Source organism: Thioalkalivibrio sp. ALD1, assembly GCF_000381245.1.
Lineage (GTDB): Bacteria > Pseudomonadota > Gammaproteobacteria > Ectothiorhodospirales > Ectothiorhodospiraceae > Thioalkalivibrio.
In genome coordinates this window covers 230687-287483 of the sequence record NZ_KB906242.1, presented here as the reverse complement: position 1 = coordinate 287483, position 56797 = coordinate 230687, and the positions used below count along the sequence as shown (strand labels likewise).

Annotated in this window: 58 protein-coding genes and 1 tRNA gene (1 of these 59 only partly in view); 9 read left to right on the top strand and 50 right to left on the bottom strand. The window is 60.2% G+C overall.

Annotated elements, in window-relative coordinates; translation table 11 throughout:
• Positions 1–1347, bottom strand: a complete 1347-nt coding sequence (locus F623_RS0106025) for a phosphomannomutase/phosphoglucomutase (RefSeq protein WP_018868250.1) — start codon at positions 1345–1347, stop codon at positions 1–3.
• A gap of 183 nt (positions 1348–1530) precedes the next feature.
• Here F623_RS0106025 and F623_RS0106020 point away from each other — a divergent pair, with 183 nt between their 5' ends.
• Entirely contained in the window at positions 1531–2292 is a 762-nt protein-coding gene (locus tag F623_RS0106020; RefSeq protein WP_018868251.1) for a class I SAM-dependent methyltransferase, read from the top strand.
• An 84-nt stretch (positions 2293–2376) separates the two neighbouring features.
• Here the strand turns inward: F623_RS0106020 and F623_RS0106015 are convergent, their stop codons facing one another.
• The 4 genes from F623_RS0106015 to F623_RS0106000 all read right to left on the bottom strand — a co-directional run bounded on the left by F623_RS0106015 (position 2377) and on the right by F623_RS0106000 (position 6028).
• Positions 2377–3651 carry a GGDEF domain-containing protein gene (locus F623_RS0106015; RefSeq protein ID WP_018868252.1) on the bottom strand — a complete coding sequence of 425 codons (1275 nt, stop codon included), beginning with the start codon at positions 3649–3651 and terminating at the stop codon, positions 2377–2379.
• A 79-nt stretch (positions 3652–3730) separates the two neighbouring features.
• Positions 3731–4123, bottom strand: a complete 393-nt coding sequence (locus F623_RS0106010) for a CBS domain-containing protein (protein WP_018861280.1) — start codon at positions 4121–4123, stop codon at positions 3731–3733.
• A gap of 40 nt (positions 4124–4163) precedes the next feature.
• Complete coding sequence (locus tag F623_RS0106005) at positions 4164–4511, bottom strand: hypothetical protein (protein ID WP_018861279.1); 348 nt, start codon at positions 4509–4511, stop codon at positions 4164–4166.
• A complete protein-coding gene (locus F623_RS0106000) occupies positions 4508–6028 on the bottom strand; it encodes a DUF1538 domain-containing protein (RefSeq protein WP_018861278.1) in 1521 nt (506 codons plus the stop codon). Before F623_RS0106000 ends, F623_RS0106005 begins: the two co-directional genes overlap by 4 nt.
• A 419-nt stretch (positions 6029–6447) precedes the next feature.
• Between F623_RS0106000 and F623_RS0105995 the strand changes: the two genes are divergently transcribed.
• Positions 6448–7098: an OmpW family protein gene (locus tag F623_RS0105995; RefSeq protein ID WP_018861277.1), complete on the top strand. Its 651-nt coding sequence runs from the start codon at positions 6448–6450 to the stop codon at positions 7096–7098.
• Positions 7099–7104: 6 nt separating this feature from the next.
• Here F623_RS0105995 and F623_RS0105990 read toward each other — a convergent pair whose 3' ends face one another.
• From F623_RS0105990 to F623_RS0105980, 3 genes are read right to left on the bottom strand one after another with little or no spacing between them, the layout of a single operon-like run.
• Positions 7105–7524: an HIT domain-containing protein gene (locus tag F623_RS0105990; RefSeq protein ID WP_018868253.1), complete on the bottom strand. Its 420-nt coding sequence runs from the start codon at positions 7522–7524 to the stop codon at positions 7105–7107.
• Entirely contained in the window at positions 7521–9497 is a 1977-nt protein-coding gene (locus F623_RS0105985; RefSeq protein ID WP_018868254.1) for a M1 family metallopeptidase, read from the bottom strand. Before F623_RS0105985 ends, F623_RS0105990 begins: the two co-directional genes overlap by 4 nt.
• Positions 9498–9510: 13 nt before the next feature.
• On the bottom strand, positions 9511–10632 hold the full coding sequence (locus F623_RS0105980; RefSeq protein WP_038040359.1) for a ChaN family lipoprotein: 1122 nt from the start codon (positions 10630–10632) through the stop codon (positions 9511–9513).
• A gap of 132 nt (positions 10633–10764) precedes the next feature.
• Here F623_RS0105980 and F623_RS0105975 point away from each other — a divergent pair, with 132 nt between their 5' ends.
• Both F623_RS0105975 and F623_RS0105970 read left to right on the top strand, forming a co-directional pair.
• Complete coding sequence (locus F623_RS0105975) at positions 10765–11553, top strand: FkbM family methyltransferase (RefSeq protein WP_018868256.1); 789 nt, start codon at positions 10765–10767, stop codon at positions 11551–11553.
• Between the two features lie 32 nt (positions 11554–11585).
• Positions 11586–12389: a creatininase family protein gene (locus F623_RS0105970; protein WP_018868257.1), complete on the top strand. Its 804-nt coding sequence runs from the start codon at positions 11586–11588 to the stop codon at positions 12387–12389.
• 8 nt (positions 12390–12397) lie between these two features.
• On the opposite strand, the gene F623_RS0105965 is transcribed toward F623_RS0105970, so the two are convergent.
• Complete coding sequence (locus tag F623_RS0105965; protein WP_018868258.1) at positions 12398–13789, bottom strand: M17 family metallopeptidase; 1392 nt, start codon at positions 13787–13789, stop codon at positions 12398–12400.
• A gap of 88 nt (positions 13790–13877) precedes the next feature.
• Here F623_RS0105965 and F623_RS0105960 point away from each other — a divergent pair, with 88 nt between their 5' ends.
• From F623_RS0105960 to mnmD, 4 genes are all read left to right on the top strand, one after another.
• Positions 13878–14855, top strand: a complete 978-nt coding sequence (locus F623_RS0105960; protein WP_018861270.1) for an ABC transporter ATP-binding protein — start codon at positions 13878–13880, stop codon at positions 14853–14855.
• Positions 14852–15634 (top strand): ABC transporter permease, encoded by a 783-nt coding sequence (locus F623_RS0105955; protein ID WP_018861269.1) that lies wholly within the window; start codon positions 14852–14854, stop codon positions 15632–15634. Before F623_RS0105960 ends, F623_RS0105955 begins: the two co-directional genes overlap by 4 nt.
• A 111-nt stretch (positions 15635–15745) precedes the next feature.
• Entirely contained in the window at positions 15746–17269 is a 1524-nt protein-coding gene (locus F623_RS0105950) for a peptidoglycan DD-metalloendopeptidase family protein (protein WP_369771389.1), read from the top strand.
• Between the two features lie 40 nt (positions 17270–17309).
• Complete coding sequence (gene mnmD, locus F623_RS0105945) at positions 17310–19172, top strand: tRNA (5-methylaminomethyl-2-thiouridine)(34)-methyltransferase MnmD (RefSeq protein ID WP_018861267.1); 1863 nt, start codon at positions 17310–17312, stop codon at positions 19170–19172.
• A gap of 21 nt (positions 19173–19193) precedes the next feature.
• Here mnmD and F623_RS0105940 read toward each other — a convergent pair whose 3' ends face one another.
• Positions 19194–21479 carry a diguanylate cyclase gene (locus F623_RS0105940; RefSeq protein ID WP_026278630.1) on the bottom strand — a complete coding sequence of 762 codons (2286 nt, stop codon included), beginning with the start codon at positions 21477–21479 and terminating at the stop codon, positions 19194–19196.
• A gap of 299 nt (positions 21480–21778) precedes the next feature.
• Positions 21779–22849 (bottom strand): site-specific integrase, encoded by a 1071-nt coding sequence (locus tag F623_RS0105935; RefSeq protein WP_231367688.1) that lies wholly within the window; start codon positions 22847–22849, stop codon positions 21779–21781.
• A 36-nt stretch (positions 22850–22885) separates the two neighbouring features.
• On the opposite strand from F623_RS0105935, the gene F623_RS0105930 reads away from it, so the two are divergent.
• Positions 22886–22971, top strand: a tRNA-Leu gene (locus F623_RS0105930).
• 9 nt (positions 22972–22980) lie between these two features.
• Here F623_RS0105930 and F623_RS0105925 read toward each other — a convergent pair.
• From F623_RS0105925 to F623_RS0105720, 39 genes are all read right to left on the bottom strand, one after another.
• A complete protein-coding gene (locus tag F623_RS0105925; RefSeq protein WP_018868260.1) occupies positions 22981–23319 on the bottom strand; it encodes a MarR family winged helix-turn-helix transcriptional regulator in 339 nt (112 codons plus the stop codon).
• A gap of 417 nt (positions 23320–23736) precedes the next feature.
• Entirely contained in the window at positions 23737–24162 is a 426-nt protein-coding gene (locus F623_RS0105915) for a hypothetical protein (protein ID WP_018868262.1), read from the bottom strand.
• On the bottom strand, positions 24159–24452 hold the full coding sequence (locus F623_RS0105910) for a hypothetical protein (protein WP_018868263.1): 294 nt from the start codon (positions 24450–24452) through the stop codon (positions 24159–24161). Before F623_RS0105910 ends, F623_RS0105915 begins: the two co-directional genes overlap by 4 nt.
• 13 nt (positions 24453–24465) lie before the next feature.
• Positions 24466–24741: a hypothetical protein gene (locus tag F623_RS0105905; RefSeq protein WP_018868264.1), complete on the bottom strand. Its 276-nt coding sequence runs from the start codon at positions 24739–24741 to the stop codon at positions 24466–24468.
• On the bottom strand, positions 24738–25391 hold the full coding sequence (locus F623_RS0105900; protein ID WP_018868265.1) for a hypothetical protein: 654 nt from the start codon (positions 25389–25391) through the stop codon (positions 24738–24740). The genes F623_RS0105905 and F623_RS0105900 overlap by 4 nt, the downstream gene beginning before the upstream one ends.
• Before the next feature lie 92 nt (positions 25392–25483).
• Positions 25484–25912 (bottom strand): hypothetical protein, encoded by a 429-nt coding sequence (locus F623_RS0105895; protein ID WP_018868266.1) that lies wholly within the window; start codon positions 25910–25912, stop codon positions 25484–25486.
• Positions 25913–26001: 89 nt separating this feature from the next.
• Positions 26002–26640, bottom strand: coding sequence for a hypothetical protein (locus tag F623_RS0105890; protein WP_018868267.1), 639 nt, complete (start codon positions 26638–26640; stop codon positions 26002–26004).
• Between the two features lie 1639 nt (positions 26641–28279).
• A complete protein-coding gene (terL, locus tag F623_RS0105885) occupies positions 28280–29980 on the bottom strand; it encodes a phage terminase large subunit (RefSeq protein ID WP_018868268.1) in 1701 nt (566 codons plus the stop codon).
• 91 nt (positions 29981–30071) lie between these two features.
• A complete protein-coding gene (locus F623_RS0105880) occupies positions 30072–30308 on the bottom strand; it encodes a hypothetical protein (protein WP_018868269.1) in 237 nt (78 codons plus the stop codon).
• Complete coding sequence (locus F623_RS0105875) at positions 30305–30589, bottom strand: hypothetical protein (RefSeq protein WP_018868270.1); 285 nt, start codon at positions 30587–30589, stop codon at positions 30305–30307. The genes F623_RS0105880 and F623_RS0105875 overlap by 4 nt, the downstream gene beginning before the upstream one ends.
• A gap of 22 nt (positions 30590–30611) precedes the next feature.
• Positions 30612–31070 carry a tail fiber assembly protein gene (locus F623_RS0105870; protein ID WP_018868271.1) on the bottom strand — a complete coding sequence of 153 codons (459 nt, stop codon included), beginning with the start codon at positions 31068–31070 and terminating at the stop codon, positions 30612–30614.
• A 9-nt stretch (positions 31071–31079) separates the two neighbouring features.
• Complete coding sequence (locus tag F623_RS0105865; RefSeq protein ID WP_019572160.1) at positions 31080–32306, bottom strand: phage tail fiber protein; 1227 nt, start codon at positions 32304–32306, stop codon at positions 31080–31082.
• 67 nt (positions 32307–32373) lie between these two features.
• The gene (locus F623_RS0105860; RefSeq protein WP_018868273.1) at positions 32374–36093 is read right to left on the bottom strand and encodes a hypothetical protein; all 3720 of its coding nucleotides are present in this window, start codon (positions 36091–36093) and stop codon (positions 32374–32376) included.
• Positions 36094–36152: 59 nt separating this feature from the next.
• Entirely contained in the window at positions 36153–37853 is a 1701-nt protein-coding gene (locus F623_RS0105855; RefSeq protein WP_018868274.1) for a hypothetical protein, read from the bottom strand.
• Positions 37853–38428: a hypothetical protein gene (locus tag F623_RS0105850; protein WP_018868275.1), complete on the bottom strand. Its 576-nt coding sequence runs from the start codon at positions 38426–38428 to the stop codon at positions 37853–37855. The genes F623_RS0105855 and F623_RS0105850 overlap by 1 nt, the downstream gene beginning before the upstream one ends.
• Positions 38429–38432: 4 nt before the next feature.
• Complete coding sequence (locus F623_RS0105845; RefSeq protein WP_018868276.1) at positions 38433–38900, bottom strand: hypothetical protein; 468 nt, start codon at positions 38898–38900, stop codon at positions 38433–38435.
• A complete protein-coding gene (locus F623_RS0105840) occupies positions 38900–41326 on the bottom strand; it encodes a hypothetical protein (protein WP_018868277.1) in 2427 nt (808 codons plus the stop codon). Before F623_RS0105840 ends, F623_RS0105845 begins: the two co-directional genes overlap by 1 nt.
• 1 nt (position 41327) lies before the next feature.
• Positions 41328–41903 carry a tail tubular protein A gene (locus F623_RS0105835; protein WP_018868278.1) on the bottom strand — a complete coding sequence of 192 codons (576 nt, stop codon included), beginning with the start codon at positions 41901–41903 and terminating at the stop codon, positions 41328–41330.
• A 73-nt stretch (positions 41904–41976) separates the two neighbouring features.
• On the bottom strand, positions 41977–42759 hold the full coding sequence (locus F623_RS0105830; protein ID WP_018868279.1) for a phage capsid protein: 783 nt from the start codon (positions 42757–42759) through the stop codon (positions 41977–41979).
• A 48-nt stretch (positions 42760–42807) separates the two neighbouring features.
• A complete protein-coding gene (locus F623_RS13630; protein ID WP_231367689.1) occupies positions 42808–43281 on the bottom strand; it encodes an endonuclease VII domain-containing protein in 474 nt (157 codons plus the stop codon).
• A gap of 1 nt (position 43282) precedes the next feature.
• Positions 43283–43453: a hypothetical protein gene (locus F623_RS13480; protein WP_018868281.1), complete on the bottom strand. Its 171-nt coding sequence runs from the start codon at positions 43451–43453 to the stop codon at positions 43283–43285.
• A 470-nt stretch (positions 43454–43923) separates the two neighbouring features.
• The gene (locus F623_RS0105815; protein ID WP_018868282.1) at positions 43924–44346 is read right to left on the bottom strand and encodes a 3TM-type holin; all 423 of its coding nucleotides are present in this window, start codon (positions 44344–44346) and stop codon (positions 43924–43926) included.
• An 11-nt stretch (positions 44347–44357) separates the two neighbouring features.
• On the bottom strand, positions 44358–45164 hold the full coding sequence (locus tag F623_RS0105810) for a hypothetical protein (protein ID WP_018868283.1): 807 nt from the start codon (positions 45162–45164) through the stop codon (positions 44358–44360).
• An 11-nt stretch (positions 45165–45175) separates the two neighbouring features.
• Positions 45176–45331 carry a hypothetical protein gene (locus tag F623_RS13475; RefSeq protein ID WP_018868284.1) on the bottom strand — a complete coding sequence of 52 codons (156 nt, stop codon included), beginning with the start codon at positions 45329–45331 and terminating at the stop codon, positions 45176–45178.
• Entirely contained in the window at positions 45331–46878 is a 1548-nt protein-coding gene (locus F623_RS0105800) for a portal protein (RefSeq protein ID WP_018868285.1), read from the bottom strand. The genes F623_RS13475 and F623_RS0105800 overlap by 1 nt, the downstream gene beginning before the upstream one ends.
• A gap of 215 nt (positions 46879–47093) precedes the next feature.
• Complete coding sequence (locus F623_RS0105790; protein ID WP_018868286.1) at positions 47094–47333, bottom strand: hypothetical protein; 240 nt, start codon at positions 47331–47333, stop codon at positions 47094–47096.
• A gap of 28 nt (positions 47334–47361) precedes the next feature.
• Positions 47362–48327, bottom strand: coding sequence for a ribonucleotide-diphosphate reductase subunit beta (locus F623_RS0105785; RefSeq protein WP_018868287.1), 966 nt, complete (start codon positions 48325–48327; stop codon positions 47362–47364).
• Positions 48315–50096, bottom strand: coding sequence for a ribonucleoside-diphosphate reductase subunit alpha (locus tag F623_RS0105780; RefSeq protein WP_018868288.1), 1782 nt, complete (start codon positions 50094–50096; stop codon positions 48315–48317). Before F623_RS0105780 ends, F623_RS0105785 begins: the two co-directional genes overlap by 13 nt.
• On the bottom strand, positions 50089–50421 hold the full coding sequence (locus tag F623_RS0105775; protein WP_018868289.1) for an ArpR: 333 nt from the start codon (positions 50419–50421) through the stop codon (positions 50089–50091). The genes F623_RS0105780 and F623_RS0105775 overlap by 8 nt, the downstream gene beginning before the upstream one ends.
• Before the next feature lie 13 nt (positions 50422–50434).
• Positions 50435–50752 (bottom strand): DUF3310 domain-containing protein, encoded by a 318-nt coding sequence (locus F623_RS0105770; RefSeq protein WP_018868290.1) that lies wholly within the window; start codon positions 50750–50752, stop codon positions 50435–50437.
• Positions 50742–50921, bottom strand: a complete 180-nt coding sequence (locus tag F623_RS0105765; protein ID WP_018868291.1) for a hypothetical protein — start codon at positions 50919–50921, stop codon at positions 50742–50744. The genes F623_RS0105770 and F623_RS0105765 overlap by 11 nt, the downstream gene beginning before the upstream one ends.
• The gene (locus F623_RS0105760; protein WP_018868292.1) at positions 50918–51745 is read right to left on the bottom strand and encodes an exonuclease; all 828 of its coding nucleotides are present in this window, start codon (positions 51743–51745) and stop codon (positions 50918–50920) included. Before F623_RS0105760 ends, F623_RS0105765 begins: the two co-directional genes overlap by 4 nt.
• Positions 51733–52416 (bottom strand): FAD-dependent thymidylate synthase, encoded by a 684-nt coding sequence (gene thyX, locus F623_RS0105755; protein ID WP_018868293.1) that lies wholly within the window; start codon positions 52414–52416, stop codon positions 51733–51735. The genes F623_RS0105760 and thyX overlap by 13 nt, the downstream gene beginning before the upstream one ends.
• Positions 52413–52655, bottom strand: coding sequence for a hypothetical protein (locus F623_RS0105750; RefSeq protein ID WP_231367690.1), 243 nt, complete (start codon positions 52653–52655; stop codon positions 52413–52415). The genes thyX and F623_RS0105750 overlap by 4 nt, the downstream gene beginning before the upstream one ends.
• Complete coding sequence (locus F623_RS0105745; protein ID WP_018868295.1) at positions 52652–52876, bottom strand: hypothetical protein; 225 nt, start codon at positions 52874–52876, stop codon at positions 52652–52654. The genes F623_RS0105750 and F623_RS0105745 overlap by 4 nt, the downstream gene beginning before the upstream one ends.
• 223 nt (positions 52877–53099) lie before the next feature.
• Complete coding sequence (locus F623_RS12845) at positions 53100–53579, bottom strand: DNA polymerase (protein WP_255349348.1); 480 nt, start codon at positions 53577–53579, stop codon at positions 53100–53102.
• A gap of 157 nt (positions 53580–53736) precedes the next feature.
• Positions 53737–54138 (bottom strand): endonuclease VII domain-containing protein, encoded by a 402-nt coding sequence (locus F623_RS13625; RefSeq protein ID WP_081618320.1) that lies wholly within the window; start codon positions 54136–54138, stop codon positions 53737–53739.
• A gap of 112 nt (positions 54139–54250) precedes the next feature.
• Positions 54251–55576 carry a DNA polymerase gene (locus F623_RS12835; RefSeq protein WP_038040348.1) on the bottom strand — a complete coding sequence of 442 codons (1326 nt, stop codon included), beginning with the start codon at positions 55574–55576 and terminating at the stop codon, positions 54251–54253.
• A 40-nt stretch (positions 55577–55616) separates the two neighbouring features.
• Positions 55617–56797 carry the 3' portion of a DnaB-like helicase C-terminal domain-containing protein gene (locus tag F623_RS0105720; RefSeq protein ID WP_018868296.1) on the bottom strand. Its footprint extends 433 nt past the window's final position, so 1181 of the gene's 1614 nt are visible here — the last part of the coding sequence; the start codon falls outside the window, past its right edge; the stop codon is at positions 55617–55619.

Sequence of the window (56797 nt, the reverse complement as noted above, 5' to 3'; positions counted from 1 at the left end):
TTATCCCTGTATCAGGCGGGCAATCTCTTCCACGCGCCGCTCCAGCAGGGCCGGATCGGCGCGGGTCTCGACGTTCAGGCGCAACAGCGGTTCGGTGTTGGAGCTGCGCAAGTTGAAGCGCCAGTCCGGAAACTCGAGACTGACACCATCGGTGCGATCCTCTTCGCCGCCCTGGCCCTCAAAGGCCTCAAGGACGCGATTGGTTGCGGCTTCGACATCTGCGACCTCGAAGTTCAGCTCGCCGCTGCAGGGGTAGCGGGCCATGCGCTCTGCCACCATCTCGCCGAGCGACTGGCCACGGCGCCCCATCAACTCGGCGACCCGCAGCCACGGCAGCATCCCGCTATCGCAGTAGTAAAAGTCGCGGAAGTAGTGATGCGCGCTCATCTCGCCGCCGTAGATGGCGTCTTCGTGGCGCAGGCGCTCCTTCATGAAGGCATGCCCCGTCTTGGACTGGACGGGCTCGCCACCGGCGGCTCGTACCATCTCGATGGTATTCCAGGTCAGCCGCGGGTCGTGGACGATCCGCTCGCCAAGTTGCCCGCCTTCCAGACAGGCCTGAGCCAGCAGCCCCACAATGTAGTAGCCCTCGATAAAGTGCCCCGCGGCATCGAACAGGAAACAGCGATCGAAGTCGCCATCCCAGGCCACACCCAGATCCGCGCCATGCTTGCGCACGGCGTCGGCTGTGGCCGCACGGTTCTCCGGCAACAGCGGGTTGGGGATGCCATTGGGGAAATGCCCGTCCGGCTCGAAGTTCACGCGGACCAGTTCGAACGGCAGATGGGGTTCCAGTGCCTCCAGCACCGGGCCGGCACCGCCATTGCCCGGGTTCACGACCACGCGCAGCTTCGGCAGGGCTTCGCGGTCGACCGATGCCAACAGCCGGGCGATGTAGTCGGGCCGGTGGTCCAGCGGATGCACCTGGCCTTGCGGCATGGGGCGGAAGTCGCCGCGTTCCGCGCATGCACGGATCGCCTGCAGTCCGGAATCCCCGCTGATCGGTCGCGCTTCACCGCGTACGAGCTTGAGCCCGTTGTAATCCAGCGGATTGTGGCTGGCGGTGACCATCACCCCGCCGCCGGCCCCGTAGTGTGCAGTCGCAAAGTAGACCTCTTCGGTCCCGCACAGGCCGATGTCGGCGACATCGCTCCCGCCGGCGGTGAGTCCTTCGATCAGGGCCCGGGACAGTTCCGGGCTGGACAGGCGGATATCATGTCCGACCACTGTGCGGCCGGGGCGGACCTCTTCGGCGAAGGCGCGGCCAATGGCGTGCACCACCTCGGGGTTGAGTTGATCCGGCACGCGGCCACGTATGTCATACGCCTTGAAACAGTCGATCTTCATGCAGTTCCCTTCCGGCCCCCTCCGACTCCCGGCCCCGCCGGCAGCGCGCACTCCTTTATCCTCATGATACATAGCAGAAGCGCGGCATGATGCGACGGCGGTTACAACGAGACGAGTGGCGTTACTTGACGATCACGCCTCATGCCCCTGAACATGGTGGGTTTATCAAACGAGGAGAAGCCGATGAGTGAGCCGCAAGTGAAGACCGAGGAGAAGAAACAGCATTTCGACGATATTTACGTCGCCGAGACCCCGGTGCCGTTCAAGGAGCGCATTATCGACGCGCTCGATTACATCTCCGACGACTTCAACCGGCAAACCTTCGACCGTCTGATTCTCCCCTGGGCACAGCAACAGGCCGATGCGGGCAAGACCCTGAACTATGTCGACCTGTGCTGCTGCTTTGGCAACACCACCATGGCGACCGTGCACGGCATGGATGTCGAGGCAATCCGCACCAACTGGGCCGATGAGCAGGCCTGCAAGACGGTCGCCGCCCCACGTCGTCTGCCGATGAAGACGACCGGTATCGACATCTCCGGAAACGCCCTGGCCTACGGCAAAAGCGCGGGTCTGTTCGACCAGACGTTCGAAGCCGACCTGAACGAGGCCGACGCCGACACGCGCAACGCGATCGAACAGTCGATGGAAGAGGCGGACATCGTTATCTCCACCGCGTCGCTGGTGTATCTGGATCCTCCGGCCATCGAGAGCCTGGTGGACGCCTTCGCGCGCGGCAAGGGCGAAGGCTACATGCTGGTGAATTTTCTCAACCCCTTCGCACTAGAAAAAGCGGACGCCACCAAGCGTCTGTTGCTGAATCGTCTGGACTTTGTCGGCAGTACCGCGACTCGTCACCGTCGTCTGTCGCCGCTGGAGCAGGAAAACTACCCCGGCGAAGAATGGGCATTGCTGGAAATCTGGGTGCTGCGCCGCCGCGGGTAAGCTCTCGCCGACGCGTTTGCGCATGCATCAAAAAGGCCGGCGAATGCCGGCCTTTTTTGTGCCCCCCACTCAATGGGTCTGCCTTTACAGCGCCACCACGCGGTCGCGGCCGGCCTGCTTGGCCTGGTACATGGCCTCATCCGCCCGCCGCGCCAACAGCCTGGCGCTATCGCCCGAAGCCAGTTCGGCAACGCCGAAACTCGCGGTGACGCTGGGCACCCCCGGGACGTTCATCGCCGCAACGGCCTGGCGCAGCTTTTCGGCCAGGGCGTTCGCACCGACCAGCCGTGTCTCGGGCACCACGATCATGAACTCTTCGCCGCCCCAACGCCCCAGGGTGTCGGCCTCACGCAACTCGGCTGTCACGGTTTGTGCCAGCGATTTGAGCACCTCGTCACCGGCTTCGTGTCCATAGCGGTCATTCACCGCCTTGAAATGATCCAGATCGAACATGATCAGGCTCAGCGGACGTCCATAGCGCTGGCAGCGCTCGATCTCCGCCTCCAGGGTGTTCCCCAGGCTGAGGCGATTGGCGACCCCGGTAAGCCAGTCCGTATGTGCCACGCGGCGAATCTCGTCCTCCATGCGCACACGGTCGGTGATGTCCTTGCCCAGGGCCACGTAATGCGAAATCCGGCCCCGGTCGTCGAGCACCGGGGTGATCGTCTGCTCCAGATGGACCAGTGACCCATCGCGGCGCCGGTTCACGAACTCTCCCCGGAAGGTCTCGCCACGCTCCAGGGCCTGCCACATCCCGCGGTAAAATGCGTCGTCCTGACGACCCGACTTGAACCGCCGGGGGTTCTCGTCGAGCACCTCGCTGCGTGCATAGCCCATCAGTTCCTCAAAGGCGGCATTCACGTAGGTAATCGTGCCCCTCGGGTCGGTGATCATGACCGGGTCACCGGAAACCTCCACCGCTGTCGACAACAGCCTCAGCCGTTCATCACGGGCACGTTCCTCGGTCACGTCCTGCTGGATCGAGACGAAATGGGTAATGCGCTCGGGCGCATCCTCCGCATACACGGGGGAAACCTGCCAGCGCACCATGTAGGTACCGCCATCCTTGCGGTAGTTGATGGTCTCGCCGTCGAAATCCCCGCCAGACTCGAGGGCGGCGCGCAGCCGGTCGAGGACCACCCTGGACGTCCGTGGGCCCTGTAGCAGAGCGGGCGTCTTCCCCAGCACGTCGCTCCTGGCATACCCGGTCATCTGCTCGAAAGCGGCATTTACGTAGACGATGCAAGGGCCTTCGTCGAGATCCGCATCCGTGATCAAGACAGCATGCCGCGCCTGCTCAATAGCGGCATCCAGAAGGCGGAGCTTTTCAAACCCCTCGATATGGGAAACGGTGGCCACGGGATTCCTTGTGAGTGAATCGGCCTTGAGGCGCGCGTCGCCAGGCCCAATCGGTCCGAGTATCAAACGGCATCGAGGTTCATTCTATATCGGCCATTTCGAGGATCGATCCGACGATGTCGCTGGTGGTCACGATACCCTCCAGGGTATTGCCACGTAGCACCACCAGGCGACGGATGCCCTGGTTGACCATTAGCCTGGCCACATATTTCACATCCATCTCGGCCGGCACGGTAATCACCGGTTTGGCGCAGACATCATAGACATTGGAGAGATCGATATCGCCCTCTTCCGCCACGATGGTCTTCAGGATCGTCGTATAGGTGATGATCCCGTAGGCGTCGTGCTCGTGCTGCTTGTCCACGACCAGGGACTTCACATTGTGCTTCCGCATCAGCTGCATCGCCTCGCGCAAGGGCGCAAGCGGCGAAACAGTGATCACGTCGGATTTCAGGATGTCGCTTACCAGCATGCTCGAGCCCTCCTCAGGCCTTAGGGAAACAGAAGCTTCCCTAAATTTCTTCTTTAACGTGTTCCTGGAACTGCTCGATCTGCTTGCGGCCGATCCCCGCCAGATGGGCAATATCGACCGTAAACGCGACCCCTCGCGGATCGCCCTCCAGTTCCAGCTCATTGCTGACGGCCTTGAGCACATTCAGTGCGACCTTCTTCTCCAGCACCCACATCAACACGGACTGGCTTCCCTCGTACGTCATACCCAGAAACGTCTTGCGCGCTTCCGCACCAATGCCGCGGGCATCCATGATGGTGACGCCGCCGGCACCCGCGGCCTTGGCCGTCTCGATGGCCTGCGGTTCCAAGTCATCCGGGAGCACCGCGATCAATGCCGAAAATCTCATGGCGAATCCTCCTGTTGCGCGCGGCCCCTGCCGGTCCAGCGCTCGTAAATATCCACCACGATGGCGTAGACCATCACGGTGACGATGGGGAAGATCGACGCGAAGGCGATCAGGCCGAAGCCGTCGATCAGGACATTGCGGTCTTCCAGGTGGGTCGCCAGTCCGATGCCAAGGGCCGTCACCAGGGGTACGGTCACCTCGGAGGTCGTTACCCCACCCAGATCAAAGGCCAGTGCCACGATCTGCTTCGGCGCGAGGATCGTCAGCACGATGACCAGCAGGTAACCGCCCATGATGTAGTGATGGATGGAATCCCCCGCCAGGATGCGATGGACCCCAACGGTGATTCCGATCGCCACGCCCAGCGCCACCAGGATTCGGATTACGTTGCCGCGTAATGAACCGCGCGCCGCTTCCTCCGCCTTCTGGCCAATCGCGATCAATGCCGGCTCCGCCATCGTGGTCGCGAAGCCGATGGAGAACGCGAACAGATAGACCCACAGAAACAGCTCGTTGGTGATCAACTGTTCGGCCATGCTCTCGCCGATCGGGAACAGGCCCAGCTTGAGCCCGACCACAAAGGCGTACAGGCCCAGCACCACCAGCACGAAGCCGAAGATCACCCGCGGCAGATACGGGATGCGCTTGCGCAGCACGAAGTACTGAAACACCACGATCACCGCGATAATCGGTGCCACATCGCGCAGCATCAGCAGCAGATCCATCCCCATCGCGGAGAGCCAGTGTTCCTCGTCCGCACCCGGCAGATCCGTGTCCGCGTCCATCGTCGCGGTCTCGCCGTTGCCCGGGGCATCGATATCCGCACCGGCGAATACGATGATCCCGTACAGCTGCACCGTGATCATCGGCACCATCACCGCCAGCGCCACCAGGCCAAAACCGTCGCGCAGCGGATTGCGCCCGCTGATCGAGGCCGCCAGGCCCAGACCCAGCGCCGCGACCAACGGGACGGTCACGATATTGGTGGTCACCCCGCCCGAGTCGTAGGCCAGACCGACAATCTCCTCGGGGGCAAAGAAGGTGACCAGCACCACCAGCACATAGCCGCTCAGGATGTACCAGTGCAGTGGATGGCCCATCACCGTGCGCAGAATGCCCAGCGCGACCACGGCACCCACCGACAGCGCGACGATCAGACGCAGGACCAGTCCCTCGATCCGCCCCTCGCTGATCAGCTCCGCCTGCTCCGCCACCGCAATCAGGGCCGGCTCCGCGATCACGGTGGCAAAGCCGAGAGTGAAGCCAAAAGCCATCAACAACAGCAGCGAACCGCGCCGGGCCAGGGCATTCGACAGGTTCTTGCCGATGGGGAAGATCCCCATCTCCAGGCCCTGAAGGAACAGCGCCACGCCAAAGACCACGATGGCCAGCCCGATCACCATGGACAACAGGCCATCCGGCACCGTACGCAGCACCAGCGCCTGGAACACCGCGACCACAATGACGATGGGGGCCAGATTACGTGCCGCGTGCCCCAGGGTGTGGAGGAAGTTCATGCGCTCCTTGTCCAGTCCCGGCCCGAACCGGGGATCATCGTCCCTGAATCGCTCACCGGCATCGGGAACCGCGGCTTGATGTACGCATGCACGGTGGCTTGCCCCCCAAACGGCGTATCCATGGAATCCCTGCAAACACCCTATCGCGCCGTGCTCATCGGCGCCATGGGCAGTTTTGGCATGGCCTCCCGCCGGGTCCCGGATGCACAAGCGCGCTCATCCGATCGGCGGTGAACATGCCTACGGAGTGCTGAGGCCACTGGATCGGCAGGAGCCTTCTGCCCACAGAGGGTTCTACGGCTTCGGTGAGCAACGGCTGCCCTTCCGATAACGTCATCGCACATGATCTGCATCAACAAGCCCTAATGTTTAGCAGGTGATAGTACCTCCGAACATTCACGTCATCGGAGAACCCGAACATGCGCCGCACCCTGACCTTTCGTTCCCTTGCCCTGGCCACCCTGCTGGCCCCGGCGGCCCTGATCCCGGCCCATGCGACCGCGGCCAGTGCGGATGTCTCCGCCGGCGACTGGCTGCTGCGCGGCGGCTTGACCCACATTTCGCCCAAGTCCGACAACGGCGAACTGACCCCGGCTGATCTGAGCGTGGACGTCGGCTCCAACACCCGCCCGACCGGTACCGTCACCTACATGTTCACCGACAACCTCGGCCTGGAGCTGCTGGTCGGGATCCCGTTCAAGCACAACATCGCCCTGGAAGGTCTGGGCAACGTCGGCTACACCCGTCTGCTGCCGCCGACCCTGAGCCTGCAGTATCACTTCAACACCGGCTCGGCGTTCCGCCCGTACCTGGGGGCCGGCGTGAATTACACCCACTTCTTTGACACGACCACCCGCGGAGGCCTTTCGGATAGCCGCCTGCGACTCGATGATTCCTGGGGTGTTGCACTGCAGGCCGGGATCGACATCGCGCTGGACGACAACTGGTTCCTGAATACCGAGGTGCGCTGGATCGACATCGAAAGCACCGCGCGTCTGGACGGCAACCGCATCGGCACCGTCGAGATCGACCCGTGGACCTTCGGAATGAACGTCGGTTACCGCTTCTAAACCGACCTAACCGAGCTCTTCGACGAGGCCGAGGACCCGCTGCATGCGGTCCTCGGCCTCGTTCTTTTGCAGGCCCCGCTCGGCGGGGACACCCCAGACCGGCCCGGGCCAAGCTGGATCGCCCGGTTGCCGGGCGACATGGTGAAGGTGCAACTGCTCGACGATATTGCCCAGCTTGGCCACATTCAGCGTCTGCGGCTCGAATGCCGCCTGCATCGCCCGCGCCAGAACCCAAGACTCCCGAACCAGCATCGCCGCATCGTCGGGCCCAAGGTCATGCAACTCGCGCAGACCTGCTCGGCGCGGGACCAGGATGAACCACGGGATCGCCGCGTGATCCATCAGCAGCAATGTTGACAGCCGCCAGTCCGCGACGAACCAGGTATCCGCTTGCAGGCGCCTATCCAGCTCGAACGCCTCTGTCATTGCAGTTCCTTCCAGATCCCCGGCGTGGCCCAGTGCCCGGTGTCCCTCTCGTCCCCTTCCAGCAGTACATAGCTGTAATGCGCCCGGTGGCGCAGCTCGCCCGCCAGTGCGCGTCGTTCTTGCGCGTCCGGGGCCGCAATCACGATCACGTCCTCGCCGGGCACGGCCCAGGCGGCAGCGTCCGGGGACTCGGGCAGATCGCTGTCGATCGCCGCCGGCGACTCCGGCCACTCGCGGGCGCGCAGCCAGTCGCGGACCGAATCCGGCTCGCCTAGCACGATGCGAGTCCCTTCCACGTTCTGGCTCTGCTCGGGTGCGCGCCCCAGCCAGGGCGCGACCTCGACCGGCCGCGCCGAACCCAACGCGATCACCTGTGTGTCCGGGTCCAGTGCGGCGCGGCGCAGGATCGCCGGGGATTCTTCGTCTGCCAGATGGCGAAACAGCCGCCAGTCCGGGTCCGCAGCGACGCGCAGTGGCTCGGCATCCAGATCCACCTCGAACGCCTTTTCACGGTCGGCCAGCGCAATCCAGAACGTCTCCGACCCCTGTTCGGTCTCGATCACGAGGGGCACCCGCAGATCCCAGGGTTCGTCATCGCCGGACTGACGCAACGTGCCCGACAACGTCCACCCATTCGTCTCCTGCTCGACGGCGAGATCGGCCAGCTCGAGCGCCGGCGCACCGCGCCGATCGATCCACTGGCGGAAGAACGGCTCCAGCTCCTCGTCGGTGGCGGAATCGAAGGCCGCGATCAATGCATCCCAGTCCGCCTCGCGCCCCTTCCAGTCGTTGTAGAGCGTGCGGGTGCCTTCCAGAAAGGCGTCGCGCCCGACCCAGTCCTCAAGCATCCGCCAGATCATCGCGCCACGGTGATAGCCGGCGATGCGCCGCGCGCCCTGGTTGCCGCCCTGGTATTCGCCGTGAGCGCGATCCTCATCCGGCGGGAGCGCCGCGTAGTCGCGCAACCACTGCCCTCGCTCCTCGCGCCCCTCGCCCGCCTCGCGCTTGAACTGGTAGTCCGCCATGTAGGTGGTCAGCCCCTCCGACCAGTTGCCACCCGAACGATCGACATAGACGCCCGTGCCCCACCACATGTGCAGGACCTCGTGCCCCAGCGAGGTATGCGGGATAAAGGGAAGCGGGATCACCTGCTCGCCCAAGAGCGTAAAGCCGGAGAACGCCAGCCCTACCGGCTGCGGCGAGGCCGCCACGGTCAGACTGCTGTACGGATACGGCCCGATCTCGGACTCGAAGCGCTCGATGTACTCGACGGTCTTCTCGCGGTAGGTCTTGCCAAAGGCCTCGTGCAGCGCCCGTGGGAAAAGGGTGCGCACCTGCCAGCCGTCGCCCTCGATCGCGCCCGACTCCCAGAGGCCGGAGGCGAGCGCCAAATCACGCGCGGCCGGGTGTTCGTACCGGGCCCAGTAGCCATCCCCTTCATTGCCGTCTTCCACCAGCGAGCCGGACACGACAGCCTTCTGGCCACCTCCTGCCGTCAAGTGAATCCGTATGGGCACGGGCTCGTCCTCCAGTGCGGGATACCAGCCGGCCCCGGCTGGCAGAAACCCGGCCTCCTCGCCCAGGAACCCCGAGCCGGGACGCACCTGGTCAGGACGCGACAACCGCGCGCCATACTCGACGACCAGGAGGCCGGTGTCCCGATCGGACAGCGCGCTCCCCAACTCCAGCCAGCCCGACTCGGTCAACTCGTGATCGATAGAGTCACCATCCAGGGTCACGGCATCGACGCCCATGGCGGGATCAAGGCGCAGCCGGCTCGGCGGATCCCGATCCAGGGCCTCCAGATCCAGTGCCAGACGCCCGTCGAAGGCCGACTCGCCCGGGTGCAGATGAATGCTCAGACCAAGAGGGAAGTCGGCATCCGGCTGGGCGTAATCATCGCCCGCCGCCGAAGCGGCCGAGGCGCCCAGCGATGCCAGAAGGCCGACCGAGATCCACCACACCGTGCGCATATCACCCCCTCGTTTACTCGGCGTACGGGAATCGGGCCACGCGCTCTTCGGCCTCTCCGTTACGCTCAATCTCCAGCGGCAGCCAGGTACCCGGCGTCACCCCCTGAACAATCCGTTGCAGATCCGACGGGCGCTCCACAGCCTGGTCGCCGGCGCGCAGGACGCGATCGCCTCCCTCCAGGCCCGCGGCCTCGCCGATGGAGCCCGCCTGCACATCCTGGATGATCACGCCGCCGTCCTCATCGCCGCGCAGCTGTACCCCGAGCATCGGCGAGCTGTGTTCAAAGCGATCGCCATCGGTAATACCGAACACCGCTCGGGCCAGATCCGGATCGTCCGCAGTGCAATCCTCCCGGTACTCGCGGGGCAGCAGAACCGGGGCATCTCCAAAGCCCAGATCCGCCAGCTGATGCGGTACACCATGGCCGTACTGCAGGTGACCGGAGCCGATAATCCCGACCACCAGCGGTGGATCGTCCGAAGCCTCCAGGATGTCGGCGATGCCGGCGGCCATCATCCGGTCCCAGGCCAATTGCGACCCGACGAACCGATCAGGATCGCGCTCCATACCCGCCGGATGGCGTTCCATCACGCCCACCAGATACTCGCGGTACGCGTCGGGGGGATCGGCCGGCTGGCTCACGCCGTAACGCTCGTCCTCCGGTACCGCGTCCCAGCCCTCCTCTCCGAGACGCTGCACCAGCGTGCGTTCGACGTTCAGCGCCACCAGCGGCACGTCATGGACGCGGGCAAAATGCAGGATCGGCCAGTACAGTTCCGGGTTGAAGCCCCAGTGGATATACCAGTCGCTGTCACGCAGGAAGGCATCCGCGTCCAGCTCGCCGGCCACCCACTGATCCAGCACCGGCTGCACCGAACGTGGCAGCATCTCGAGTCCAATGACCATGTCCGGGCGCTGGCCGTGCAGGGCTGCCAGCGTTCCCAGCTGCCAGCGATGGTGATCCATCCGGTCGTGGCGCTCCCCGAGGAGCACCGCGTCCGCCTGTGCCAGTTCGGCGAACAGCTCCACCCGGTCCAGTTCCTTGCCAGCCGGCGTCGCCCACTGTCCCGGGGCCGGGCAAGCCGCGCTGGCCACACCGGGCATCGCTGGCGCGACCAGCATCGCGGCAAGCATCATGCCGATGCCCCGCCCTCGGATTCCTCTGCTCTGCATGCCACTCTCCTGTCTGGGGCTCCATCCCCGGTGATAGACCTACTGTCGGACCCCGTGATGGCCGGCACGTTCCGCGTCCGGTAGCCTGCCGAGATGGACACGCCCGAGGACACCGCCGCACGCAACCGGCTCCCCCAGCGCCTGCAGGCGTGGCTGGGCACCCTGCGCTCGATGGCGATCTACTGGCGACCCGGGCGCCAGGCCGGCCTGCGCCGCCTCTACGCCGGATTCGTGCGGCCCGGCGATCTGGTGTTCGACATCGGTGCCCATATCGGGGATCGCACCCGCGCCTTCGCCGCACTCGGCGCACAGGTCATCGCGCTCGAGCCCCAGCCCCATATCCTGCGGCTGCTCCGCAGGGCTACCGCCAGGCTCCCGGGCGTGCGGATCCGCCGCGAGGCCGTAGGGCCAAAGAATGGTACCGCGCAGTTGGAGGTCAGTCGCAGCACCCCGACCGTCTCCTCGGTCTCCCGGCGCTTCACAAGCGAGATCGCGAAACGCAATCGCAGCTTCCGCAAGGTGACCTGGGACGATCAGGTCGCGGTCCCCATGATCACCCTGGACCACCTCATTGCCGATCACGGTCTGCCGGCCTTTTGCAAGATCGACGTCGAGGGCCTGGAGGCCGAGGTTCTGCGCGGACTGAGCCAGCCGATCCCCGCACTGTCGTTCGAGTTCGTTTCCGGCGCCGAGGAGGTCACCGAGGACTGCCTTGCGCAACTGGCCGCCCTGGGTGACTACGAGTACAACCTGATCGTGGGTGAACAGCGCTGCTTCCGATTCGACACCTGGCAGACCGCGGACACCATCCGCTCCTGGCTGGAGCAGCATGTGGAGCGCGTGGGTTCCGGCGACATCTACGCCCGACTGCGCGGGGCTTGACCCGGGCCGCGCTCGCGGACAACGCTGCCTTAATGGACACCCGCACTCTGATCCGCTGGCAGGACCTGACCACCGAGGCCGTCGCCGGCCATGCCCATCGCGACGCGGTCGTGGTGCTGCCCATGGCCGCGATCGAGCAGCATGGACCCCACCTGCCGCTGGACACGGACCTGCGCATCGGCATGGGTTTGCTGGACGCGGTGGCGCCACTCCTCCCGAGTGATCTCGAGCCGCTGGTACTGCCGCCAATGGCGATCGCCACCAGCACCGAACATACCCATTTCGCCGGAACACTGAGCCTCACACCGGAAACGGCGCTGGCCGTCTTGCGCGAGGTCGGTGCAGCCGTCGCCCACGCCGGCTTTCGCCGCGTGGTGCTGGCCAACAGCCACGGGGGCAACACCGCAATCATGGAACTCGCCGCGCTGGATCTGCGCCGGGCGCATGGCTTGCTGGTCACCAAGCACCATTACTTCCTGCAGCCACTGCCGAAAACCATCGACATCCCCGAACGCGAGTGTCGACATGGCTTGCACGGTGGTCTGATCGAAACAGCCATGATGCGCGTGCTGGCACCGAAACTCGTCCAGATGGACCGAGCGCCGGACGCCCATTCGCTGGGCGAGGATCTCGAGGGCACGACCCGACGCCTGGGCCCCACCGGTGAGACGGCGTTCGCCTGGATGGCGGATGACCTCAATCCAGGCGGCGTGGTGGGGGCCGCCGACCGCGCCACGCCCGAGCTGGGTCAGGCCCTGATCGACCACTACGCCGAAGGCCTGGCGCGCGCGATCACCGATACCGCCGCCTTCCCGATCGAACGCCTCGCCCGCTGAAACCCCGCTTACGCTTTCTGGCGGGCGTAGCGCTCTTCCAGTGCCCCGTACAGCGCGCGCAGCCCCATCGCCTCGCCCCCTTTGGGCCGACCCGGCCGGGCGCGCACGTTGAACGCCATGATGTCGAAGTGCAGCCAGGGCACGTCTTCCGGCACGAATTCCTTCAGGAACAGTCCCGCCGTGATCGCGCCGGCGTAGCCACCGGTCGAGCTGTTGACGATGTCGGCCACGTCGCTGTCCAGCATGTAGCGATACGGTGCATGCAGCGGTAGTGGGCAGACCGGGTCGTCCCAAGCCCTGGCCGGGGCTTCCAGCGACTTCGCCCAGTCATCATCGCTGGCGAATACGGCGCTGATCTCGGTCCCCACCGCGACGCGGGCCGCGCCGGTCAGGGTGGCGAAGTCCACCAGCAGGTCCGGGTGGAAGCTGCCGGCCCGATCCAGCAGATCCGCGAGCACCAGCCGACCTTCCGCGTCGGTATTGTCGACCTCGATCGTCTTGCCATTGCGCGCGGTCAGCACGTCGCCCGGGCGAAACGCGCGCGAACCCACCGCGTTCTCGACCGCGCCAATCAGTACCGTCAGCCGAACCGGCAGTTCCGTCGCCATGATCAGTCGCGCGAGCCCCAGCACGATCGCCGCACCGCCCATGTCCTTTTTCATCTGGCGCATGGAGTTGCCCGGCTTGAGGTTCAGGCCACCAGAATCGAAACAGACCCCCTTGCCTACCAGCACCACGGACGGCGCATCCGCGGGGCCCCAGGTGAGTTCGATCACCCGCGGGCCATGCGCACTCGCCTCCCCCACCGCATACACGCAGGGGTACGACTTCTCCAGCGCGTCGCTGTCGCTCACCACATGCAGGCTGCAACCAAAGGCCTCGGCCAGTTCGCGCGCGGTCAGGGCGAGGTTCGCGGGCATCATGTCGGCGGCCGGCGTGTTGATCAGATCGCGGGTCATGGCGATGGATTCGATGTAGGCCCCCACCCGCTCGCGGTCGACCGACTCGGGCCAGACCAGCTTGGGCGCCGGCCGATCCTCGGCCGCCCGATAACGGTCGAAGCGGTAGCAGCCGAGGCCCCAGCCGATCGCGGCCTGCTCCTGTGTCGCCGGGTCGAGCCCATCCGTCAGCAGACGATAGTGGCCCGTGGCCAGGGTCTCGGCGGCCGCCGCCAGCATCCACAGGGGTATATCGGCATCGAACCCCACCAGAATCGCGGCCAGCTGTCCCTGTTGACCCGGCACGCGCAAAACCTGCCCGTCCTTGCCCTCGAAGCGCCCCGCCTCGGCCCAGGCGCGCCAGGTCGGCGGTGCCGCCTCGAGACGGGCCTCCAGGGTGTCGGCGGTGACGGGTACCAGATCGATGGCGTCGTCGGCGGCTTCAACAAAGGCAGAATCCACGCGGCTTTCCTCCCGAGTCGGTCAAAACGGCCATAATAACGCCCGTTGGCCGTCCCGGCCGGTACACCCACCGCCACAGGATGTGAGCATGTCACCAGCGCTGGAAATTCGCGGCCTGCGCAAGACCTACAAGAACGGATTCGAGGCCCTGAAGGGCATCGATCTGGAGGTGGCGCCCGGGAGTTTCTTCGCCCTGCTCGGGCCGAACGGGGCCGGCAAGTCCACCACCATCGGCATCATCACCTCACTGATCAACAAGACCGCCGGGGAGGTGCGCGTGTTCGGGCACGACCTGGATCGCGACCAACAGGCCGTGAAGCGCTCGATCGGCTTGGTCCCGCAGGAGTTCAATTTCAACAACTTCGAGCCGATCGGCGAGATCGTGGTGAACCAGGCGGGCTACTACGGCATCCCGCGCCACGAGGCCTGGCGCCGCACCGAGCACTACCTGCGCGAGCTGGGGCTTTGGGAGAAGCGCAAGGACATGGCCCGCACCCTGTCCGGCGGGATGAAACGCCGACTCATGATCGCCCGTGCCCTGGTGCACGAACCCAAACTGCTGATCCTGGACGAGCCTACCGCTGGCGTGGACATCGAGCTGCGTCGCTCCATGTGGGATTTCCTCCGGCGCATCAATACCGATGGCCGCAGCATCATCCTCACCACGCATTACCTGGAAGAGGCCGAGTCCCTCTGCCGCAACATCGCAATCATCGATGACGGCCAGATCGTCGAGAACACAACCATGAAACAGCTGCTCGCGAAGCTCGAAACCGAGACCATGGTGCTGGATCTCAGCGAGCCGGTCCTGCAGCTCCCCCGCGACACGGACATCCCGATCCGGCAGATCGACGAACTCACCCTGGAGGCCGACATCCAGCGGGGGCAGCACCTGAACGACCTCTTCCGCACCCTGGACCAGGCGGGGTTGAAGGTTCAGAGCATGCGCAACAAGGCTAATCGTCTGGAAGAATTGTTCCTGCGGATGACACGCAGCGAGCCGGAACCGAGCCATCTTACCCCCGGTGCCGAAGGCGCGACCGAGCAGCCGGAGAATCCACAATGAGCGCGCGTCACCTGCACGACTACTGGGTCGCCTTTCGCACTATTGTGACCAAGGAAGTGCTGCGCTTCGCACGCATCTGGGTGCAGACCATCCTGCCGCCGGTGATCACTACCGCCCTGTACTTCATCATCTTCGGGGGTCTGATCGGCGAGCGCATCGGAGACATGGACGGCTTTCGCTACATGGACTTCATCGTCCCCGGGCTGATCATGCTCGCAGTGATCACCAACAGTTATTCGAACGTGGTCTCGTCCTTCTTTGGCTCGAAGTTCCAGCGCCATATCGAAGAGATGCTGGTTTCGCCGATCCCGAACAGCGTTATCATCCTCGGTTTTGTGTTCGGGGGCGTGGCCCGCGGGCTCAGCGTCGGCGTAGCAGTCCTGCTCGTTTCGCTGTTCTTCAGCCCCCTGAGCATCCACAACATCGGCGTGATGCTGGTCGTCGTCCTGCTCACCTCGATCCTGTTCGCCCTGGGGGGGCTGATCAACGGCGTATTCGCCCGCACCTTCGACGACATCGCGATCGTGCCCACCTTCGTGCTCACTCCCCTGACCTATCTCGGCGGCGTGTTCTATTCGGTCAGCCTGCTCCCCGAGTTCTGGCAGGGCGTATCGATGCTCAACCCGATCCTCTACATGGTGGACGGATTTCGCTACGGCAGTCTCGGCTCCAGCGACTTCCCCATCATGGTCTCGTTTGCCGTAATTGTGGCCTTCATCGCGGTCCTGTACACGGCGGCCCTGATACTTTTGAACAAGGGGATCGGGGTCCGGTCCTGATGCATCACGACAACGCCACCCTGCCCGCGACTCCGCGCAACGTGGGCAAGAGGGGGTTTATTACCGGAAAAAACGTGGTATAAAGCGGAAACTTTTCCGGGCAGAGGCCATATGGGCGTCAAACGAAAGATCCCACCCGTCTTTCTTCTCGGCGCAGCCGGGCTCGCTGTAGCGATCAGCGCCAGTCTTCTTCTCGCTTCTCAGCCCGCCGAAACCTCGCAACCGCTCGATATCGCGGCGTTGCAGGCCGGGGCCAACGGCAAGATGTCGCCGATGGTGCCCACCATTTCCCCCGATGGCCAGAATGGTCAGGCCGAGCGACTCTCCCAGCCAAATGAGCAGGCCGCGGCCGGAACTGCCGGTTCGCACTTCGACGCCAAGGCCACCAAGGTCGCCTACGCAACCGACCTGATCAATGACTCCGGGTTCGACGACGAGACCGACTACCCCACTTCGTACGAAACCTTCGACCTCGACGAAGGCGAGGATCGCGTGGCCGAACAGGACCGCTCGGACTGGAACAACCACAAGCTCAAGAGCGGTGAGCGCCTGACCAGCCTGTGGCAACGGGACTGGGACCTGCCGCTGGCGACCCTCTATCGCCTTCTGGACGATGACGAGAACGCCTCGATCCTCAACCGCATCCGGCCCGGGCAGGAGATCGAATGGCAGGTGGACGAAGAAGGCTACCTGACCCATCTTCGCCTCTGGACCGACCGTGCAAGCGGCTACGAATGGATCCGCGAGGAAGATGGCTGGGACTTCGAGCGCGGCGAGGTCGAAAACGGGCGCGAGATCAGCCACATGGTGATCAGCGCCGAGATTGAGGGCAATGTGTCCGCCGCATTGGCACAACGTACGGACCTCTCGCCACGCGCGGCGGGCGCCATCGCCGTGCTGCTGGATCGCTACCTCCCGGTGCGTACCCAGGCCCGCTCCGGTGACGAGTTCACCCTGCTGCTGGAAATGGAAACCCTGGTCGGCGACGACACCCCGCACAATCTTCGCCTGCTGGCCTTCGACTACGAAGGACAGCGCATCTCGGTACGTGCGGCCCGCAACTCCAATGGCCGCTTCTACACGCCGGACGGTGAGAGCCTGCTGCCACCATTCGATCGTCGTCCGTTCTCGGGCAATTACCGTATCAGTTCCGGTTTTGACCCACGCCGACGCCACCCGGTCACGGGCCGCGTAGCACCGCATTCCGGGACGGATTTCGCCATGCCGATCGGCACTCCAATCAATGCCCCCGCGGACGGCCGCGTCACCCGTGTGGAGAACCATCCATACGCGGGTCGCTTTATCGTGATCGAGCATGGGCAGGGCTACTCTACCCGGTATCTCCACCTGCACCGCCAACTGGTCAGCGTAGGCGACACCGTAAAGCGCGGCGAGCGCATCGCCCTGTCCGGCAATACAGGGCGCTCGACCGGGCCACACCTGCACTACGAGATCCATGTGAACAATCAGCCACGCGACCCGATGCGCGTGGAACTGCCGGAAAGCGAGTCCCTCGCGGGCGAGGAACTGGAGAAGTTCAAGGGCCTGAGCCAGACCCTCCTGGCGCAGCTCGACAACGGCGTGCGCAACACGCAGGTCGCGTTCACTCCCTACGACGAGTTGCTGGCTCAGTAACACGAAGGTCGAACAACGCGCCCCAGTAGGGCGCGCCTTCATGGTCACTCCCGTACACTCGCCTGCCATCCCCTGTGAGCCACTTTCGCCAGCACAACTCGTCTGGCGTGATGGTCGCCCCTACGCACCGCAGTACCAGGACGCCTACTTCGGATCGGACGACCCCAGGGCCGAGGCTCGAGAAGTCTTCATCGAAGCCAATGATCTACCGCGACGCTTCGCGAGCGGCGGGTGCTTTGCAGTCGGAGAAACCGGTTTCGGCACGGGCCTGAACATCCTGCTCGCACTGCAGGAGTGGCGGCAGCATGCACCGCCCGGCGCTTTTCTCTCCCTGCTGAGCCTCGAAGCCCACCCGCTGTCGCCAGGCAGCCTGGAGGAAGTCCACCAACACCTGGGGCTGGATGACGCCGATGCGCGAGCCCTGCGGGCGCAGTATCCGCCTGCGGTCACGGGCCTGCACCGGATCGTTTTCCCCGATGCGCGAGCCGTGCTGACGCTCGGTCTGGGGGATGCGGCCCCATTGCTTGCACAGCTTCGCGGTGGCATTGATGCCTGGTTCCTGGACGGTTTTGCGCCACGATCGAACCCCGGCCTGTGGAACACGGCGGTCTTTCGTCAGATCGCCCGGCTTTCACACCCTGGCGCGACCTTTGGCACCTATACCGCCGCGGGACAGGTGCGCAGGGACCTGGAGGCCGTCGGATTTGCGGTGGAACGTGCCCCGGGGCATGGCGGCAAACGCGAACGCCTCAAGGGGCGGTATGCGGGCCTGCCGCCCGCGAGAGCCGAATGCCCCCGCGTTGCGGTCGTGGGCGCAGGTCTCGCGGGGCTTGCGACCGCATTCGCTCTGCAGCAAAGAGGCTGCGACGTGCGACTGTTCGATCCCGCCGGGACCGGCGGCGGCGCATCGGGCAACCCGGCTGCTGTCCTGTTGCCGAATCCGCACTTCAGGGACACCGAGTTGAACCACCTGGCGCTGGCCGGGATGCGCTCGACCCGTGCCCTGCTGGCCGAGATCACCCGGCAGACCGGGATCAACCCCGTGCTGGCGGAAGGGGTCTCGTTTCATGGTGTCAGCGCACACGGTCGAAAGCGTGTTCAGCGCCTGCTGCGCGCGGGTCGGGAACACACCGGCTGCCTGTTCGACCTTGAGGTGGGCCCAAACTCGGGACCCGAGCCACGCCTCTACTATCCTGCAGGGTGCGGCCTTGACCTGGCGCAATTCTGCACGGCGCTTGCACAGCTGCTCCCCACCGTCGAAGCCCAAAGAGTTACGGGTCTGCAGGCTGCCGGCGAAGGCCTGCGCCTGGTGACCGAAGAAGGCGAAGCGAACGAGCCTTCGACGCCATGGGATCATGTAGTGGTTGCTACAGCGGCGCCCGGTACCCGTCCCCTGTGCCCTGAACTGAAACAGGTGTCCACCGTGTCCGGACAGATGACCCGGATTCGTGCCCCGCTGCCGGACTGGGGCGGACAGGTCTCGACGGGACAGGGCTACTGCATCCCCCTAGGCCCCGGCGAGGCCTGGATCGGCGCCACTTATCGGCGCACGCAACCACCACATCCGCGGCATACCCTGCCTGATACCACTCCCCGTGCCGAGGACGACCAGCTCAATCTGGAACATCTGAGCTGGGTCCCGGGGCTTGATGATCCGACCAAGATCGAGACGCTGAGCCGCTGGACTGGAACGCGCGCCGTGGTTCGTGATCGCTTGCCACTGGCCGGCGCCAGCAGCCGTAACCCCGACCAACGGGTATGGTTGAACGCGGCTCACGGATCGCGCGGGCTCCTGTACGCACCGCTCGCGGCCGAACTACTGGCCGATCGACTGCTGGGATTGCCAGAGCCCCTGCTGGACAGTACCGCAAGCCGCCTCGACCCGCAGCGTAGCCTGTCCTAGGCGCCTTCAACGAGGCATCTCTTACCGGTGGTTTGCCGACTGCGGGCTGTTTTGGTTGGGAATGGACACGTCGTCCGCGAGGGCCACGTCATTGCGCCCCTGGGCCTTCACGCGATACATGGCCCGATCGGCCGCGATCATCAAATCGGAGAGATGCCGGCCCGCATCGGGATAGAAGGCGACGCCGATACTCGAGGTAAGCTCCAACTCCACAGCATCGTCAGGTCCTGTGTGGATCTCGAACCTACTGTCCAGATCCTGCCTCACCCGTTCGGCCAGGTGCTGTCCCTCTTCGCGTTCATCCAGCGGCGCGGTTAGGACGATGAACTCGTCGCCCCCGAGCCGCACCAGCACATCGTCCGGACGCAAGTGCGCTTTCAACCGTTCGGCAACTCGCCGCAGGAGTTGATCGCCCACCGCATGGCCGTGACGATCGTTCACCGGCTTGAAATGGTCAAGATCGATGAACAGTAGCGCCAGACGGCCCCCCTGGCGATCTGCGCGGGCGGCCAGTCGTGGAAATGCCCGTTCCAGTGCCGCGCGGTTGGCCATCCCGGTTAGCGGGTCCTCCCAGGCCATCGTCTTCAACCGCGCCTCCAGCTCACGCCTTTCCGTGACATCCAGGGAATGCCATACGACTGCCGGCAGATCGTCCACGGACCGTGCCAATGGTCGAATCCGTGCCTCGAACCACCGTACCGCGGGCCCGTCCTCAACAAGCCCCAGATTCATCAGCACGTCACCATCCAGACGGTACTCATACGTCTGCAACGTGTCCTCCTCGATCGCGCGGTGTACCACCTCGAGAAACCGTCCGGCCAACTCCGATGGCAGCAACTGGTCCAGCCGTTGACCGACAAGTGGTACGGCTGGCGACAAGCGATGGCAGGTGTCACCAAATATGCGCCGAATCGTGCCCACAGAATCCACCACCAGGGCATAACCCGGAATGGCCTCGAACATCGCCTCCTGGAGGTCACGGGCAGCGGTCAGGGCATCGAACAACAGTCGATTCTCGTGCACATCTACAAACGTCAACAGCAAGGCGTGACCCTCGCCCCAGTCGACGGGCACCCAGCGCAACAGGAAATACCGATAGTCTCCCTGCCCCAGACGAATGCGAACCTCCTGACCATGCGTTTCCGGGTCTGTGTCCGCGAAATCCAGTTGCGGTGGCAGTCGATCCAGATCATCCGGATGAACCAGGTCCAGCCGTTCGAGCTCCGTATCGACCGGCGGCTGATATCCCAGCATTCGGGAAAAGGCCGGATTGGCCCAGAGCATGCGTCGGCCGGATACCACGAGCGTCGGGTCCTCCAGGCGATTGACCAGCCCCCGATAGCGATCCAGGTCGCGGCGCCTTTGCTGCAGGCCCGTCCCCACCCGATACGCGTACCCTCCGACCGCAAGGGCGCCCACCAGGCCCAGGGCCCACCAGGCCACGGGACGATCGGTACCCGCATGAGCGGGGTCCAGTTCGGCCAGGAGCTGCCATTCGCCTCCGGGGAAGCGAATGTGGTGCTGGTATGGGGCATCGTCATCGAGGTCGTGGGGATTGTAGAAGAACGGGCCGGAGTCGCCCGCGCCGTCGCGACCTCGCAGCGCCACTCGCAGCAAATCCATCCGGTCATGGATACCCGCTTTATCCAGCAACACTTCAAAATCAAGCGCTATGCTGCTAATCGTCATAGCCTGATCCGACCCAGCGTCGACCAAACCCCATGGTTCATCCTGGACCGGGCCGGTATCCACAGGGGCGCGCACCAACAAACCCCAACCGCCTTGAACCAGGGGCCAGGGACCTGCCACCACGGGCTCGCGTTCCCGCAATACCCGATAGAACGAAGCCGCCTGCTCCGGGTGAGCCCCAATGTCGAGTCCCACGACCGGCTCGTTGCCCTCAAGGGGATAGACAAACTCGATGACCGGGCCCCTGGCCAGAGTCAGGGAGAGCATCAGATCTTCGTGCCCACGATGAATGCGCTCGGCGACGCGTTCGAACTCACTGCTCTCCATCTCGGGATGGGCGTAGGCGTAGGCGGCCAGCCCGATGGTCGAATGCACCAGCCCGTTGATCAGGCTTTCCACTTGCGTGCGCAAACTGGCCAGTTCGCTTGCAACGGTCGCGCTCTGGCGTTCGGTCAGCTCGCTCTTCCAGGCACGGTCAATAAGCAAGAACAGCCCGAGGAACACGATGGCCGCCAGCACGCCCACAACCAATGGGCCCGATGTGGACTGGCCACCCGAATCCCTGTGGAGACGCGCTGTTTTCTTGTCTGATTCGCGCGGGTGTGCGCTGTCATCCATGCCCAAGCCTGTCACAACCTGCCGAGTTCCCACTATGCGCCCAAAACGTCGCAGGGGGAACGATGAGATCAGTGCTTACACACAGGCGCAGGAAAATCCATCTCGAATGGATGTTCGAGCCAGAAACTTCATGCGGAGATATCAATCATGGTGGGGGCGGCCGGACTCGAACCGGCACAGCCTTGCGGCCGAGGCATTTTAAGTGCCTTTTCAGAGGAGACTGAGAGTAGCTCCTGTAGATAACCTATTGATCTGTCGGCAGTCTCCTTCCGGTCAGATCAGTGGCCACGCCACATGAATCAGCGGATGCCACACGGTTGTGGCACATCAGGGTTCCGGGTATCACAGTATTCTGCGGAGTCTTCACCCTTCTCCAAGGCACGGATCGCACTGACCAGATTCGCCGGAGCCAGATGGGCATACCGCATGGTGACAACCACGGTTGAGTGACCAGCCAACTCCTTCACGATCACGATGCTGACTCCCTTCTGGATCAGCCGCGAGCAGAACGTGTGGCGCATCACATGCATCACGAACTGAGGGTCATGGGCCATCCCCATGTGACTCCGAGCGCGGTCCCAGTAGTGGCGGATCTGTGCGTAGGACCAGCCATGGAAGATCCTCTGGTGTCCATCCTTCTGACGCCTCGCGATGACAGCCCTGGCACGAGAGGTCAGAGGTACACTCCGAGGCTCTCCGTTCTTGGTCTTCCAGATCGAGAGGATGCCGTCATGGACATCCCGGTACTCAGCGCGAAGGATCTCCCCCATCCGCATCCCGGTGTCCACTCCGATCACCACGAGGTCAGCCAGATCAGGCTGGTCGATCATCTTGAAGTACTCGATGAGGTGCTGCTCCTCCTGCTCGGTGAAGTAGCGGATGCGACCCTTGACTGTCTTCTTGCGGGGCATCTTCGGCACACGAGAGACCCACTGACGGTCGTGGGCATGGCGCAGCATCATCGACAGGATCGAGAGCCGCTTGTTGATGGTCCCATTGGCGAGGCCCCTCGCTTCCCACATGAAGACCAGACCATCGATCTGTTCCTCGCGGATCTCGGTGAACCTCGTGTTGGGTCCGAAGTACTCAAGGATCTGCTTGGCACCAGTGACGATGCTCTTCTCTGCAGCGATGCCAGCCCACGAGCTACGGTAGGTAGCGTCGAAGAGTTCCTTCAGAGTCCTGGGCTTGCCCTTCTCTTCCGGGGCCTCATCGGTTGCGAGGTCGGGTAGTTCACCCCTCAACAATGCAGCCTTGGACTCTGCCTCCCACATCTCCGCTTGTGTGCGGCTGGGGAACATGCGACGGTAACGCTCGCCTTTGTGGCTCACAGAAGCTTCGTAGCTTCTGCCTCTCGGTTGGACTGGCATGGGATGCCTCCTCTCTCGCTGGTCACTTGAGTTGCCGCCCGGATGGTGGAACTGGTAGACACTCGGAGCTTAAAACTCCGTGGCATCTAGCCGTGTGGGTTCGAGTCCCACTCCGGGCACCAACCTTGGAATCACTCGCAGGTCAGATGCTTGAAGAGCGCCTCTGCGAATAGCTCACCCTTGGGGGTCAGCTTGACGATCTTCCGACGACGTTCGGCGGGGTCTTCCTCTGCTTTCAGGAGGTCATGCCCCTTCTTGTTGTAGCTGTGCCACTTGCCCAAGGCTGCGACGTTGCGAGAGCATGACGCCTGGGAGTACCCCAGACGCCGCGCCAACTCCGTCATTGTGATGCCTGGTCGATTGGCAACCTCGATGAAAGTCCTGAGAGTCTGCGCGGGCATGTCCGCTTGCACCATCTGGACTTCCTTCAAGAAGCTAATCGCTCTCGCCGCCTCCTTCTTGTAACTCATTTTGGACTCCTTTCTCCCTTGAGAGGACCATGTGTGACGGTCCTATCCACAGGAGGATATCATTGGGGTCTACTATCCAGTCAAGGAACTTGTTGCCCTTCGTTACTGATGCGCTCTCGAAAAAGAATGAGCAGCCGAAAAGAGTGAATCCAAAGTTCATGCTCGATACCTGCACGTTTCCCACCCAAGAGTACACACGCCCCATGCGGTGCCTCTCCACGTCCTCCCGTGGTTGATCGCTAGTTTATGCTTTTGTGATGTAGGTCCGCAATATTGCGCGTAAGTATTGCGTACCCGGATTGCTAATACCAAGGAAAACCGTGGCTTACCAGCGGAAGATCGCCCAGATCATCATGTAGACCGAGAACCCCAGGATGGCGAGGTCGATGGCCGGGTGGATCCAGTCCTTGAGACGTTTCATGCGGCTACCTCCTTAGGTGCGAGCAGTTGGAAGGTGACCCCTCGTGCCCGTACTCCCTGACGCATCGAGAGGGTGACGTAGCGAGCTTTACGGATACGCTGGCTACCTCCCGGTAAGGATACCTCGAAGCGGCCAGCCCCGGAGACAGTCGGGTGATGCTCCACTCGATGCCACGAGGGAGTCATCGTCGGGAGGATCGCAGCCCGCAGGATGTGCGAGGTCTCGTCGTCGGTGAGGTCCAGGCCCTCCTTGGTGAGGACACCCTCGAAGGCAAGCAGGTTGCCCCCGATCTGACCAAAGCAGAGGAACTCCACATCGGTGAGTCCGACAGACTGTGCCCGAGCGATGATCTCCCCTCGCTGGGTGCCCTCTTCAGCGCGGACCTGCCAGTGGTCCCCGGATTTGCTTACGGTTACTCTCATGCTGCTTTCTCCTCGTTGCCGCCATCAGGCAGTCCCTTGTTGAAGATTCGCCGTGTCTCCGCATCAGCGAGCTTTGTGCCGAGGGGATACGACAGGACCACTCGGGTTGCCGCCCACTCGGGGTAACAGTCGGCCACCCACTCGGGGTACTCGATGCCATCCTCGTTGGGTTGGTAGCCAGGGTCTCCCTCTTCTCGGATGATGTAGATGCCGATGGTGTCTGCGTCGTCTTTGCTGCACATCTCAGCGTCGTCACCATCGAACATGATGTAGCGCATCTGGATTTTCATTTGGTGTTCTCCTCTAGCTGAATGCTGCTTCGATGAATGCGAGTGCTTCTTCCTTGGTGCGTGCAACCTTGCGACCAGTCGGACGGACAATCCGTGGTGGCCTCTGTGGCTGCGTCTGAGCGGCTTTCTCATCTTCAGGCCACCGGTACCTAGCCCGGAAGTCTTTAACCTCCTGACAGGCATCGTGGTAAGCCCCGAGACCATCCGTGTGGTCTCTGGTGATGCACATCTTGTTGTACATCTCGCGGACCTCTTGAGTTGCCAACGGTCGGTTGTCGATTTCGTTCATGCTGCTTCCTTCATGTTGTTGCGGATGTGGGGGACCCACTGCGAGGCCATCGCCTGAGCAATCCCAGTGAATGTCTTGCTGCGTTCCTTCCAGCGATCCTCAGAGGGGCCTAGCTTGTTCTGTCCAGAGTCCGTCTGGTTGGCCCATCGGGGCTTGCCTTCGACCATTCGCGGGGCCACGACCTGGGTGTGCTGAAGTTCAGGGAGACCCTTGAGCCACAACCCAGTGCGCTTGCTTGCGTCGTGTCCGAACTGGTGCGGTTGGATGTACTGCGAGGCCTTCGCCGTGCTGAATCCGTAGTCGCGTGCATCGATGGCCGTCGAGATGCGACCGACGGGGTTCTCAATGGCGATATAGGGGATGTCTGCAGCCATCAAGGCGCGGACAAACTCAAGAGCCTCTAGGGTCTTCTCTTCGCGTCCGGGCACTCGCTTGTTCCAGTGGAGGCCACTAGATGCGAGGTAGGTGCAGGGAGGGTGGGCAATCATCAGATCCCAGCCTCGGTCGAGGAACTGCAGCACATCACCTTGTAGGTGGTAGGGACTGCCATCGTCTGCCGGGAGAATGTCGCAGGAGTAGGCATCTACACCCATCGCGCGAAGAGCCTCGCGGACCTCGCCGGATGATTCACAAGCTACGATTGCTTTCATGGTCGTTTCGTTTCCATGTGTGGATAGGTATGGGCACACCTCACCCACGGGCACCCCCCTTAAGGAGCGCCCTGGGCGGGCTTCAGTGGGTCTCAGGTGCGGTCTGTCGCTTCCAACAGGAGGGCCAGCAGAGGCTTCATGCGGTCGGCCATCTCGTGCAGGTCAGGGGCGCTCGTCGCGTTCAACTGGTAGCGAAACTCGGTTAGAGCCCCGATTGCAGTGAACCACTCGTGAGCCGACATAAAGCCGGGGGCCTCGGGGTGCTCATACCGGTAGTACTTCGGTTCTTCCTCTAGTGGGATCTCCCCATAGCGGCTCTCGAAGGCCTCCACATTGAGGCTCTGCAGGGTGTTGCCGAGCATCTGCAGGTTGAACTGTGGGGACTGCCTGACGGCCTCTGGTTGACCCAGTACGACCCCGCAGCAGATGAAACCCTCCGGGATCAGGTTGCGAGCGATCAGCTCATGCACCCCGCGAGTTACTTGGTCGATCTTGTCGTGTCCCAGAATCATTACGCTCATGGCGTGTTTCCTCTGTTGGTCTGTGAGTCCACGCTAGAGGCCTCGCGGAGACAGCCTCTAGGATTGATTCACTTCCGAGGTCGGATAGATCAGGCCACAGCGATGCGGATCACCTTGCGCATCTTCTGACCATGCGCCGGATAGGCGACCAGAGGGACATCCTTGGACCAGCACGCGCGGCAGTCTCCGCACTTCCCGTCTCGGGAGTAGGCCCCGCAGACGAACATCCCAGGGTGCGCATCTTCGGGGGTCGGGATGATGGTCGAGCCGTGGTTAGCGTCAGCCTCACCCGTGACGGAATCCGAAGACCTCCGTACCACCACGTTGGGCAGAGCTTCCATCCGCCGCAGGATCATCTCGATCCGGGGGGACTTATGCGAGCGGGTTGGGATCCAGTGATTACAGTGGGGCGTCTGCTCCATGACCTGCAGCACCTTCTCTGCCAGTTCGACCCTGTAGAGGTCGCCAGAGTCAAACCAGCGGAAGTAACGATCCGCGTCCAGCTCGGAGACCATATCCGCGACCCACTCCGGGCGCTTCCAGTCTTCCTTGTTGTGTTCCCGTGGCGCTTTGACGCTGGGGAATCGATAGTTGCCGGTGGTGGCGTAGCACCCCTGACAGGCCTCTACCAGTGCCCCACCCTTGGTGCGAGCGCCGGGGCACGTCTCTAGTGCCGGGAGGGACCACGAGCGGGCCTTCAGCTTGCTGGTCTGACTGATCTTGATCATGTCGTTCTCCGTGTTGGTTCCGAGGTCGGATACATTCAGGCAATGAAACCCAGTGGGTCCGATGATGCACCCCGTATACCTAGCAGGTGCATCCGCAGAACTACTGCTGGTGAGCGTTCAGCGAACTTCACGGGCGGCTTTTGTTTCATTCTCGCAGCCTACCCTTCGCGAGGTTCCCGAGTTTTTAATGAGCGCCTGATCCGTGGTGGTCAGGTAAGGGCCAACCTGCTGCCCTTTCATGGTTCCGCACTCTAAAGTATTCAACCGCAGAAGTCAACCGAGGTCGGATACTTTTAGGCGAGCGTTGAGGTTCAGGCGATGAGCTTTGCCCTGTGCCATTCCCACCCCACCGATGCACCTTTAAGCGGCCTGAAGGTGCCAACCTAGACTCCCGAGGCTATAAGCCTATCGATGGGACTACTCGCCAGTCTTTTAGAGAGCGACCGAGCCGCTGGGGCCGGTGGTTGGAAGCCGTGCTGCTGTGCTTCCATGGCTCGAACTATACGCGATCGGGTTGGTGGCGTCAACAGGGAAACCGAAAATAAATCGAAAAAAGTGCTAAGTGTTTGGACTCAAAGGGAATTTAGTTTGACGGGAGGTGATCGAGGGTTGCGCCTATAAGGTTACGCGCGCGGGTGTGTCTCGAGGTCGCAAGCTTTCGGCGCGCCTCAGGGTCGCTGGGTGGGTCGCTGGGTGGGTCGTTGGGTGGGTCGCTGGGTGGGTCGTTGGGTGGGTCGCTGGGTGGGTCGCTGGGTGGGTCGCTGGGTGGGTCGCCAGGGAGGGATTATAGATGGGAGTCTATGGGATGGGATCTATAGATAGACGGGAAAAGGACTAAGCCCTACCCCAAAAGTGTATCAGAATGACACACTGCTGATGACTACTGGCGATTTATACAGTAAAAAATGACCCGCGAAGGGTCTAAAGGTATCCGTAGTGCCAAGGGACTGCAGTAAAATCAATGGTTTAGGCGGGAGGTGTGGCAGATAGTGTGCCCGGTGGGGTGGTCCCCCTCGATTTCTCGCGGGTTCCGGGGGTGGGTACGGGGGAAACCTGCTCCAGGGAACGCGTGGGTACCCCTTCAGATTTCTCTCCCAAATTTTCCTGGGAGACTTCTCTTCGAGACTCACCCGCAGATTCACCTACGAGACACATCTACCCTCCCCTTCTCAAAGATGCAACCGCAGAGACAGCCAGGGAGGATACAGACAGATCGGACAGGGAGTTGGACTATAGAGGTACTACAGAGGTACAACAATCATCATCATCGTTAATGGGTCCTTAAATCTCTAGAATAATATCTATTAGAGGAACAAGGACCCATTCTTTGGAGGGAGGTACTACAGAGGGAATCTATGGAGGGATGGTACTTGGGGGATGATGGTGGTCAGAGACAGCAATGGTACAGCTCTAGCTCACCTACAGGAGGAATCAACCGTGTCAGTAGGCCCCAGATACATCTATAGTTGTACCTATAGTTACATCTATAGGGATATATCAACCGGGGGGCTTGGGGATCATCTTCCTCCATGAACTCGTGGTAATCGTAAGCTGTTGATGTCAGCCGAAAAAAAGACCCTCAATTAGAATTTCCTAAAAGAGGGTCTCAAAGGGTCATCCTTCGGCGTTCACTGAGCGTTCACTGGACGTTCACCCACTTGTCCTTCTTGCGGGTGTAGCCCAGGGCTTGATCCATGAACTTGTCCAGTTCCTGCTGTAGAAGCTCCTCTCGATGCGACTGAGCGGCTTTCTCCGTGTCCCTACCCAACTGGTCCACCCAGTAGGCTACAGCGCCTGAGAGAGCGTCCAGGCGGTCATCGTGAGCCAGGGATCCACGGTCACGAGTCAACCGAGTCATCTGATAGAACAAACCGTACTTGGCCTCGGGAGCCGAATCGAAGTCCTTCTTGATGAGAGCCTCATCGACCACCAAGCGGTGCTGCGTGAGGACAGGCTCAAGGATGTCGATGATCCGGCGTTCCTTCTGCTGACTCACCCGAGGGCCTTCTTCCAGACGACACGCGTGGTGCCTCTGTAGATGCGGACGGAAGAGTTCGAGGAACATGCCATCACCGAAGTTGGGTTCAGCCTGGACGATGTTCACCTGATGGAGTCTGGCGATCTTCGCGAGCTTCTCCAGAGTTGCATCCTCGTAGCCTCCAGTGAAGCCACCCACGTCCACCAAGTAGAGCCAGCCGTGGAGCATCTTCACGACCGCATAGGAGGTTTCGTCAGTACCACGGCCCGAGGGGTCAATGAACATCATCGCTCCGGTGTACTCAGCGAGAGACGTATCGACCCACATGGGACCGTAGAAGCGATCCCCTGCGAGACCCACCACTGGAACACCCTGGGTGACGTACTCGCGGCCAGACGACCAGACCACCTTCACGGGGGCCATGCGAGTGTCCAGGGGCATGACGATCAGATCCTTCAGCTTGAGAGGATACTTGTCGGCATCACTGAGGGTGGTATCCAGCATGAACTGGAGAGCGAAGCCAGACTTCCCGTAGGAGGCCTCTCGCTCCAGAAGATCCTCGTGGGAGAATCGCTGGGGGTCCGTGGGTTGCCCCTCCTTGGCCCCATGCTCGATGAGACCCATGATGTACGGAGCCAACCGGTTGCCATACTTGGAGGGATCTTTGGGGATACGAGCGGGCCACACGCGGATCTGATACCCACGGTCTTCCAGCACGTTGTAGATGCTCATCTCCGTCTGGGGAGTACCCAGGTAGGTGATGTTGCCCCCAGGCTTCAGGATCGCGTCGAACTCCTTGATGCGCTCCCCGAGGACATCCCGCATGAGTTGAGTCAGGGAGTTGTTCAGGGATTCCACGTCGTCCGCGATGATCTCGTCAGCACGGCTACCGGTCATCTGCCCGGTGATACCCACGGACTTCACCGAGGGAGAGTGGGATACCCCTGCAGGGCCAACGTCGAACGCAATGTTGGAGGTCCGCTGATTATCCTTGGGCTTCAGGTGAGCCAGGATGGGCAGCTCGTAGATGAGTCGCTTGGTGAAGATAGAGAACTGGTCCGAGCGATCCTTCGAGGCGGACACCACGAGGAAGTTCAGGTGAGGATTCAGCAGTAGTCGCCAGCAGACGTAGGCTGCAGTGATCCATGACTTGCCCACTCCTCGGAAGGCCTCGATGACTTTTCGCCGGGGACCATGCTGGAGGTAGTACGCGATGTCGTACTGAACAGCCGTGGGGTCAGGCTTCGGGGCGGTGATCGCTCCGGCTTCCCACAGGAAGGTCCACACGAGGAAAAGGAAGTTGCGAAAGTCCTGCAGTGGATGGTCGGGAGGTAGTGCGTTGGTATTCTTCTTCTGAGCCATTCTGAGGTCCAAAAAAAAGCCCCCTGCCCAATCCCACAGGGTTAGCTGCGAGAGAGGGACAGGGGGCTTCAGGTGAAGCCTGAGCGACGGTCTACTGGTAAGTCGTAGGGTCGTTCAGGTCGGAGAACGGGAGACGCTCCTTGAGAGAGCCTTCGAGCTTGGTCAGCGCGTCGTTCCCCTCGGGGAGAGCTTCGATGCCATTGTTCTGGAGGAACTTGATGGCTTGCCCAAACTCGGCAGCCGTGGCTTCTCCAGAGGCGATCCGCTCGTAGAGCTTCTCACCGACAACGTTGTGGAGCTTCTCCAGTAGTTCCTTGGATGCAGTCATTTGCCGACTCCAAAGTATTTCTGGAAGAGCTTCTCCAGGGCGCTGGTACCCAGAGAAGCGATAAGTGCTGACAGACCGATCAAGGCCAGGATGTGGATGTCAGGGATCTGGATCAGGACGATGCCAGCTACAAGAGCCAGCCCCATCGAGGACAAGGCGCGTCCAATGATGATTCGTGGTGTGATCTTTTCCTCCGATGCCAATACCTGCCCGAGACCAATGATGAGGCCCGTCAGGGCCATACCAATGATGGCCTCAAGGGAGGACAGCTTTTCTTGCATTGAGGGTTTCTCAAGTTGCGAACTACAGGAAGGAGGGCTTTTCCGGCCATTCAACAGCGGCTGGACTCCCAAAGGTACTGGGAATATCACGCAGGGCCTGTCGATAGGCCTTCAGTTCTGCAAGAGCTGTCTCATTGAGAGGTGAGTCGGGGAGAACCATCCAGTCGGTTTCCTTGAGGATGTCGTCGCGATTCTCGCGGACGTACTCCCAAGAGTTCTTGCGTTCCTGAAAGGCCTGACGGGTCTCTTCCGCAATGCGCTCCTTCTCATCGAAGAAAGCCTGGAGACAGTCCTCCGCAATAGAGGTGTCCTCCAGAGGTTCATTGCAACGTTCCTGGCAGTTGATGAATTCAACTTCACCGCTAGAGCCATCCCAATGGAGCGCACTGAAAGAGTCAGGTAGAGGCAGCGAGGCCACCTCAAGTACTTCACCCGCATGAATCACGGTGAAGCCGTTAGTTTCTCGAATGACAGTTAGCATCTACGTCTCCTAGAGCTTCATAATGAAGTGGATGGCCCGGTACGGAGGACGGACATCAATAGTCGCGCTACTGACGCTTCCACTCAGACCGTGGGCGTGCGCGTCCCCGTTACCGGTGTAATTAGACCAAGGGTATGAGTTGCGAGAACCACTGGTAGAACCAGTGTGACGGGGACGCGACGTTCCCGAAGTGGTCCCATAGCCCGCAAGATCACTGGTAGAGAGAACATGACCCCCCTGGTGACGATGACTCGGGATTCGGGAGTTGTTCAGCGTGTGGTTGTCCACACTGAAGTTGTCACCATGAGAGTGCGACTTCGTGTTGGCACCACCAGTGGCTCCCAGGCTATAACCACCGCCAGCACCCACCGGGAACAGCCCACGCATGTCAGGGGTTCCATTGGTGCCGTCACAGAGAACCCATCCCGCAGGGATCAAAGAGACCGCATGGGGCCACATAACCATGGCACCTCCGGGGACACTCTCCAGGCTGTCCGCTAGGGCCTGGGCACGATCAGCCTCATCACGGGAACGGTCAGCCTCTCCTTCCGCCCGGTTCGCCTCAGACAAAGAACGATCAGCTTCAACCTCAGCACGGTCGGCCTGTGCATCGGAATAGACAGCCGAAGCTGCAGCATCCAGACGGTGCTGGTTGGCCGTATCCCGGTGAGCCTCCGCAGTCAACCGATGCTGGTTCGCGGTGTTGCGGTACGTCAGAGTGAGATCCCGAGCTGCATAGGTCTCGGTACGAGCAGTCTCAGCTTTGACACGTTCCTCGAAGGCGTCCTTACTGGAGGTCAGCACATCCTTGACGTACTGAACGTTGGCTGCGTCCACATCAGTCTGCGGATACAGCAGGTTGGTGATCCGACGGAAGGACGCGGAGTACGAGCCATCGTTGGCAACTGCCAGGGTGGACGCCGTGAGGTCGAATGCTTCCTGCGCCAGATAGAACGACTGACGCGACGCAAGATCCAACTGCGCCTCGGTCATGGTGGAGCCATCTTGGAAGTCCACCAGAAGAGTCTCGCGGTCGGTCTCTCGGACAATATCGATAACGTCGTTCTCTTCCGGCATCTCCTCAAGTTCAATGGTGGTCCCATTGAGCCACTTGAAGTCTACCTCTACGCCATTGACCGAGACCTTGACGTGGAATCGATTGATGTACGGGAAGGGAACAACGAACACTTTGGTTCCAGGGGAACCTTGAAGGTACTGCACTCGAGCAAGTGCCATAGGTGCTCCGTATAGAAATGAAAAGGGCGACTACAAGAGCCGCCCTTCGTGGTTACAGTGGATGGGTCTAGGGTTGAGTCCAGGGTGCTACAGGAGGTGCGTTCCGCGTCCGGTTGACATCCCAGAGACCAGCTTCGGACTGGTTCTTGCGGATCTCGTGTCGGATGTACTCCTCGACCACTTGATGCTCCTCCGCCATGAGACGATTAAAGGCAGCATCCCGTGCTTGAGTCATAAGCTGCTGCGCTCTATCTGCCTTCAATGCCTTGTGCTTGAAGGTGCCTACAGGGGCAGGGGCACGGAGGATAGCTTCGAGACCGTCTTTGGAGAGCGTCTCGGAGTACAACTCGTTCCACCGGTCGTACAAGGTCTGCGTACCGTCAGATGTCAGGACAGTCCGGTAGTCCACGTCCCCAGTACGCCGGTGCTTGAAGGGCACCCGAAAGTTCATCCCGGTTTCCTTCCGCAGCTTGTTCAACTCCTCGTCGATGAAGAGTTCCTGTTCGCTGCGCCCCTTCTCACGTTGTTCCGGGGTAGCACGGGATCCCAACCACCAGCCAGCCATCGGGTTCGTCACCTCACGTCTGCGCCCCATGTGGTCATAGGAGTGTGGAGTGATAATCCCCGAGCTGAGACCCACAGGATTCAGGAGTTGAGTCTCCACCATCTGCAGGGCATTCGCGGGTTCCATTACTTCAGGGTCCGTACTTCGGCGGAACTTGTGCAGAGAACTCGGGAGCAGTAGACGCATCTTGTCGCTGAACACTTTGAGCAGCGCAGACTCCTCTGCCTCGGCGTCCATGAGGATTTCCGAGAACTCCATCATCTGATCCAGACCAGTGAAGAGGTTGGCATCGCGGATGGCGTTCGTCAGTGACCCAACGGCCAGACTCACAACGGCCAGAGCCTTCTCCCAGTGCTCCTGATCGATGAACTCTCCCTGAGCTTCGCGGACGCGATAGTTCTCCATCCTCTCCAGCGCATTCACCATGACCTTGACGGGAGTTGCTACAGGGTCGATGAAGCGGTAGTTCCAGCTCTTACCGTTCGCATCGATGATGGAGTAGGGGTCAGGCAAGTGAGAGTCCCGCTGGAAGCGGCTATCCGTCCAGCTATTGGGAGCACCATCCCCAGTGACACGATCCTGTGCCCACAGCGTAGCGACGGCCCCCATGACACCCATAGAAGTCATCGCCTGGGCACGAGCAATGAGTTCCCTCTCAGGACCATTGAACCCTGCCAGATCCCGCAGGAACACGGGGTTGACGAGGTTCACTCCGGGGGTGAACCGGAGACCTTCCTGAACGACACGGATGGGGGTGCGGAAGAAGAGCCACCCCGAGACCACCTTGAGGATCGGCCACTTGTTCAGCAGATCGTCCACCGCCTTCCCGAGGCTTTCCCCCAGGTTGGAGTTATCAAACTCCTGCTTGTACAGGACGTGCTTGACGTACTCCTTGGCTTCCTCACTGTTCCCTCTACGGAGAATCTCAGGGTCGCGCAGGGCTTCCTTCTCGACATACCGCTGGAGTTCTTCCCCGCGAAGTCCCAGGTTGTGCCCCTTGCGGACGAGTGGTTCGAGAAGAACGTCCGTGTTCTCCGAGTCGTAAGCCTGTTTCACTGCCCGCTCGTAGGACTCTCGGATATGAGCGTTGAGCGCCTTACCCTTCAGGCCCATCTCGATACCTTCATTGGTAGCACGCGCAGCCGCCATACCTGCCACTCGGGAGTCGTAGGCGAGACGCGTCATCCATTCGTCGGAAGCGCCCATCCCTCGGATGAAGAGACGGAGGTGAGGAGCGATGCGTCCTGTGATCTTATTGCCACCCATCGCGATATGGGACTCAAGAAAGCGGTTAGGGTCAGCATTGGTGATGCCCTGCTCATACCGCCAAGCTGCACTAGCTGCCCGTAGCGCCGCTTTCTGAGAGGCACGGATGGTAGCGTAGCTGGCGAAAGCCTCCGCGCGTGTAGCCTTAGTGAGAGGGTCACTCAGGAACGCCCGTACCGCTGGACCTGCCAGCATCTTGAAGGCAGAGAAGTACAGGTTGATCTGCAGCGTGGTGAGCGAGAAGACGTTACTGATGGAGAATTCCGCGGCCTTATCCCAGAAGCCCGGCTTCGCCTTCTCTGGGGAGGGTGTAAGGGCTTGAACATCCCGGCGCTTCTTGGCCGTCAGTTCCATGGCCTTAGAGAAGTCACCATCTTCGCGAATGCTCGCTCGGATCTGCGCGTCGTAATCCGCTTGGATACGCTTGACTTCGATCTCCTGCTCCATCGCGGCACGACGCCGCATCATCTCCAACCCGATGTCCTCCCCAGAGAAGCCTTCTTCACGGAGCTTCGCGGGGGTGATCTCGGAGAGCTTCGTGTTGTACTCCTGGCGTGCCCTCTGAGTGAGCGCCGTCTGGGCTTTAAGTGCCGAGTCCAGCTTGTAGAGGTTGTCGGTTTTCATCTCCTGATCTGCGATCTGCCTATTCAGGGAGGGCACTTCAGCATCGGCAGCAGCCGCTCGTCGCAGGTACAGATCACGCAGGTCATCCATGGACTGATTCGCCGCCTGGAGGACAGCCGTGGTGAAGTTCTTCCTCTCGTTGTCAGACAGCTCTGCCCTGAGAAGATCGGGTAGGGCCTCCGCGAGTTGATGCTCAGGGATGTCGTTAAGCTGCGAGGCTACCCCCTCGGCCAACTCCTGTGTCTCCCGCATGGAACGGACGGGGTTCTCCGAGCCGGGGTGAACCGGGATCTCGATGCCTCCAACATCCTTGGTGTCCCCAGCGAGCAGACGCTCGACCGATTGCGTAGGAACTCCGCGTTCACTCGGGGGTGTCGGGGCGGCTTGCTCTCCCGGCAACTCGACGGTCACCCTATGAGAACCTCCCCCTGCTGGTACTTCCGGGTCTACTGCCTGTGTGCCCGGAGTCACATCACCAGTCGCTCGCTGGACAGGTGCAACCGTACCCCTAGGAGAGTCAACTGCTGCAGGAGCGGGTGTCTTGTCTCTCCAACCCCTCACCACACTACTCAGGCGAGTTGCAGCGAGGTCCAGCGCAGTACCCGCACTGAAACCTACGAGGGCACCAGTACCTGTAGACAAGGCGGAACGTGCGTAGTCCCACCCATCCTGACGACCAGAAGAGATCTCGATGCGCTGACGCTGTGCGTCGTCCACATAGCCATAACCAGCGCCTTCGACCCCCGCAATGATCCCCGAGCGTCCTACGCTCCTGCGGAGTTGCTCGCGGAAAGTGGCGCGGGCTGCTTGGCGACCCCCCTCACGGACGGCTGTACCGATGCCCAGGGAAGCAAACCCGAGGAGCATCGTGGGATCCAACGCGATGGAACGAGTTGCATACCCAGCCCCCTGCCAAGACATCTTCGTGTTATCGAAGGTGTCCATCAGGTGAAGGAAGGCCTCCTTGGTCTGCTGGTCCGACCGCAGAACGTCACGGGCGATGAGTCCCTGACCCCCCAAGTTGTAGTTGAACCACGCCATGTAGGAGCGCGCCCACATGGAGAGTTCTTCTTCAGTCCCCTCGAAGGGGCGACGAGCGCGCATCTGATAGACTTTCTCAGCAGCCCGCAGCCAGTCCTCATTCGAGGAGAGATCGGACGCCTTGATGGACTCAGGTACTTCTCCAAAGGGTGTGTACTCTTCCCTTGGCATTACCTCACCGGTAAGGGCGGGAGACTTATGTGCGTCAATCGCCTTGAAAATCTCCTCGTCGCTCATCGAAGTGGGGAACGCAATAACATCGTCACCCACCTGTACGCGGCGGTACTCCATGTGTTTTCTCCTAGATATTCAATACAAGTACCTCAGCATCACGATGAGGACAGCGGGGTTTAATCAATGGGGACGAACACCACTTCAGACACACCCGTATCCGGGTTGTAGCGGAGTTCTCTCTTCATCCCCTCAGGGACAGTGCTAGAGGCGCTGGGGGCGCTAGAGGATTGCGGAGGTGCGGCACGCGCACCCTGCTGGTGGGGGAAGTGGGGTTCTCGGCCCTCGCTGATTAAGCGCGCACTCTCGCGGATATACTGGCTAGTCTCAGCCTCGATCTCCCTGACCATCTGCCTCTTGAGCATCGGCCCAGGCATCTCCCCGTGTTCCCAGTAGTAGGTGGAGAGAGCTTCGTGGAGACTGGACTCCCAGAAGCGCAGCGCGTCTGCATCTAGGCTGCTCCCGTGCAGCGTGCCCTCCAAGACAGGCCCGAGGTTATTACGCACAGCCGAAAGGTGCGCCTTGATATTATCTTCCGCTCGCTTGATCGACGGATCATCCATGAAGTTGAGACCCTCAAGGAGACCATCCATACCCTCTAGGAGTGTCACCTTGTCCTGCGGAGCGAGGTCCGGCGTACTCAAGATGTGATTAGTGAGTGACTCGCGGTTCACCCCCCCAGGGTTCGTCATGGCGGTCCAGATTGCGTAGCTCTCAAGGTTCTTCCGCGCGGCCTTAGAGGCCACAGGATGCACGAGAGGTTGCATGTTCCACTGGTTGACGAAGGCAGCGGTTGCAGGATCATTTGCGAACTCCCGAGCAGTAACCTGTTCTCCCTCCATCATGCGACGGAGAACGTCTACCTGTCGGGCGTGCTGTTCCTCCTGGTGCCGCCAATCGTCTACCTGCTTGGAACGGATAAGGTCACTCCACTGTGCGTCTCGGAGTTGCTTCTGAGTACGCGCGAAGTTCGCCTTGGCCTCGGCATTCAGGAAGCGATCAGGCACCCGCTCCAAGTACGATTCATCCCCAGTCTCAAGCGCGAGGTTGACCGCAGCTTGGATTACTCGCTCATTCCGCTGAAGGTTGTTTAGGGGACCACGCTCCTTCCACTGAGCGTCGATTGCGAGGAGATCCTCACCAGTGCGCAGAGCATCACTGACCTCATCCATGAAGGCGTGGCCCATGAGGGCCTCGTGATAGCCAGCCGTCTCCCGCATCCACGTCGTCTCGAACTCATTGAGAGAACGTTGGACCTGACCCATGTAGGCGGAACCGTAGAAGGGATTGTCCCCGACGAACTCCAGAGCCTCCTTGCGGATCTCCTCCATGTAGGCATTCCGATTCTCAGTATTGAGTCGGATGGAGTCGTCTTCGAGGATTCCTTGGATGCGGTCTTGGATGAAATCCTTGGCATCCAGCTTGGCGACCTTCTCAGCGATGTGTGCCGCTGCAGTGGGGACCAACTCAGGGAAGATCTCCTTGGCCTGGACTGCGGTGATGACACCCGCTTCGCGGTCTCGGCGGATAATCTCGGCGTAGTAGTGATCGTTCTTGATCTGCTCCTTCCCCAGACGGTCATCACGCTGCGTGGCGTAACGCTCCAACGCTGGGGAGAACTGAGAGAGAGCCTCTGCGAACTGCGACAGGCGACGATCCTCGCGGATCTTCTGCGGCGGTACATAGGTATCGACAGCCTGGGCGGTAGGAGTCAGGGCGACCTGACCATGGCTGGTGTACGGAGACACCGTGCGCTGTTGCTTGTGTCGGACAGTCGGACCACCCTGCTGAACAGGGGTCATGCCCGGTAGTTGTGCCATTACGTTGCCCCTCCAGAGGTATTGCGGCGACCGCCAAAGCGGTTACCCACAGGATCGTTCCCAGTTCGCTGGGTGTAGCTGTTATAGGAGTTGGTGACCCCTGCACCGATCTGGAAGGCAGTCCCCCAGGTACTCGGGCCGATGCCTGGAGCCGTCATATTCATGCGACCCATGGCGGTACTGCGGTGAGCATTCATCTCGTCACCAAGCTGGCCCATAGCCCAGTCGCGGTTCTGACCGATGTTGGTGATGTCTCGGGAGCCAGTCCCGGCGATCTCCTCCATGATGCGATCCAGAGAGATGCCCTCTACTCCAGAGTCAGCCGCAGCCGCTCGGAAAGATCCCATCTCCTGCATACGTTGGCGGCTACGCTCATAAGCAGCCTCACCCGCAGCAGCATCCTCCTGTTGCATCCGACGCTGGGTAGCCTCGTAGGAGTCACGCATTGCCGTCTGGGAGTTCTTGATGTTGGCCTTATGCTGCTCATCCTGCATCTTCGCGTGAGCACTCTGCTGTTGGTGCTGAACGACCGCACTCCCAACAGACATGATCCCCGTGAGGATCGGAATGATCATCGGGTTACACATTTGATTTACCTCGGTGCATGATCTTGGCGAACTCGTGAAACAAGTGACCGTTGACCTCAACCGTGCGAAGGAAAGTGAAACCAGCCCACCGAAGCCAGCGAATATGAACTTCGTTGTCAGCGTGGACTGCATTAGTAAATAGCTGGTAGTGCGAGGGAAGCATCTCGATACAGGGCTTGGTGTTCCTCAAGACCCACATCCAGTGATCCGTGAGAGCATCTGATGCGACCATCCAGATGAAGCCCATGAACTCAATGTCCGAGGGCATCACCCCAAAGATGATCTGTGCGTTGTCCTCATCGTCCGTGCAGACGTAACAAGCGTCCCCCTCGTCAAGCCCCCGCATGAGGGACTCGAGAGGGGAATCACTCTCACCAGCTTCGATCTCACGAAGGTCAGCTTCACGCAGCCGAGGGGCCAGATAGATGACATCTTCCCGAGTTGCCGGTCGTACCTTCATTAGATCCTCCGAGAGCGAATGGTGTAGTAGGCCTCCCACTCAGCACTGAGGAGCCAGCTCGGGAGATAGGTGTCGTTGACGATTTCGATGGTCACCTTGTCGTTCTTCGAGGCCACCGGGAAGGTGAAGTTACCTTCCTCCACCGAGATGGTGTTCACCATATTGTTTGCCGATCCCAAGACTCGGGACATGACATAGGTGTAGGTGTCACGGTTGAACGGGGTAACCTCCGCACGGAAGTAACCGGTACGGTTGAACAGGAGATTCATCTTGCGGATCTGCAAGCGGCCCTCACCGATAGTCATCTGACCACCGCCAGGGGCTTCCTCCTTGATCGTCAGATGAGAGAACCGGTAGCGGAACTCGTAGGGCTTCCCAATGAAGAACGGTTGATCCACCCAGTCACCATCGAAGGTCAGTCGGGTCGAACCGTTGATGTCCTCACTGTGGATCGGGTGGATGACCTTACCGGGTGCCCGGAAGCCTCCCTTGCCCGTCACCAACTGCACGTTGTCCCCTTCGAGAACTCGATAGGGCAGTGTGATGTGGGTCACCGGTCGTCCACCGTTGAGGTCTTCAGGCTCCTCCTCATACTCCACCAGAGGTCCGCAGGTAGAACCCACGAGGCTGTCCAGCAGGATCGGGATGCCCATCCCCAGGTCGGAACCATCGACGCAACTCTCGACGACATTCCCAGGCTCAAGGTTGGCGATCTCCAGATGGACACCATCCTCGCGAGCAATCAGCAGATACAGGCGGGACTCGATGAAGTCACAGTTGAGGATCTTGTCGTTCTCACTGAAGCGCCACCGGGACCACGAGGCCTGTAGCTTGTCCTCGCTGGACCAGTAGTACCGGTACACAAAGATCTCGTTGGGAGCGTTGTGTGTGAGGGCTACAAGGATGTCCTCGTTGGTACTGCTGGCGAGCTTGTGGACGCGTCCAGGGATGTACTTCGGGACGTGCGCCGTGACCTCTCGGGCATCCTCCGCCTCGATGGCTCCATCAACGTAGTACTCGCGGATCCCGGTGTGGGTTCCACGGTTGACCGCGAAGTAGATGTAGCGACCTGCACCGACAGGCTTTGCCAGCAGAGACGCTTCGTACTCAGTCGTCTGGTTCACCGAGATGGTGGACGCCGTGAGTACATCTGCAGAGCCAAGCTGGAACTGCGTCTGATCGGAGAACAGCAGGAGCGTCTGGTTGAACGGGATGGCGTGACGCAGGATGGAGACCTTGGTGTGGCTCACACCGACATCAATCGGATCATCATCCATGACAGCCGTGGCCGTCCGTGCGAAGAAGTTGAAGAACTCCCCAGCGCGGGACATGATGATGTTCTCCCCGGAGACCACCCCCAGGCGATTCCGATGGAAGAAGATGTCGTTGATCGTGTGCCCGACGAAGGATGGGAATGGGTTGCTATCCAGATCCCCGGTATTACGGTCGTCCCAATCGAGACGCCGGAAGGTGAACGTACCGTCAGCCTCGCGGATGAGACCATGGGGCATCGTTGAGCGATCCAGACGATACCTTTCACCACCCTTCAGAGTCTCATTCCAGACACCCTGTAGCTGACCTGTGCGGGTGTCATCGTACTCCACGAAGTAGTTATCGAAGGACGAAGACTGGTCGCCCGTGATCTCCACGGTGTAACCATTGACGGCTCGGGCAGGTAGATCCGAGAAACGCTGGGTGGCCTGGGCGATGACGGTCATACCGCTGTCACCGAGAGAATCTTCAGAGCGAATCGTGAAGGAACCCCCATCACTCCTGCGGACCCAAAGGGTTGAACCGTACCGAGTGATATTCCAGCCAGAGCCAAGGTTGTCGAGCATCTGACTCCGAAGCTGGGTCGCGATGTTGTCCGTGGTCACAGACGTTGCGTGGGACGCATTGGAGCCATCCGGCACTCGGTAGTCTGCAACCGTAGTACCATCCACACGGACGAGGTAACGCGCCCCGTAGCTCCCCTGGCGCACGAAGATCAACGCCTCCGGGTTGCGGGTGGCACTCAAGTCGGTCGCAGAGTCGGCAACCACAGTCGTATTCAGGACGAACGTGTAGTCCGCCACGGTGACGCACCGGAAGTTCAACTCAGGATTGGCGGCATTCAGATAACTCTTGCCGTCAGGGAAGTTGACCGTCTGAGGGACACCATTGAGATCCCAGACCTTCAGATCCCCGTCCTGAATCATCACGACGTACTGCTCTTGGGTGTCTCGGTTGATTGTGTGCATGAAGGCAGCATCGACAGCCCCCTCCAGACGAGACACATGGCGAGTCCCTGGACGCTTCCCAAGGCCTTCAACCACAGAGGAGTAACCGTTGATCTGCTCAGTACCGTGAGATGCCAGCCGCAGAGCGGTAGGCTGCTGACTAACCCCATTGATGAGGTTAGGGATGGTCGTAGAGACGAGACTCATGTTATCGATCCAAGACGCGAGCGACCGAGTAGACGTTGAAGATGTTGTAGTCAGCCGTGTCAGCTTCGTACTCCTGAAGATCAATCAGGGCTTGCATCTCGTCTTTGGCCGCAAAGGTGGATAGCTCAACGGACCCCACGACTCGCTCCTGAAAGATCCTGGCGGATCGGATGGTGACGTACTGGCGTGCCATCTCAGGGACTTGATCGAAGGGCAGGAGAATAATCATGTCCACAGTCACCGGATGCCCAAAGGTGAACGTGTGGTTTCGGCGGTCGTACAGTCGGTTGCCTCGGACGACAACATCGATGCTCTGGTACTGACCAACGGTGTCTACCCGCAGAACATTTCGGGGTACGACGAGTTGTTTCTCAGGAAAGGTAGGAGTCAGCCGGTAGTCCTTCTCAGTGTTGAAGTGCCACCCGCGAGCCTGTACCTCTCGTAGTGTCTGACGGAGGATGTTGCGTGCCATCACAGCATCCACAACCCCGCTATCCTCGACCGAGTTCACAGGGGACTCACCGATAGCCGACAGCATTACGTTGATGGCATCGAGTTCAGTTGTTGGTGACAGCATGTGTCCTCCAAAGTGAAAAACGAAAAAAAAGGGAGGTCCATTTCTGGACCCCCCTTGAGAGATTTACTGCGGATTAACCAGCGGCCTTCGACAGCTCGACAGCCGATTCCGGGCGCAGGATGCCATGACCGACCGCGTACTTGGCAACCATCAGGGTGCCCTGGCGGTTGATCTGGTACTCGGATTCCATCGCCAGATCCATCAGCTTCACGGTGCCAACGGCAGACGCGTGCATGATGAGACCCACGGTGTTCGAGAAGTCACCAGCGTACTTGTCGTTGGTGCCAGCCAGACGGGTGCCCGGCGCGACCACAGCCTTCGGCAGGTTGTTGGTCTTGACGATGTGGATGCCCGCCACGCGAATGACGTTACCGCCAGCGTAGGAGCCTTCACCACCCCAATCCCGGTTCAGGATCTTGGTGCTTCGGGCCATCGCATAGAACTGCTCCGGGCGCACGAACAGAACTCGGGAGCCTTCGTCGTCCGGCACATCCTTCTCGTCCATGACCTTCGCGGCCTCGAACATGGCTTCAGCCAAGGAGTCACCGTCGGTCGCATCCACGCCTTCAATGACGGAGCCACCGAACTGGCCATCCTCGTCGATGGTGCGCGGCGAACGAGCAGCCTGTACACCCACCTGCAGAACGTGACGGTCGAAGGTATTCGCCAGGACGTTGCCGATCTCGGAGGTGTAGGTCGAACGCACATCGTAGTGGTTCATGGCCTCGTCGATGTTCGCAATGAACTTCGGAGAGATCAGCAGATCGTCGATGGTGATCACCCGCTCGGCGTGCTTGATAGCGCCACCAGCGATGAATTCACCCGGAGTGTGGTAGTAGGCGTCTGCGCGCCCCATAACAGGGAACTGCTTCCCTATTTGTCTCAGATTACTCTGAGGATCGGACTATACCTTAACCCAATCGATTGCACGTTGTAGCGCAATAGGGTCGTCTTTAAGCATCCCGATAGCTCTATTACAGTTGTGACACAGGAGTCCTCGGATACGACCAGTAGAATGATCGTGGTCAACACAGAAGGACTTGTATCGCTTTGAATAGAGCCGTCGTTCACAGATGCCACAACGACCTTCCTGCTTCTTGTACAGCGCGAGGTATTCATCTTGAGTCACACCAAGGGTTCGCTCACGGGCTTCAACGATCCGACATGCCTTGCATGTGGAATCCAGACGGCCAGTTATTCGATCCTTCTTGTAGAACTCAGAGAGAGTTTTCTCGGTGTTGCATTTAGAGCAGGTCTGTTTGGATTCTCCGTGTCTAGTCTCTACACCTTCGCGCGTATTGCGCTGACTTGGCTCGGGATCGCCCTGCGTACAGGGGTTCCCCGAATTTACGGAGTGTTTAGAGTCGGCCCAGTTCATGTTAAGCCGACTTGCCATTGGCAATGGTGCGGACCTGATGACGGCCCATGGTGACGTTCTTCTGCTCGAAGGAAGTCAGGACTTCGCCACCGAAGACCTTCAGGAAGAGCGCCTTCGCGTCACCTGCGCCGTTAATCTGGCCCAGACGCGAGACAATTGCGTTGTTAGACATTTGAAACCTCGTGAACGATTGTTGAGAGTTATTGCTCCCACCAGTCATCCACGCGCTCACACAAGGTTGTCCTCTCGATTCACCCGCAGGTGAAACTCAAGGGCCACGGATCGTGCATGAAAAACTCGGGGTGCTAGCCACCGACGTTGCTGTCAGTGCGGCTTGAACACTCGTTCTGAGGTAGTAATGGATGGTCGTCACGACATCCGGTGAAATACACAGGGACCAGTCTTAAGCATGTACAACGCACGGGTTACCAAGGTTGCGGCACCGGCTTAGTGGCCATGTGGGGCCTCCCGACCTCGCCAGTCATGTCTGGCCGTGTTACTGCGCTGCCTGTGTACTTCCCGCATACCGCGAGTAAAAAGAACCCCCGCGTAACCCTTTCAGAGGGCAAGAGGCGGGGGTCGTGTTGCTTCAACTAGAGAGCGACCAACGGAGAGGAGAGGTTCTCCATAAAGTCGTGGTAATTACTTAGCGACGTGCTTCGCCTTCTCGTAACTACGGACTCCCGAGTAGCCCAGGTAACCAATCGTGAAGGTGTACCAAAGTTCCTGCGGGATCGCTGCGAAGCCCGACTGGACATTCGCGAAGAACTGCTCCATCTGAGTCGGGAAGAAGATCCCTGCGACCGGAGCCACAAGAACCAACCCGAGGATCACGATGTAGAAGGTGTACATGAAGGTGGGTCGAGCGCGCGAAGTCCACGGGTCTTTACTATTGGCTTCCGCCATGATCGCACCCATGCGAACTTCCAGTTCCTTCAGTTCACCCTTGGACTGCATCTCAAGGAGCTTCATCTCGGCTTCCATCTGCTTCTCCTTGTCCGGCAGGACTCGGGAGATGATGGACTTACCAAGTTCGAGAACTCCTCCAGCAATCAGAGGGGCCATAGAGAGTTACCTCACATGATGTTGGATCGAGCCAGCTTGGCTTCCACTTCGGCACGGAACGCCGGATCCTTCGAGTAGCGAGGATCGGACATGGCCGCAGTCAACTGCGCGACAGACTGGAAGCTGTCACCCCCAGTTGCGTTACCGCCACCCAGCAGGTTCGGGTTCTGGCCATTCTCACGGGTGTACCGATAGGCCAGTCCCATGACAGCACTGCGGATGGTCGCCAGATCGCTGGACTCGACCGAGCGGTTGTACTCTTCCAGTTCGGCTTCGCTCAGGTTGGCAGCGGCCCACTCGGAGATGGCAGCGAAGTGCTCTTCACCACCGACCTCACTGAAGACCTCTTCCTTCATCTGAGAGACAGTCGCCTCGACACCAGCGATGTACTGGTCCACATAGGCACGCGGGATTCCCGCCTGTTCCAGCGCCGCGTAGTGTTCCTCAGCGATGCTGCCGTTCTGGTTGTAGTGGTCAGACAGCGCCTCCATGTCGAGGCCCGCACGTTGCACAGCCTCGGAGGCCTGATCCGTAGAGACATCCTTGGGATCCACACCCTCCAGGCCTTCAGCCTTCGGGGCGTCCTGCTGCTGACCCTGGCCGAGCTTCTTCTCCAGTTCCTTGTAGGCTTCGATCAGAGCTTCCTGGCTGTCGAACTTGCCGAGGATCTTCTCGCCTTCAGCCGGTTTCGGAGCATCGTTGCCCACGTTGGCTGCGGCCTCCTGGGCCTGATCGAACTTGGCGACCATGTTTTCATCATGGCCCTGCGGAGCCGGGGTATTCTCGGGAGTACCTGCCCCTGCGTTGATCGTTTCCATCTTCTCTCCTGTTATCGGTAGACGACCGTGAGGCCGTTCTTCAACTTGATCCGACGCTCACCACCGTTGGAAGTCTTGGTGGTCTTGGTCGAAGCCTTCTTCTGTTTCGGTGCGGCCTCGGGAGCAGCCGCCTCCTGCTGTACTTCAGTGGTCTGGGTGTCAGACATCACATTCCTCCTTTCGCGGTTTCCCTAAGCATGTCCATACCGGTCTCCATTGCCATACCAGCCATGCCTTCCATCTGTTCCTGCTGCTTCTGCTCGGCCATCTCCTGCTGAATCTCCTGCTCAGTCCGCACGAGACCCTTGATGTCGATACCCAGAGCCGTCGCACGGCGCTTCAGGTAGTCGTCCACATGGAGATGCTTCGCGACTGCTTCGGGACCAAGCTGCTGCTGGACTCCGAGGATGAACGCGTCGAGCTTCTGCAGATCGTGACCTCGACCCAGGGCTTCGAGACCCGTGGTGATGGTCGGGGTGACCGTGCCCTTCGGGAGTGCCGGGATCTTCTTCTTCTGCTGCATGTCGTGGAGTACGCGCTTGACGAACGGACGCTGGAACTCCTGGCTGAGGACGCTGTAGACACCCCCCAGGGCATCCTCCAGTTCCTTCGCGACGTACCGAATCTCCTCGGCAGTCACACGCTCACCTGCACGTTGGACGGCAGTGTTCAGCAGGAAGGCATACGACAGACGCGACTCGATGGCGTTGGAGGTTTCCATTGCCACTCGGAAGTCAGCGAACTTGTCCATCTGCAGGACCGACACATCGTTGGCATCTCCAGTCCGAACGTCACCGCTTTCAGACTCAGCGACGGTACGGACCTTGGTGACACCATTGGGATGCACGAAGAAGAGAACCTTGGCCGCAGCCGCAGAGCCTTCAATGATAGCCTTGGTCAGAGCTTCGAGGGACTTCAGATCTCCGAGATACTCCTCGACGTAGCCGCGCCCGTAGTCCTCACCATCAATCTGGGTGAAGCGCAGGGGCATCCACGGGGAGCGATCCTTCGGATAAGTCCCTCGGGTTCCAGGGACTTCTTTATCCTCGATCTCCTGATAGACGTGCCACTTGTCGTCTTCGAGATAGACGCGGGTGTACAGGTCGAGGAGGTCTTCAGGCTTGCGCTTACCTTTGGTCTGCGCCTTGCTTTCTACGAACTCTTGAACATTCTTCGGCAGGGCCTCGTAGGCAATGGACTCCTTGGTGATGTGTTCGAGGACACTTCCCATGGGGTCACGACGGACGACATAGCGATCCAACCGGTAGACCTTCATGCGGCCTTCCGGGGACAGATACAGCATGACGTTCCCAGCGATGAAGAGCTGCTTGAGACCTTCACCGGCTGCGACTCGCTTACCGTTCTCCTCGATGTAGTGCATGGCTGCACGCTCGATGGCACCTAGCGCCTCTTCCACAGCCGCTCGCATACCCTCGTCCTCGACCATCTTCTCCAAGGTGTAGTCATCCACGGAGAGACGGAAGAAGGGACTATTCGGGGGCATCAAGGCCAAGGTCATCTTGGCGACGAGGTTGTTCAGGCCACGCGCCCCCAACCCCTGGTAAGGAGTCGGGAGCTTGTCGTGTCCACTGTGGTTTTCGGGCGGGAACAGCGAGGGGATGGTAAGGGTTGCAGCTTCTCGGGCACGTCGGAGGAAGGGGTCACGCTTGCCAACCATGCGCTTGTATCGCGCGGCGGCGGTGATGTTCTCCATGCGTTACCCTCCTGGGTTAGCCAACCGCTACGTTGATGCCGCTGGAGCCATCCGCGAAGCCACCACCCTTCTTGTCGATGCGGAGCTTGTTGCGGCGATTCTTGTCAGAGCGGAGCTTCCCTTCGTCCTTCGGCTCGGGGGCACCCTGGACCTGGGTAGCGGTCTGAGCGGGCGGGGGAGCCGGGGGAGCCGGTGGCTTCGGAGTCTTCGGGGCTTTAGGACGACGACACATTGTGATTCCTCAGTAGATTTTCGGATTGCTCCTTGTAGACGCTATCCAAGAAACGGATCACCTGTTGCTGCCCCACGGCCATCCAGATCTCTCGATCCGTCATGTGGGGGTTCGGGCAGGTATCCTTGAAGCGACTCTTCAGAGCTTCGAGCAGAGGCTCAGGAATGGGAGGGAACTCATCGTTGGGTACTTCAATAGTCATCAAACTCATGTTTTCCTTCATCCAAGGGGCCTCCATAAGGTCGTGGTAATTACCAGCCCCACTCCCCTGTCATGCCCTTGTGGTTGTAATCGGTGACGCGGCCCTCGAAGAAATTCTTCTGGGAGTCACCAGAGACGATGTGATCGACCCACGGCAGAGGGTTCTTTTCGATCCCCCAGTTGGGCTTCAACCCGAGTTGAGTCAGGCGGCGATCTGCGATGAAGCGGATGTATTCCTTCACCTGCTCCTTGGTCAGCGCCTGGGGACCACCGAGAGCGAACGACAGATCAATCAACCGATCCTCCAGAGCTACCGCCTCGCGGAACATGGAGTAGATCGAGAGCTTGAAGTGGTCGGTCACAATCTCGGGATGTTCCTCGCAGAACAGCCGGAAGAGGCGCGACATGATCTCGACGTGCTTCGTCTCATCGCGGATAGACCACTCCACGATCTCCGACATGCCGAGCATCTTCGAGCCAGCTTCAGGTCGCTGATAGTTGAGCAACTGAACGAACGCGGAGAACAACGAGACACCTTCGTTCACCACCGTCTGAGCCACGTTGAGGCCCATCAGGTAGGGGATCTCCCCAGGGTGGAACTCCTGCATCCACTCCGCTTTGTCAGCCATCTCCTCGTACTCAAGGAAGGCCTTGTACTCAGACTCAGGGAGACCAAGGGTGTCGTTGAGCAACGCATAGGCCCGCATGTGAGTGGACTCACGGTTGGCAATCGAGAGGAGAGCCATGCGGACTTCGTTGTTCTTGAAGTACGGCAGGAAGACATCGACGTAGGAACCCCCCACGATCTGGTCCGACTGAGTGAACAGCCGGAGGATCTGAGTGATGTGGTTCTTTTCGACCGGAGTAACGGTGCCGTCTTGCCACTGGTTCACGTCACGCTGCAGGGACGCCTCCCACTCCCCCCAGAACATCGACTCGTGATCGATGGCCTGATTGACGAACTCGGGGTAGTGGAAGGGCTTGTAGGTTTCAGACCTCTCGATCAACCCTGACATGCCAGACACTCCTCTTCGGCATCTTTGAGAGCCACCCGCTCGACTCGCTGCGAGACCTTATCTGCAGTGAATCCAGAGGTGGTACGGAGGTAGTACAGACCCTTGAGGCCCTGCTTCCAGGCACGCAGATGGACGCCGTTGAGATACGACTTGTCCACTCCATGGGGGAAGTACAGGTTCACGGACTGACCCTGACAGACGAACTGCTGTCGGTCGGCTGCGTGTTCAACAACCCAGTGCTGGTCGATCTCGAAGGCGGTCTTGTAGACATCCTTCTCATCGTCCGTCAGGCACTCAAGGTGCTGCACCGAGCCGTTGTTCAGCAGGATCGACTGCCAGACTTCTTCGAGCCACGCCGCTTTCTCATCTTCCGTTTGGCCGACAGCCCGCTCTTTGAGAAGAACTCGGAGTTGCTCGTTTTGGACCAAGTGAGAGCCAGCCCTGGTGCGATGTACATACGCGTTGCTACGGAGCGGCTCGATTGAGGGCGAAGCCCCGCAGATGAGACCGCTGTTGGCATTGGGAGCAATGGCGAGAAGATGAGCATTGCGACGACCAGTACCGCGCATGTCAGGCGCTTCGCCGCGTTCACCAGCAAGTTCATGTGTGGCCTCCACGGCGCGTTCGTAGATGTGTCGAGAGATCTTCAGGTTGAGACTCTTCGCGAGGGCGGACTCCCACGGGAACCCATACTTCTGCAGCAGGGAGTGGAAGCCCATCTGACCCAGGCCGATGGAACGCTCTCGGTATGCAGAGAAGCGGGCCTTGGTCATTTCCTCGGGGGAGGTGTTGATGAAGTACTGCAGCACGTTGTCGAGGAAGCGGACCCAACGGGCGATGAAGCCAGCGTCGTTCTGCCACTCGTCGAACTTCTCCAGATTCACCGAGGAGAGGCAGCACACAGCGGTGCGGTCCTCGTCAGTCGCGAGATGGATCTCGTTGCAGAGGTTCGAGCCGTGGATCTTCAGACCCAGGGCCTTCTGAGCCTCGGGCAACGCACGGTTGGCGGTGTCGATGAAGTTCAGGTAAGGCTCACCAGTCCGGTGACGGGTCTCCAGAATGTTCTGCCAGAGTTCCCGAGCCTTGAACGTGTCGGTCACCCGTCCACTGTGGGGGCACTTCAGATCCCAGTCAGCGTCCGCATAGAGGGCTTCCATGAAGTCGTCAGTGATGTTGATCGCGTGATGGATGTTGAAGCACTTCCGGTTCACGTCCCCACCAGTGGGCATACGCATGTGCAGGAACTCAGCGATCTCCGGGCGGGAGATGTCGAGGTATGCAGCGTAGGAACCCTTGCGGGTCATGCCCTGGCGGAACGCTTCGACGGCGCTATCGGCCACCTTGAGATGCGGCATGGGGCCGACACTCTTGGACGACACAGCACGCACGTCAGACCAATGACCACCAACGCCACCACCCAGCATGGACAGCCAAGCGAGTTCCTGTTGGTGTTCCACGAGACCTTCACGGGTGTCCGCCACATAGCTGAGGAAGCAACTGATGGGCATCGCCTTGGAGGTCTTCCCCGGAGCCGGGGCGTTGGACAGGATTGGGGATGAATACATCGCCCAGCCCATGGATACGTCCGAGTAGATCGCTTGAGCCAACTCAAGGTCACCACCACAGAAAGCCAGAGCAGGACGAGCGAATGCCTCTTGAATGCTCTCACCGTCTTGCAAATAAAAACCCCGCAGCAAATCTACTGCGAGGTCCGAGAGGCGAGCATCGTTTTCAGGGTAGAGGCGAATCCCGTGATAGGACTCACTCATCTTTCACAAAGACTCCATTCTCCATTTTGCCAGTGCGCTTGGTGATAACCTTCAGAGCTTGGTGGATGCAGTCTGTAGGTCTCCATCCGTGCATCTCTGCCAGGATAATCAGGGTCACGAAGGTGTCCCCGATACCATCCTTGATGTCACCACGGATACCCGTCTCGATAACCGCGTTGTAGGTCTCATTGGCTTCTTCGAGCATCTTGGAGGCCTGACCACAAGCGGTCCCCTTATCCATGATGCCCTTCTCGTTCGCCCATTCCAGAACCATCTCAACGAGTTCATCCAGTTCGTACTCATAGTCCTGATCGATAATAGCCACTATCGAGTTCTCCTTACGGGTGAGTCTTGAATTCTTCCAGCGCCTCTTCCAGCGCGAGAAGCATCTGTTCGTACCACTGAGCCTTCTTCAGATCTTCCAGGCCCGCCTTGTTGCGATAACGCCAGCGGTACTTGAAGGAGTTCCCTCGCAGATAGCCACGCAGTTCCTCAAAGGAGAAACAGGAGATCATCGCCTCGAATGCCTCAAGGTTCAGGATGTCTCCTTCAGTCTTGGCGTGGGGTCCGAAGATCAGGCGGTCGCGAACGAAGGCTTCCTCTTTGGAAAGCACCCCCCGGTAGTGACTCGGGGAGTTCACGTTGTCACTGGACATTGGAGGTCATCGCCGCAACTTTGGCGGAAGCAATGTCATGGGCCTTGTCTACCAGCTCGGCCTGTTCGTCCAGACCAGACTCCGCGAGACCTTCCAGAAAGAACATGCCGTACAACATCTCAGCGAAGACTTCCTGGCTCACAGTGACTTCATCACCGTGTACTTTCATGCTGATGGTTTCCACAGATTCACCTCTTTGGTTTCAAAGTTGTATTCGCCACTGCGCAGGATGCGAGCGACACGAGCTTGGGTCAGAGCGAACTCAACACCCAGGCCAGCTTTCTTGTAGTGCGTGAGAATTGCAGTCCACGGATCACTGCACTCTTCCTTCTTGAAGCGGATCTCCGTGGTGCCCTTGCGAGGACCAGACTTGAAGGTGTGGTCGTAGGGATACACACCCATGCAGGTCTCAACGATCTCCCGAGCAGTCTCAACACCGATGCCAGGGCAACCGGTGTAGCCGTCAGTCACATCACCTGCGAGAGCCTGAATGAGATGCCAGTTGTCGGCCTCTTCCTGAGTGACCTCGAAGATCCCTCGCTCGGGTTTGTGCGACAGGAAGTGGAGACCAGGGACGGTCTGTAGATCCTTGTCCTTGGTGATTACCACTGGCTGCTTCGTGAGGTTGCTGGTCGCCATGATCCCCAGGAGGTCATCGGCTTCCAGACCCGGCTCAATGCGGGCCTTGTGCTTCTCTCGCAGGTATTCCTTGAGAGTGTTCAGCAGGAGGGGCTTGCGTTGACCTACGCGGTTCTGCTTGTAGGTAGGGAGGACACCATTGCGCCAGTTGTTGGAGTCCGAGAGGATCACCATGTAGTCATCCGCCTCGACCGCCTCAACAAGAGAACGGATGCGGTACTCAAGATGAGCAATGGCAGGTTCTTCCCAGGAGTGAAGAGTCCACAGACCATCACCCCAGTTGATTGACTCCTCGGCACCAGCCGCTACTTCATACGCATAGATGTCCCCGTCGATCAGGGCTAGTCGTCCCATGTTGCCTCCGGGGTTGTCAGGTACTTCCAGCTATAAGGGAAGAGGTCACTGAGGATCTCACCGATCTCCTTTGCGAGATCCTGAGATTCCTTCTGAGCGTGTGGTTCCGTGCGCTGACAGAAGTAACGAGCGAACGCAGCGAGGTTGCCCGTCCAGATCCAGTTCACTTCGACACCTTGAGGAAGAACGAAGCGAGCCTGTTCAGGACAGATGCCTTCGACCAACATCTCCTCGTAAAGAGTGAGGCCCCAACTACAGTGATCCCAGTAGACGTTCTTCCAATACTCACTATCAGGGTGAACGCCTCCACTCCCCTGCTTCACACTCTCGGCCTTCTGCCGGAACTCATCAGGGATGAACAACTCGGGGATGCTGGAGATGTAACGGCGCGACTCCTCGTTCTCAACGAACCCCTGCTTGTGCTTGAAGCACTGAGTCCGAATAGGAACCGGGGCAGTGACTCGAAGAGAGATAGCGGTGTGTGCGTAGGGAGTCCAGTGGTTGTGTCGTGCGAGGTAACGAAGGAGTGCTGCATGACTTCGACAGCCCAGCTTCTTTGCTTCGATGTCATCAATGAAACTCTGGACGGTCTTATCGTTAGCCATCGAGACCTTTGCTGCACGAACCACCGAGAGATCGGTTCCCATGTGGTCGATGTAGACTGCCTTCACCAAGACCCCTCCTCTCTGTACTGGTAGATGTGAACCTCGCGGTCACCCTGACGGTGACGCGTAGTGCCCACCAACTCATAAACCTCCATTTGAAGACAGACCTTGCTTTCGGCTTCTTCAGGGGGGTAGTAGTAGGGGTGGTTCGGCAGCTTCGCAAACTCAATCGAACGGGAAGGGTTGCCGATTTCACGTTTGGTCAGATCAAAAGATCCTCCAATGAAGTACGCGAGGTGACTCACCACTCCATCTCCTTCTTCCTCTCGATGGTCACACCCTTGTACTTAAAGGAGCGGCAAGCGGGAGGGTAGACAAAACGGGAACTTCCACGCATCGAATCAAGCATCTCGTTCCACTCCTCTTTATTGAGAATGATCTTCTCGATTCGCTTGTTGTCCGCCTTGGCCTTGTCGATTGCTTCCCCAACTTCCAAGAGGATGGGCTGCTTGTAGATGACTTCCATTAGATCTCTCCGTTGTAGTATTCAATGAGACACAGACCAGCGGCAGTCACACGCCAGACGTTCCCGTACTTCTCACAGGGGGTGTGATCCTGGGTGCGAGTGGTCAGTAACCCTCGGGATGCCAACTCAGCGACTTCCTTTGAGTGTTCTCGTGCGTAGTTCGACTGAAGGGTGAACGGTGTGTGATAGCACCGCTGTAAAATCTCAAGACATCGTTGGTTCATCAGTGGGTCTCCGCCCAGTTGTTGCCAATCTTGGCTTCACCATCGAGAGGGCAACGCCAGTCGAACTGACGCCCCGCCTCTTGGAATGCCCACACAGCAACCTCCGCGACTTCCTCGGCAATCTCCTTGCGGACCTGCATCTGAACTTCATCGTGGATGTGGGCCACCAGTGCCCAGTCAGTACCCCAGGAGTAACCCCGGCGTTCCAACTCGAAGTAGATGTTCAAGGTGGCTTGCTTCACGAGGAGGGCACCCGCCGACTGCAGGAGGGTGTTCAACGCAGAGTGTTGAGAGCGGACGAAGAGTTGGCGTCCATCGATACCCCGGAGCCACCCTCGGGACTTGGCGGTCTGCATCACTGCATCACGCAACTTGGCGAGGGCTGGGGTTTTCTTCAGGAAGTTGGCCTTGAGTTTCTTCCCTGCGGAAGCACCCTTGCCAACGATGGAGCCGATCTTCTCGTCACCTGCGCCGTACAGAAACGCATCGTTGTGTTCAGGGGAGGTCGCTAATCTCCCCCCGCCTTTCGGCAGCTACACGTCACCGTGCAGACCAGACTATATCTTCACCCTGTTACCAGGGGCTGGGCGCTTCGAGCCGCTTGGCCCTACTCCCTTACGGGATAGTCGTTGCACCTTACTCTTTGTGCCTTTTGAGATAATTTATCAAGTTCTCTAGTCGCTCAATGCTGTCATCGACCTGCCCCAGTGCGATGTTGCAGGTCGCACATAGGACTGCGCGGATCTCGCCTGATTTATGGCAATGATCTACATGCCAGCCTTTCTTTCCCCCCGGCTCTGTCGCTCCACACGCAGCGCAACATCCACCTTGAGCTTCAAGGAGGGAGTCACGCTCCTCCACTGTTATCCCGCGTGTGCTCTTGAAGACATGCTTACGCGTTGCTTCACGTTCACAGGATCGGCAGGTCTTGCGGTAGGTGGGACGCTTGACCCCGTTCTTGGCCTTGTTGAACCCAAGGCGGAAGAACTCGGGGGCGAGTGGCTTCTCAGACTGACAGACTTTACAGGTTCTGTTCATAGGCTTTCCTCCAACCTTGGAGGCACAAAGAGTCTTGGCTCAGGATTGTCTCTATATATAACAGAGAGGTTCCCTGAGTTCACCCAGTTTTAATCGAGGGGTCTCCCCCAAGTCATCCCAATGAGATGAATGTTTTTGCGTTGTTGCGGGTAGGAAGGCCAGCGGCCTCTTGATTGGCGGTATGGATGTCACCCTCAAGGAGAATCCTTCCGTACTCGCCACCATCAAACGCAGCCATGTAATGCGCCAGACAGCGCAGCTCAAGGCCTGATGCGTCTGCACCCACAAGGACGTACCCAGGGTCCACCTCGAAGAGTTCGCGGCACTGAGCGCCATAGGGGGCCGATACGCTGGGGGTCTGGGCCACGTTGGGAGAGTTGTGGGTACACCGCCCGGTGACTGCACCGATGGTGTTCACCTTCCCGTGGATCCGGCCCTTCTTCTCCAGCTTCAACCACCCGGCTGCACCCTCGGCCAACTGACCGATCCTCTTCTCCACGAGGAAACGCTCCGCGAGCATCTCGCAGGGCGGATAGGAGAGGTTCTTGAGGACGGTCTCATCGACCTTGGGTTGGCCCCCTTCAGTGAACTCCGTGGGTTGCCACCCATAGAGAACCTGCAGTCGGTTCGCGATGTGCTGGCGGCTGGCAGGGTTGAAGAGGTTCAGCTTGACGGCGGTGTAAGGAACACCCTTGGTGATACCTCGGGGTCCGTTGTTCACCTTCGGCTTCTTGTTGCCCGCGTTGACGTACCACGGCTCGAAGAAGTCCCGCAGTTGGTTGTCGAGATCCTCCCGCCGAGCCACCAATTCGAGGTAGAGCGACGAGGCTTTCTCGACGTTGAACCGGAAGCCGAACTCCTCCTGCAGCGAGATGATCGCCGCGAAGTTCATCTCCAGTTCCACTGCCCGAGGACTCAGGGTGCATCCATGGAAGTACTCAAGGAGAGCCTTGGTGACCACCACGTCCTGTTCGCAGTAGGACTGCATCTCAGGAGACCACTCAGACCAGTCGGTGGTATCCCCGAAGTCACCCTTGTAGACACCCAGGCGGAAGCCCCAGGCCTTCAGACCATGGGAGCCTCGCAGCTTGGGCGGGAGCTTCCCCTGTCGAATGAGCTTGTAGTCGGTGTCGAAGAGGTCCGGGTGAGCCAGTCGGGAGAGGACCAGCGTGTCGATCAGCTTGAAGCGGTTGAGGTCGTACTGAGGGAACACCTTGCGGATGGCCCGGAGGTCGAAGCCAAACCCATTGTGAGCAACGAGAGTGCCTCCGTCCCGTACTGCCTTGCGGAGAGCCTTGAGACCCTCCTCGATGGTCATGTCCGCCCCGTGGTCATGGCAACTGACCATGCCTTCGGGGGTCTCCACGACCAGCGAGTGGATCTTCGTCAGGCTGTCCAGCAGCCCATCAGTCTCACAGTCGAAAATGTAGTAGTTCATCCGTCCTCTCTCTGGAGTGACAATTACGGGGGTGGATAGATCAGAAGTCGGAAGAACCCTCGAAGCCGTGGGACTCCGCGTTGGTCATCTCCTTCTCGTAGAGCCTCCCGGTCTCATGGTCGTACCCCATCATCACCACGTTGCCCGTGGCCTGTCCGGTGTAGCGATCCTTGAGTACGCGTAAGGTGGTAGTGCTGCGTGCTTCCTCGTCTTCGTCTTGCTGCGAACGCTCCATGCCGAACATGAAGTAGCTCCAGAAGCCAATCGAGCGAGACCCCTTGAAGTGGCGGATCATCACGCGACCGCCTTCTTCGTGAGGCTTCCCTTCAGGAGTCGAGAGGTGGGACACGAGGTGGATCGTGCAGCCGAGTTCGTTAGCGAGACCCGCCAACTCCTTCATAATCTGCTCGATGGATTCCTTCTCGTTGGCGGTGTCTGCCATGGCCGTGAGGTGGTCGAGGTAGATCAACTTGATCCCCTGACTGACGACCATGTAGCGGATCTTCAGCTTGACTACATCCCAATCCGTATCGCCCCAGCTATCGTAGAAGATGACCTTCCCCTTGAGAGACTTGAGGGTTTCTCGCAGGGTATCCACCGACCATCCAGCGTCAGGGACGTGGTAACGGGCACCGTCGATCTTCCCCGCGATACGCTTGCCAGTCTCAACAGGCTTGGCCTCAAGGAAGATCACACCGACCGACTGCTTGAGTTCCATCACGTCGTAGGAGATCTGCTGCGTGATGAAGTCCGTCTTGCCGATACCGGTGCCAGCCCCCAGGGTGTAGACCTCACCAGGGCGTCGTCCGTAGGTCAGTTCAGTCAGCTTCGGGAGGAACCAAGGGAGGCCCCACTCGATGGGCTTCTCGATGTCCTCAAGGATCTCGTCGATAGCCACGATCCCGTCAGGACGGTAGGGCTTGGCATCCCAGATGGCACTGACGATCTCCTTCCCGCGTCCCTGCTGTAGTAGCTCGTTGGGATCCTTCTCGGAGAGATACGCAATGTGCCCCTGTCCTGGGGGTAGGAGTTCAGCGACCTTCTGTGCTGCCTCCCTGCCTGGGTCGTCCATGTCGAACATGAGGACCACCTTCTCGAACCCCATGACCCACTCAAGGTTTTCCTTGATGGCATTGACTGCGCCTTGGGCACCGTTGGGGATGGAGACCACGGGCCACTTGTTACCCTGAACCTGCGAGACCGACATGCAATCGATCTCAC

Bases quoted from the DNA above. Each gene is read 5' to 3' on its own strand.
- F623_RS0106025 (WP_018868250.1), bottom strand. From the start codon at position 1,347: ATGAAGATCGACTGTTTCAAGGCGTATGACATACGTGGCCGCGTGCCG.
- F623_RS0106020 (WP_018868251.1), top strand. From the start codon at position 1,531: ATGAGTGAGCCGCAAGTGAAGACCGAGGAGAAGAAACAGCATTTCGAC.
- F623_RS0106010 (WP_018861280.1), bottom strand. From the start codon at position 4,123: ATGCTGGTAAGCGACATCCTGAAATCCGACGTGATCACTGTTTCGCCG.
- F623_RS0106005 (WP_018861279.1), bottom strand. From the start codon at position 4,511: ATGAGATTTTCGGCATTGATCGCGGTGCTCCCGGATGACTTGGAACCG.
- F623_RS0106000 (WP_018861278.1), bottom strand. From the start codon at position 6,028: ATGAACTTCCTCCACACCCTGGGGCACGCGGCACGTAATCTGGCCCCC.
- F623_RS0105995 (WP_018861277.1), top strand. From the start codon at position 6,448: ATGCGCCGCACCCTGACCTTTCGTTCCCTTGCCCTGGCCACCCTGCTG.
- F623_RS0105990 (WP_018868253.1), bottom strand. From the start codon at position 7,524: ATGACAGAGGCGTTCGAGCTGGATAGGCGCCTGCAAGCGGATACCTGG.
- F623_RS0105985 (WP_018868254.1), bottom strand. From the start codon at position 9,497: ATGCGCACGGTGTGGTGGATCTCGGTCGGCCTTCTGGCATCGCTGGGC.
- F623_RS0105980 (WP_038040359.1), bottom strand. From the start codon at position 10,632: ATGCTTGCCGCGATGCTGGTCGCGCCAGCGATGCCCGGTGTGGCCAGC.
- F623_RS0105975 (WP_018868256.1), top strand. From the start codon at position 10,765: ATGGACACGCCCGAGGACACCGCCGCACGCAACCGGCTCCCCCAGCGC.
- F623_RS0105970 (WP_018868257.1), top strand. From the start codon at position 11,586: ATGGACACCCGCACTCTGATCCGCTGGCAGGACCTGACCACCGAGGCC.
- F623_RS0105960 (WP_018861270.1), top strand. From the start codon at position 13,878: ATGTCACCAGCGCTGGAAATTCGCGGCCTGCGCAAGACCTACAAGAAC.
- F623_RS0105955 (WP_018861269.1), top strand. From the start codon at position 14,852: ATGAGCGCGCGTCACCTGCACGACTACTGGGTCGCCTTTCGCACTATT.
- F623_RS0105950 (WP_369771389.1), top strand. From the start codon at position 15,746: ATGGGCGTCAAACGAAAGATCCCACCCGTCTTTCTTCTCGGCGCAGCC.
- mnmD (WP_018861267.1), top strand. From the start codon at position 17,310: ATGGTCACTCCCGTACACTCGCCTGCCATCCCCTGTGAGCCACTTTCG.
- F623_RS0105940 (WP_026278630.1), bottom strand. From the start codon at position 21,479: ATGGATGACAGCGCACACCCGCGCGAATCAGACAAGAAAACAGCGCGT.
- F623_RS0105935 (WP_231367688.1), bottom strand. From the start codon at position 22,849: ATGCCAGTCCAACCGAGAGGCAGAAGCTACGAAGCTTCTGTGAGCCAC.
- F623_RS0105925 (WP_018868260.1), bottom strand. From the start codon at position 23,319: ATGAGTTACAAGAAGGAGGCGGCGAGAGCGATTAGCTTCTTGAAGGAA.
- F623_RS0105915 (WP_018868262.1), bottom strand. From the start codon at position 24,162: ATGAGAGTAACCGTAAGCAAATCCGGGGACCACTGGCAGGTCCGCGCT.
- F623_RS0105910 (WP_018868263.1), bottom strand. From the start codon at position 24,452: ATGAAAATCCAGATGCGCTACATCATGTTCGATGGTGACGACGCTGAG.
- F623_RS0105905 (WP_018868264.1), bottom strand. From the start codon at position 24,741: ATGAACGAAATCGACAACCGACCGTTGGCAACTCAAGAGGTCCGCGAG.
- F623_RS0105900 (WP_018868265.1), bottom strand. From the start codon at position 25,391: ATGAAAGCAATCGTAGCTTGTGAATCATCCGGCGAGGTCCGCGAGGCT.
- F623_RS0105895 (WP_018868266.1), bottom strand. From the start codon at position 25,912: ATGAGCGTAATGATTCTGGGACACGACAAGATCGACCAAGTAACTCGC.
- F623_RS0105890 (WP_018868267.1), bottom strand. From the start codon at position 26,640: ATGATCAAGATCAGTCAGACCAGCAAGCTGAAGGCCCGCTCGTGGTCC.
- terL (WP_018868268.1), bottom strand. From the start codon at position 29,980: ATGGCTCAGAAGAAGAATACCAACGCACTACCTCCCGACCATCCACTG.
- F623_RS0105880 (WP_018868269.1), bottom strand. From the start codon at position 30,308: ATGACTGCATCCAAGGAACTACTGGAGAAGCTCCACAACGTTGTCGGT.
- F623_RS0105875 (WP_018868270.1), bottom strand. From the start codon at position 30,589: ATGCAAGAAAAGCTGTCCTCCCTTGAGGCCATCATTGGTATGGCCCTG.
- F623_RS0105870 (WP_018868271.1), bottom strand. From the start codon at position 31,070: ATGCTAACTGTCATTCGAGAAACTAACGGCTTCACCGTGATTCATGCG.
- F623_RS0105865 (WP_019572160.1), bottom strand. From the start codon at position 32,306: ATGGCACTTGCTCGAGTGCAGTACCTTCAAGGTTCCCCTGGAACCAAA.
- F623_RS0105860 (WP_018868273.1), bottom strand. From the start codon at position 36,093: ATGGAGTACCGCCGCGTACAGGTGGGTGACGATGTTATTGCGTTCCCC.
- F623_RS0105855 (WP_018868274.1), bottom strand. From the start codon at position 37,853: ATGGCACAACTACCGGGCATGACCCCTGTTCAGCAGGGTGGTCCGACT.
- F623_RS0105850 (WP_018868275.1), bottom strand. From the start codon at position 38,428: ATGATCATTCCGATCCTCACGGGGATCATGTCTGTTGGGAGTGCGGTC.
- F623_RS0105845 (WP_018868276.1), bottom strand. From the start codon at position 38,900: ATGAAGGTACGACCGGCAACTCGGGAAGATGTCATCTATCTGGCCCCT.
- F623_RS0105840 (WP_018868277.1), bottom strand. From the start codon at position 41,326: ATGAGTCTCGTCTCTACGACCATCCCTAACCTCATCAATGGGGTTAGT.
- F623_RS0105835 (WP_018868278.1), bottom strand. From the start codon at position 41,903: ATGCTGTCACCAACAACTGAACTCGATGCCATCAACGTAATGCTGTCG.
- F623_RS0105830 (WP_018868279.1), bottom strand. From the start codon at position 42,759: ATGGGGCGCGCAGACGCCTACTACCACACTCCGGGTGAATTCATCGCT.
- F623_RS13630 (WP_231367689.1), bottom strand. From the start codon at position 43,281: ATGAACTGGGCCGACTCTAAACACTCCGTAAATTCGGGGAACCCCTGT.
- F623_RS13480 (WP_018868281.1), bottom strand. From the start codon at position 43,453: ATGTCTAACAACGCAATTGTCTCGCGTCTGGGCCAGATTAACGGCGCA.
- F623_RS0105815 (WP_018868282.1), bottom strand. From the start codon at position 44,346: ATGGCCCCTCTGATTGCTGGAGGAGTTCTCGAACTTGGTAAGTCCATC.
- F623_RS0105810 (WP_018868283.1), bottom strand. From the start codon at position 45,164: ATGGAAACGATCAACGCAGGGGCAGGTACTCCCGAGAATACCCCGGCT.
- F623_RS13475 (WP_018868284.1), bottom strand. From the start codon at position 45,331: ATGTCTGACACCCAGACCACTGAAGTACAGCAGGAGGCGGCTGCTCCC.
- F623_RS0105800 (WP_018868285.1), bottom strand. From the start codon at position 46,878: ATGGAGAACATCACCGCCGCCGCGCGATACAAGCGCATGGTTGGCAAG.
- F623_RS0105790 (WP_018868286.1), bottom strand. From the start codon at position 47,333: ATGAAGGAAAACATGAGTTTGATGACTATTGAAGTACCCAACGATGAG.
- F623_RS0105785 (WP_018868287.1), bottom strand. From the start codon at position 48,327: ATGTCAGGGTTGATCGAGAGGTCTGAAACCTACAAGCCCTTCCACTAC.
- F623_RS0105780 (WP_018868288.1), bottom strand. From the start codon at position 50,096: ATGAGTGAGTCCTATCACGGGATTCGCCTCTACCCTGAAAACGATGCT.
- F623_RS0105770 (WP_018868290.1), bottom strand. From the start codon at position 50,752: ATGTCCAGTGACAACGTGAACTCCCCGAGTCACTACCGGGGGGTGCTT.
- F623_RS0105765 (WP_018868291.1), bottom strand. From the start codon at position 50,921: ATGAAAGTACACGGTGATGAAGTCACTGTGAGCCAGGAAGTCTTCGCT.
- F623_RS0105760 (WP_018868292.1), bottom strand. From the start codon at position 51,745: ATGGGACGACTAGCCCTGATCGACGGGGACATCTATGCGTATGAAGTA.
- F623_RS0105745 (WP_018868295.1), bottom strand. From the start codon at position 52,876: ATGGAAGTCATCTACAAGCAGCCCATCCTCTTGGAAGTTGGGGAAGCA.
- F623_RS13625 (WP_081618320.1), bottom strand. From the start codon at position 54,138: ATGAACAGAACCTGTAAAGTCTGTCAGTCTGAGAAGCCACTCGCCCCC.
- F623_RS12835 (WP_038040348.1), bottom strand. From the start codon at position 55,576: ATGAACTACTACATTTTCGACTGTGAGACTGATGGGCTGCTGGACAGC.